Origin of the sequence: uncultured Roseobacter sp., assembly GCF_947495275.1 — a bacterium.
In the GTDB taxonomy this organism is placed as follows: Bacteria; Pseudomonadota; Alphaproteobacteria; order Rhodobacterales; family Rhodobacteraceae; genus Roseobacter.
Map to the genome: position 1 here is coordinate 1 of NZ_CANLYL010000013.1, position 56,755 is coordinate 56,755.

Here is a 56,755-nt window from a genome sequence, read left to right on the forward strand (position 1 = left end):
CTTGTGTCGTTTGATTCCCATCTTTGATCCTCCGTTTCCTAACTATAGGGCCGGACCACTTCAGCGGGGGAGGATCAGTTGGAAAGAGCCCATTTATCATTAGCACCTCAGTAGACGAAAACTTGATCAGGCTAAAAATTGAAGAAAGTGACGATACTGAGATCAGAGAGTTATTTTTGAACGGCCTAAACAGCATTGTTCATCAATAAAAAGTCTGGTGTGGCTAGAGGGACTTGAACCCCCACGCTGTAAAGCCCTCCAACTTAAATCTGGCGTGTCTATCATTTCCGACGCGCCCGCAGTCACCTGCGGCTAGTACACCAAAGTCGTCACTGGAAAAGCCTCAATTTCGCTCAAACCGTCCGAGCTTAAAACTGGAATTTCGCGAAAGCTGATGGAATGGCTGCTTTTTGGAAGGTGCGCTGCGGCATCACGGTCTGAGTTTGATGGTAACTTAGGGCCGTCCGTTTGACTTTGCAAAGTCCGCTTTCTGCGCAGAGTCGACCTTGATGCTGGTCGTGGCGACGGTTTGCCTCTCACTCCTTTACCCAGAAACAACACACCTAATCGAGCGCGAAAGTTCATCGTATTTTGGCACTGGCATTGAAACATACTGCAACAAAAATTGCTGATCACTTTCATTCAGTAGATTGTTGAACTGCAATCGTCGTTTGGCACTCGTGAACATCCAAAGAACCGCGAGATTTGATTTCAGGCCATAGTGCTTTTGGTGCAATTTCTGCTGCAGCAGTTCGCGATATTGAGCGACGGACTTCTGCAGCGATTTCCGCGCTGCCGCCGAGCGCACCGGCTCAGTACCCCGATCTATCTCCAGCGTGAAGGCCCGATAGCCTTCTGGATACTTGATCGCAAAGAGCTGGTCTGGGATCAGTTTGTGCCGCCCCACCGGTATCGCCAGCGGTGCGTTCTTGATCGCCAATATCATTGACGCGGGGATGTATTCCAAACCGGCCCTTATCGCCGCAATTTCAATGGCGTTGGAGACTGCCGAAACCCAGTAGCCATGCCACCAATGGCCCGTTGGGCGGCAATGACGTTCAAGTTCCTGTTCGCATGACAAACGATCCCACCCTAACGGTGTCAAATCGTACACATATGGATTAAAGTCCGCCTTGGCGATCTGCTTTTGTTGCGGCGGTAGTCTCAGATATCCTGCCGCCCGTAAGGTTTGCAGCCGTCGCAAACTGGTATCGCGACAACGGTGTGTATCTCGCGTCAACTCAAATAAGAATTCAGATGATTGCGGTCCATGCCGATCGATATGTGCAAACCAGCGCAATTCGCGGGCGGTGACGGAGATGTCGGATTGTGTGCGGGTTTTCATGCCTCCAAACTGACGCTAGTCTGCCTTGAAGCCTAGCGTTCGCTGCAAAGGTCTGTTGAATTTTTGAGACCAAGATTTTCGAGGGTCTGGCTATGTTCCGCTGTGAGGTGCAATGTGCTCTGGCGGACATGCACAGCGCAAAAATCGCTGTTGCAACCCTGCCGCAGGTCGACTTTTTCGCTGAACTCGTTCTGTCGGTGTTCAGCGCGATACCTCACCACATCCGGTCGGAAAGCTCCAGCTGCTCCGGTCCCAGCACCGTTGAATAGATCGCGGTGGTGCGCATCGACGCGTGGCCCATCCAGCGCTGCAGCATGTGCAGCGGCACGCCTGAGAGAATAGCGCGTGTACCATAGGCATGCCGCAGCCCGCGTGGGCAGGCTTTGGCCCCGTCGATCTGGGCCTCATGCATCAGACCCTTGATCCAGCGGTATGCGGTAATGCGGGGAATGATCCGGTTTTCCTGTGACCACAGGTAGTCAGTCCCTGCCGCTCCTGATAGCGGCCGCAATTCAGAGACCAGTGCCACCGGCATCGGGATTTCGCGGATTACATGGTGGTGTCGTTTTTTCAGCGACCGCACCGAGATCACCCGTGCTTCGATCTGCAGCGAGCCTGAGCGCAGCGCCCGCACCTCCGAAAGCCTGCAGCCGGTGTAGGCCAGCGTCAGTGCAAAGCGCCGCACCGCCGGTGTCGCCTGACGCGCGACCGCAATGAAGCGCTGGAGTTCAGCCGCATTGAGATATAGACGTTCGTTTCGCTCATTATACAGGCGCATGGAAGTTTGCTGTGTGGGAATGGGGAGCATAGGCAGGGTGGCACCACCGCAATTCTGGCCCCCTCCAACAAATCCATTGATACAGTATTGGTAATTTTGTATCCGGCGCGATTTACCGTTTAGATGCAGGGCAGTACCGGCAGCGAGTTTCAATTTGATCGCACCGTTCTGGCCGAAATCTGACCTTAGGACATTGCGAATAAAGCAATTGTACAAAATTACCAATTTTGTATCAGCCTACCTTGGGGAAAACGGCAGCGCGAATTGGCTGGGAGGCCCCTTGTGCAACGTTCTGTTATTTTTCCTGCGTGTATCGCCCTTACCCTTGGCTGCCTGTTGCAGGTGGCCCCCGCATCGGCGGCGACGGTTGTCATCAATGATGGTGATCTGACGGACTATGACCCCGACGACGACTACATCTTTGATCTGGCCCTGACGGACATTGATCCGACAGTGACCCTTGGCTTTAATCTCGATGCTGGTGAAGCCATTCCTTTTGTGCTCAATTCGCCGTCGAATTCGTCCATTCTGGCCGCTGTGACCACTGGTCCCGATGGATCAGGCACAACCCTCATCAATTTCCAGAGCACGGGCGGCGGCCCGTTTGAGGTCTTCGCGAACACCACAATTCCCTTTGAAATGGAGGCTGCCTTCGGCGCAACCCAGTGGTGGACGATATCGCTGGCCGGACAGGCGGGTGAAGCGGCTCTGGTGGACGGCCCCCTCTATCTTGCCGCCCTGATGTCACCGGCAGCAGCCAAGGCCGGACGTGGCACATTCTCATTTGTGAGCGACGCCTCTGGCACGCAGACCACTTTTTATGCCGATGACGGTGACGGCGGCACCGGCCCGTCATCGGTCCCGCTACCGGCAGCGGGATGGCTGCTGCTGGCCAGTCTGGGAGTGATGTTTCGGTTTGGCCGTGGTCGGCAACATGTATGACAGCTGCAATTGCCGAAGCAGAGGTGTCTCTGACCCCTCGTGACGGGACTGCGGCCAGCACATTCGAATGCGCCCGCGCGCCCTGCAGATGCACCCATCGCGAAATACTCAAACAGAGGAACTTTAAATGAATATTCTTGCCGTTATCCTGAACTTCTTCTGCCCTGGAGTTGGCAGCTTTGTCGTGGGTGCTGGTGGCGCGGGCATCGCCCAGCTGCTGATCTTCGGCACCGGCCTCTTCATGGTCATGACGCTGATCATGCTGCCCATCGGCGTGATCCTGATGGGCGTGGCGTGGATCTGGGGCCTGATCACCGCCGCCACGGTCAAGAAGGCACCACAGCAGATCGTTGTGGTTGAGACCAGGGCTGACCAGTGATCACAGCAGGCATCCCAAATATGACCCCAGTAAAAACGTCCCTCGCCATCAGCTGTGCGCTCATCATGGCCGTCGCAACATCGGCGATGGCCCAGAGATATGTCGGCAGCGAAGGCCCTTCAAAAGAGGTGGTCCTGAAAAACCTCAAGCAGATCAGCCGCTGCATAAAAAAGAACACCAACGTGATCGACGTCATTGGCATACACGGCTCGGAGGCGCGCAAGACCGTGGTGGTCCGCTACGGGCGCAAGCCCAGTGACAACTACTGGGACAACGGAAAAGTCAGTCTGGTGCGCTTTGATAATTCCAATGAATGGATGCTGAGCTGTTCATGGGGGGATGGCCTGAACGGATTTGGCACCGAAATGCGGATCATTACGCGGTAGGGCTTGTCTGAAACTGAAGGCGCATTGTCAGCTTTTGGCTGCAACAAGCGGAATGGTGCGATGCCGTGGGGTCTTGCCAAAGTGGTGCGGGCTCACATCACATCAAGCAGGGCAAGCTGTGCTGCGACTGAGCAGAAGAAATGCTGATATGATCAGCGTTTGAATGGTACGACGTTGCCGCCGCCGTTTTGGAATGCGAGTGCGCCTTCAGACCGAATGGTGATCACAGCCTCAGCGAACGCGGCCTTGTCGTCGTCGAACAGATCGTCCCACACAATCGATGTTCCGTCTGCTGTGACAACTTCAAGTGACCAGCCGTGAATTCCCTCAAGTTTGTATATTCCCACATCGAAGGAAATGCCATCCTCGACGATCTGCTGGGACATGCCGGATCTGACCAGATTTGGCTCTCGTTCTCTTGGCATGGCGAGTTCCCGAAATAACGCTGTTCGGTGAAGATATCACGAAGAGCCGATGGCTCCAAGTCAGCTAAGTTGGGAACGTCATTTGCAGAAATCGCGCGCCGCGCAACATGACGTTGCGAGAAGGCGGGAGCTTCAGATCACGCGATGGGAAGTGGACGTTTCCAAGTACTTTGTTGCGCAAGTCATGACACAAGCACCAGTCGTGTTTAACTCGCAGACAGGGCAGCGGAAGTGGAGCGCAAATCTGTTGCGAGTGAATCGAGCGGCCTCAAAAAAGGTTTCTCACTGGCAAAACGTCGACTAGCATCACCACATGGAAACCGTACTGCTATTACTTCTCCTTGTTGCTGTGGTCGTCGCTTTTGCGATCCGAAGTAAAAATACATCGGATGCGCCGCCGTCTGCTCAAATTGTACCCATAACCACCCGCAGCGCGCCAAAACCATTTGACCAACGGACGACGAAAACTGCGCAAGAGGTTCTGCAAGGATCTGCCTACGTCGTGGACGGCGACACGGTCACCATCAAGAAGACGCAAATACGGCTATTTGGGGTAGATGCGCCCGAGCTGAACCACCCTCATGGAAAGAAAGCCAAATGGGCATTGGTATCAATGTGCAATGGGCAAACGATCCGTGCGGAAATTGTCGCAAAAGATGATCACGGTCGAACCGTCGCCAAATGCTATCTACCCGATGGCAAAGACTTGTCTGCCGAGATGGTCAAACTTGGTCTCGCGATTGATTGGCCAAAGTTCTCTGGTGGCCAGTATAGAGCATTGGAAACTTCTGATGCCCGGAAAAAGATGTGGTTGGCGGATGCCAGACAAAAAGGCCGTATGCACGTCTGGGAGAAGTTCGAGCTCAGTCAAAAGGCGCGCGGCAGATCAGAAAAGCCAGATGCATCGTAGATGCGCACATGCACATAAACGATATCGAAGCTTCCGCGCAGCGCTTCCGACGTGCTCTTGATGAAATCCATGAACATCTGGGCGTGCCGTTTGACCAATTTCCGCATGGTTGTTGCGGCGATACCTCTGAACTCCTTGCGGCTTTTCTTACCGACGAAGGGCTTGGTATCTTCCGGTATGTCTCTGGATGGCGCGAGGATGACAGCACTTCGCACGCTTGGTTAGAGCAAGAGTGCGTCGTTGTTGATGTGACCGCAGATCAGTTTGAAGACTGCATTGGTCGGCCATTTGTTACAACAGATCGAACTTGGCACACGCAGTTTTTGAGGCGACAAGATGCGCGCGAAAATGGTGATTTTCGAGAAGCAGGTGAGCCGCCTCACCTCGTCAACGCTTATGCAAAGCTGACGAAGCATCTTTTGACGGGATAGACGCCCATCGCGTTACTTAACACTATTGGTAATAGTGTTAAGTGATCTGCCTTTCATCACCCGTGGATAGATCGGTTCAGTCTGTTTTTTCACTTCGCAGCTTAACGCTTTTCGGGTAAACCGTTAAATATGACCGAAACGAGCCTCTATGACGGTCACGGCAACCGCCTCTATTTGAATGCTGAAGAACGCGCGGCCTTCCTCGCTGTGGCGCGCAAACAGCCCGCGCGGGATCGCACCCTGTGTGAGACTTTGCACTTCACCGGGTGCCGCCCGTCTGAACTGGTCGAGATCACACCTGCGCGCGTCGATCTGTCGGGCGGGACGGTCGCGCTGCGGTCCCTCAAGAAGCGCAAGGATGCCTCTGGTGCTCAGAAGATTGTCTATCGCGCGGTGCCTGTGCCGCCAGACTACTTGGATACACTGAATACCGCGCACGGCATTCGCGAGGCGCAGAAGTCGCGCAAGCTGGCAAGTGTTGCGATCTGGCCGCTCAGCCGCGCGCGCGTGTGGCAGATCGTGAAACGGATCATGACCGAAGCCGGGATCGCGGATGCACCGCATCGCAGCCCGAAGGGCCTGCGCCACGGGTTCGGGATCAATGCGACCGTGAACGGTATTCCGCTGCACATGCTGCAAAAATGGATGGGCCATGCCCAGCTCAGCACGACCGCGATCTATGCCGATGCTGTGGGCAAGGAAGAGCACGACATTGCGTCGAGGATGTGGGGGTAAGCCATTGAAAATCAGTTACCGCCCCAAGTGTTGCGCAAAGGACCGTTTTTGGCGCATGAGTTATGTCATAGGGTTTTTGGCATGCTGCACACTTTGATTAGTTCGACGTGAAAAACGCTAGACAGGGTGTAGGTTGGACCCTGCTAGCTCTGTGGTTCCGAGCTTGGTGTGTGTTGTTTAGTTGAGACTGCGGTCGGCGCACCCCTCCTGGGAGTCGAACCCAGACCGAGCATCCTCCTTTGGAAGAGAGAAGTGCGCCGACCAACTACTAATCTAGCCAATCGCAACTGAGCGGGCAACTCGGTGCGGAACACCTTCAATACTTCGGCGCGGAAGCTTCCAAATCACCTCCTGCTTCCCTGCGACAACACTGCTATGCTCCCATCTTGCCTTCCTGTCTTCCAACCTTTGCAGGTCTTTCGGTTGGAGGTTGTTCCCCTTCTTTATCCATTCAGTTAGTTGCGCCACGCATACCTGTTGCGGCACAAGCTTGCAGTAGAGATCAACCAACCTAATGCTGACCCTTCGCATTTGCGCCAGCCGTTCTCCAATGTCCCAGTCTATTGCGATTTTTAGAAGTTCAGCTGCCGCGTTAAGATCGCCAACTTCAACTAGGTCTAACGCAGCGTGCTCGATCCAGTAAGAGCGAATTGTTCCACCGCTGGCATTACTCAAAAAAGAAAGCTCGGCGGTGTCGGGCGGATTAGAAAGAGGCTGAAGTTCCGCCTCGGTCGGTGCCCAATCGTATCCGTGCAGGATCGATGTCATGCCGAAGGAAGCTTCCACGTCCGACGCACTCTCAAGGTATACGAGTCTAGTGATACCGTAGTTTGTCGGCCTTGCGAAAGCCGATTCTTCAGGCCACGGCCGAGACAACCAATAAAAACCTGGGGCCGTTTCTATCAGAGATTGCACACGACGGCGCTTCTGACGCACGCGCAGATAAGGAGCCAAGGCGTCCGGTGTGTCCCATTGCCGTTGGGAAACGATCAGTCCGGCTGCTATGGTAGCAAGACTGCCAGACATAAATGATCGGCGAGACAAAGCTGACCAAATCAGGCGGGGATCACTATCCGCACCGCCGGGACCAGGACCCCAAATGGAAATTCGTAGAAGGAAAATGCTAACCAACGAGGCAGTGCCAACAGCGCTGTACTTATAAATCGATTGGACCAGAGGCGACATGCCCGTGGGTCCGTAACCTGCTGTCGCATACCCATATCCCATCCAGCAAGCCAGAACTGACAGCATCGCCATCACAAGGCACAAGCAACGAAATACCGCTGACGGCGCGACTCGCAATTCCTTTCCGACGAACCGAACAGACACAAAACTCAAGAGTGTTAGCTCCTGACTATTCGCTGCCGGTGCATTGGCCTGCGCAACTCGAAGTGTTTCGCGCAACTCCCAAACTGGCCAAAGGGCGACCCCAAGCGCGATCAGCCAGACCAACGGCACGCTCCATTTTGCTACTGATATACTGAAAGCTGGAAGCCCAAGTTCAGACCTTGTTTGATAGACACCTATCTCTCGACTAAGACGTGTAATCCGTTCAGCTGCACGGTCATACGCTTCGATTTCTGATGTGGAAGCATGGCTCGCGAACTCGATGATAAGCCGTTCGGGCTTCCGGTCTTTACGCCAAGTGTCGTAACCCTGCCCACGATTGGTCTCAACTTCCGAGCCGTCCTCATCCGAAGTGATCCGACGCCAGTAAAGGCCATTTGGTTCGGACGCATTGCCCCGGACAATCACCCGTTGAACAAGGCGATCCCTCTTACCTTTTAGTTCATTCCGCTCAACCTCAAGTGTGCTAACGGCCCGATAAAATGATCGGAACTCTAAATAGTCTGGCAAAGCCACTGAGATCAGCACGGCAATGAGAGCAATGAAGCCAAGGACCGCATTACGTGATTGAGGACCGGCGCGTTCTCTTAATGAAACAACCCAATCTGTCATTGTCACCTCAAAACAAGAAAATCGGCCCAACACTTGGGCGGCAAACAACGAAAACTGATTAAATACCAAAGGCCGCCGTGCAAAATCCGACGAGAGTTTTCCGTTACGACACTAGCACAACAGTTTAGGACTCACCTACTCCGCGAAGGGCCTCACCTAACCGCGCGCACCAACTTAGGGAGGCGTGACGGACAAAACTCATATGTTCTTGTCACCGGCGGAAACGACCATTTGTGGCGCAACGGGACTGGCATTGCGCTTTTGTGCACTTGACAAGGATGGTCGCTTTCTACTGCACCTCAATACTCCAAGCCTCCGCCAATTCGTTTGGCCTGCTTTCCAGAACTGCAAATTTAATTGGTTCAACCTCTTTAGATGCATGACGCAGTATGCGGTCGGGCAGGTTGCGGTAGTCGATCTGAACACCGCCGCAACTGGGCAGTACGAACCGAACATTCAGTTTCTTGTCATCCGGTTCCTGCGCATTGGGCCAATGGTACACTCTTGAGACACCTTCAATCGTGTCCGGTACGTCATAAAGGGCCAAGCGATGATCCGAGATTAACCAATCTGGCCACAGACCGCTGCGAACAAATAGATTCTCTTCGGCAATCAAGGTCGCGACAGCGTTCCAACGAAACACGTCTGACAGCTCCTTGAATTGCGGATGATCCGCGCTTTCGATCAACTCGCCCATCATGGCGGTCATTTCGCACGTAAACTCTCGAGCGGCTTGATTGACGCCACCTGTCGATTGGAATGTGCCATTGCGGCTGAGATGTTCGGCTTCGTCCAATAGTACGACATTGAGTTTTCGGATGAAGTAAACGCCCTGATCCTCGACGATATCATCCGCACCCGTAGAAAACCAATAGCGTGTCATCCCTCCGATCTCACCAGTATCAGTTCCCGCCCTCGCTGCTTTCAGCAGAACATCCATGTTTCGTTCTGTCACTGATTTGAGGTTGTTGATGTGGGCGCTACCATTACTTACATGCTTGAGCCAGTGATCAATTGAAATCATCTTGGCGCTTGCGCTCGACCCGTGCGGAACTGAGAATGTCTTAACGTCCATTGGAAGTGAACAAGCGCGAGGCCAGGTTTGGTCATAATCCGATAGTGCATTGATTTCAGAGGATACCTTTTGCAGCAACTTAAAGGTGTCAGGCCGCATGTCGATTGTCACGCCAACAGGTGTGTGGTAGCCGACTTGGCGGGCATAGATCATCATGGCACTGCGTAGGTTGGCGACAAGATCATCTATATCCAGAGCCGATACCGATTCAGCAGGCTGGGCAGTTTTAGTCTCGACTATGCGACCAAGGATCAACAGGTCCCCAGGCACTGTCATGATGCCGTCAATGTGGTTCATTCCGTAGAGCTTGCGCGCACCCGAACCGCAATCCCGGTCGTGACCGCATTCCGCCAACTCGCGGTTTACAGCAGCCAAACTGACAGTGAAATTTATTTGGTCGTCGGCCAAAAGGACATCTGGCTCGCAGGCCAGTGTGGCGGTACATGTCAAATTAGTGACGCATAAAAAGAGTGCGCCGGAAAAAACATGAGTAATCTGTTTCATTCGTTGACCTCGCAATGACTGTAGGTTGATGAGGCGCAAGCCTGCAAACGCTCATGTAGAGCCGACAGATCGCCGGTCTTGACGCCCGAGATGGCCCGGATTTCGACGCCTCCGGTTGTCACCGGTTGGGTAGGTACGCTGGTTTGGCGAAACATGTCAGTCGGCACTCCTCGTTTCATCAAATCTTCCCCTATTGGTTTGAGTAAATCCGTCAGCGCTTGTGTTTTTGTTCGGCAATGGGGAAAACAGGATTTTGCATGATGTTGGGTTTCTTCTTTGATCATCGCTGAGAGGTATTTGCCCGCCTTGACGTCAGCTATTTCCCAGAAGAGATGCCCACTCATACGCATGGGATCAATTTGCCATGGGAAAACCTCGGTGACCAAAAGTCGGTTGGTGATGCGTCGCATTTCATAACCCGATGCGACGCCTGTACGCAGCGGTGTTCGGTAGGCGATGCGCCAGTACTCGGAGTACTCCCGAGTTACATCGATGCGGGTAAACCGCACCGGGCGTTGCCAACTCCGGTCAAACGCATTTTCGGTCGCTCGCAGGATATCAAGAGTGGTTGCTGTCACATCGGTAAATGCGCCAAAATCTTCAAGGCTAGTACCAAGGCTCTCTATGATCGCCGGGTCCGCACGCCCTTTCAGTCTGTATTTGACTGAGGACAGTAGATAGTCTGTAGGGTATTGGATCACCGGGTTCCGCCCGGACCAATACGCTAGGCCATCGGCAAACCAGGATGCAGCGATCATCAAAGTTGCATTGATTTGCTGATCCAGAAATTTTCCCGCGTCGACAAAGCTCGCGTGCATGTCCAATGACTTTGACGCAGGCAGTTTTTCAAGGTTCTTGTAATAGTCGTCATTCAGATAGCCGCCTTGTGTCCAGTGGGCCTCCCAGTCTGAGATATCCAAATTCTGGGTCTGTAGTTTGCGTTGGTTGGCTTCCACCAGAGCCCAAGCCCGCCGATAGAACCGATCCGATTTGATCCGGTCCGTCAGTGCATGAGGGTTTGGCATCTGCCGTGGAGTGCGATTACCAGGGTGCAGCACAGCGGTACGGCGCGCGGTGTCGATAAGGGCAGACTGGCCGCCAAATGCGTCGATGCGGACCCGTCCATTATCCAGCATTGCCATGGCGGCAGAATTGGTTATGGCAGTGGTTAGTTTCGTGCCCTGCCAGTTTAGAATCAGAAACTGTCCGTCAGGCCCGAGTATGTGGCCAATACGGTCATGCGCGGCCAGACCAAACACCAGATTATTTTCGGCGAGTGGGATCGGTTCGCCGTGCAACATCTCGGGATCCATGCGGAAAAGCCGCCCGGTTTCGTCAAAAACCGCAAAGACCTTTCGGCCCCCGTTCTCTTTGGTCAATGGCCCCGCGAGGTAGTGGGGCTGATCCGCATTGTGCGCGAAAAGCGCGGTGACTTTGTTGGCGTGGCGGTCATAGTGAAGCTGTTCACCACCGGGTAACTGAACCAAAGTGTACCGGCCTCCGGGCAGGTCGAGGCTCTGGATGGCAGACGCCCCGATACTTTGCGCACCTGCGGCGGCGACAGTAGCGACCCAAATGCCTAGGGTACAGGCGGTAATATGTCTGCGCGGCAGGTGTCGCCGCGCAGAGTGGCACATAGGACTTTGGCTCAAGCTGTCGAGTGGGTGTCTCATGCCGGTACTTGCGGGTTCGCGTTAGTAGCACCCGTTGGTTGATGAGCATCGCGATGTTGCAAGCTTTCCCGCAGATCGTGTTTGAATTCATCATGGAGCTGCTTGATTTCCTTGCGTTGCCGTGCGGCCAAGCGCATCTCATGTGGACCAACTGGTGCAGTCATGCCGATCAACAGCCCCAGGCACTCAATCAGTATCAAAATTGCCTTGGTCGTCAGCAGCAACGCTGCAAACTCCGCATTTTCGGTGCTCAAAGCAATCAGCGCGCGGATACGCTGCAAGACGCTGTCCGGATCGAAAACCACACGATCCGGGTCAGAGGTGACACGTTCGGTAACCCAAGCCGCGCGGCCCGATTTGAAGGCATGCAACTCCTGATTTGCCGCTTCAAGATCGTCCAGGGCGATATTCAGCGCTTCAGGCACGACGACGCTGATCGAGGCCCGTTCCTTGGCCAGATCCACTGTCAGTCGATCTTGCAGATCCTCCAGGTCAGCGATGGTCGCGGACAACTCGGCGCGCTGTTTGTTGGCCAACTCGCCTCTAGTGGCCCATTCAAGATACTTGTCGCCCTCTCCGGCAGCTTCAACCGGTTCGCAGCCCTGATGCCGGATCCCCGAACTTTCGCAACGTGCGTTCATCGCGAAATATTTGATATCATCGATCAGCTTGGCGTTAGTATCCTGATTTTCTTGCACCTCCTTTTTGACCTCGTCAATGCGGTCTTGAATTGTATTCACGACAATAAAGCGATTTTTGTTCTGCTCATCAGTGGCGCTTTGCAACGCCTCGAATTTCGACCTCTTTTGGGCAACAACATCTTTGCGGTTGGTCAGGCTCGCTTCAAACTTGTTGTTGGCCGCGAAAATCAATGGCTGGTCCGACTGGAGCTGCTCTCTGACCGTGTAGCTGACGATGTCTTTCGCGAAAAAACCGAATATCACAAAAAGCGCTAGAGTAGAGGCGACGGCAAACGAGAACCCCAAACGCGTAAAAATCTTCAATGCATTCGCAAATTTCGTGTCGGTTGGAACCTCATCAGTGGCTTCCTCCCGCTCCAACTTGCGTCGGCCTTTGTCGATCCTAGCAAAGGACACGAAAGCCGTGTCGTAATTCGCTATTGTGATAGCCGAAATCAAAGCGATACTGCTAGCAGTCAGCAAATGGAAGCTCATCTGAGAAAGCGCATAGGTCATCAGACCAAAGTGGGCTGTAGAGGATAGCACGATACCGTTGAACGAAAGACGATCGTTAATTTTATTGTATTCAGGACTATTGTAGTCGATAGCTTTGTCGACCGGCAGCCCCGTATTGACCTGGTGGCCGGGTTTTGAAAAATCTTCTTGGTAGCCCATTTTATTGCCTCCCTTAATGTTGGCGCTATTCGTAAGAGCACTCCCCAGATTCGTGGGTGCTTAGTTTCTGCAAAATCACGCGCAGCGCGCTCGGCGCTTTCTTGTGAGTGTTGAGTAGATTGATTTCGAAACCAGCAACCGCCTCAATGTGAAACTCAACATCGTTGTGGCACTTCCGACTCCATAACCCAGCTTGGCCGAGGAGATAGCGACGCAAGCCGTATAGGATCCGGGTGCCTTGATCTCCTCCAGATCAATCCAGTAGAACTCCTCACCTCCTGTTGGCGTAATGTCTAAGATTGTAACCCGTGGCGTCAGGCCGACGCCTTTTTCTACGCGCAAGCTCAACTCGATGCTTTGGAATGCGCGCCAGTCCTGGCTTTCGCGGAACATCCGGCGCGTACTCACCCAGGTCTCAGGACCCATTGTGCCCTCAACGATCAGAAGTGATCCGTCTTGAACAAGCGTCGCCCCCACGCCTTCGGCGGCGTGGAAGCTGAATGCGACACGAGCCGAAGATCCGTGGTCAAGGACGATGTGTTGGGCGTGCGTAGGCGAGACAAAGGGTAAGACCGCAGGAATAACGGTGGTCAGCAATTTCACAAAAACGGTCATCGGTATCACCTCCGGCACGTCGGTGAATACACATTACAACAGATTTTGAAGACTTTCGATACACACGCGATCCACGTCTCGCAAAACTATGATACACAATACATACACTTGCTTGAAAATGTGTATGTACTGTGTAGTGTGTTCCTATGAGCACCGATGAATTTGAAACTGTCCTGCGGGAGTTGATTCGCGAGCGAAGAAAGGATCTTCAGCTGACCCAGACTGAGGTTGCGGGCAAGGTAGGCAGGTGCGACCATTCTCATATCTCCAGAATTGAAAATGGGGTCATCCGTAGTCCGTCAAAGGAAACAATCAAAAAGATAATCGATGCGCTCGGTTACTCAGAGAATGAATTTTACGACAAAGTGAGGGAGGAAGTCAGAAGGCGCGAGTCACAAGCCAATAGCGTCGCAAAATCGACAACCTATAACAAACAGGTTCACGGGTTTTTGTTGGAATATGGAGACCAGATCCAAGGCCTGGGATTTGCTGCGGCAGATGGGAATCTCGTCAAGAGCGTAGAGATTTTCTCAGTTATCCTTGACGACCCTGCTCCCGACGAGAACTGGACCTCTTCGGTGAGGCTGAGGCTGATAAAATCTCTTTTGGAGATCATGAAAAGAAGCGGGAGTGACAAGACTCAGGAATTCTTTGTCAGGATTAACTCTGAACTGGGCGCGCTAAAGCAGTACTATAACAAGGACGATTTTCCGATGGAATGGGCAGAGTGCTTGAACATCGAGGCCCTCTCTTTTATCGCCAGGGGCAGCAGAATTGGCGGCTCCGACGGGCAGAAGGACATGCGCAACGCAATAGTGCGCATCCAGAGTTCTTTAGAAAAAAGGCATCCTGATTTCAATGAGCCAGGTTGGGGGCACAGTATGTACGCCTATGCCCTGGCAACTTTTGAGCATGGAGTCTTGTTAGAAGAAAATGGATTTGACCAGCTTGGCAAGGCGATCCAAGCGTTTCGAGAATCCATGCAAGCGTTTTCTTCCTCCGGGCGGCCCTTCGAGCATGCCCGGAGTTTAGATGGCCTTGCCTCGGCTCTTGCTGTCCAAGGATCAATTTCAGAGGGAGACGCGGCAAAATATCTGCTCAATGAAGCTTGCCATTTCTTTGAGCTGGCCCGTAATTTACGGATGGTCAACCCCATTGAGCACGCTGAAACTGAAGCACATTTCGGTCGAGCACTGCTTGAACTATCCCGATTTGATCCTGAAAATGCTAAGGACCATCTAAATCGAGCAAGAAGAATGCTGGGCAGAGCCCTTACCGTGTTCGACAAAGATCATTGCCCATATCAACACGTGATAGTGTGGCAGCACAAAGAAACAGCAGAGTCTAAGTTCGGAGGCTTGTCCTAATGCTGGCATCAACAGGGCAGTTCAATACGATCGGAAAATGGTTTTGGATCATGGCCGTTTCATTCTCAGAGGAAACGGTTCTACAACTTGATCCTCGCCCAGTCATGAATTTTAACATAATGAACCCTATGCGTTGACGGTCTTTGTCGCCGCAAAGCTAAAATGTCACCCATGAGCAATTCAGGAATGTCACTCTTCCCGCCAATGATAACATGCGTCTCGGAGCGGTGATGGCCCATATCAACGAAGATCAGGATACAAGCGGGGAAATGCCACAAGAACTGATCAAAGCTCCGGCGACGGCGCAAGCGGATCGTCATCATCCTTGTCCGGCGGAATGATCTCTGGCCCATCGCTTTGCGGTTTGTCTTGCTCCTCCGGTTCAGCCTTCTGCTCCCAAGGTTCTGCGTAGCTGTCGCGGCTATGCTGCAGGATGGCCGCCCGTTCGTCCTTTGTGGTGCGCGGCAGCTTCTCCAGTTCGAAGAACGGAAAGGCAATCGGCACCGCGCGGTCGGTCAAGCCGCGCAGGTAGGTGGTGAAGGAGCCCTTGGGCTGCTGCTGAATCAGCTCCGGTGTGGCATGCATCTGGCTTGAGAGCGTGCGGGCATCACGGGCCGAGACACCACCTGCCAGCTTGATTGAGGTATTGGCCTCAAAGGCCTCCTGCAGGCCGCCAGAGAGCTGTCCGAGGTACTGGTGGGCCATCACCATGCCGACGCGGTATTTGCGTGCCTGCGAGAGGATCACGCAGATGTTCGCATCGAAGTAATCCTGCGCTTCATCGATGTAGATCATCGCGGGCAATCGGTCCTGCGCGCGCAGCACGGCGCGTTCCTGCGCCGCCTGCGCGATCAGCGCGATGAAGAACCGCCCGAAGATCTCCGTGCCCTGTTCCTTGAGAAGCGACTTGCTGGTGTTGATCAGAATGAGCTTGCCTGCGTTCAGCTCGGTGAACATGTCGAACTTGGAAACGGGGTTTGCAAACATGCGTTCAAAGGTCTGGTTCTCCAGCACCCCATAAAGGCGGCGCAGCACCTGCGTTCTGGTGCTGGTGAACTCCTTGCTGTCGAATTCGGTCTCAAAGAAACGGCGCGGCGTGCCCTCCAGCTTCTCGATGTGCTCCCGGTATTTCTCGGTCCCACCTGGTTCCATCAGGTCACGCAGGGTGTGGATGGTGGCGTCTGGAATGTGGAACATCAGCCGCGTGACATAGCGAAACACCACCGACTGCTTGGCGGTCATGCCAGCGGACAGCAGTGAACCCAGCACAAAGTCATAAAGCTCGATGATGGAATTTGTGAGGCGTTCACGCTCCAGTGGCGTGTATCCATCAAGCCGGTCCAGACCCACGGAGAAGAGGTTCAGCGATACCGGAAAGGCAATATCCTCGGGATTGATCAGCACGATTTGCTCCGGCTCCAGCACCTTTGCGCGCAGGATGTTGCCAATCAGATCACCCTGACTGTCGATCACCACCACGGATTTGTTGCCAGCGGCCACCTGAGGCAGATCATGCGCGATCAGATACTGCAGGGTCTGGGTTTTCCCATGCCCGCTGCCCGCGACCATATGGGTGTGTTCAAACCGCAGCTCGGCTGGAATTTCAAACGGGGTGCGCAGGGAGAAGAGATCAGCCAACCTCGTGCCGGAAAGATAGGCATCGACAGCGTCATCGCCTTTGTAGTCGCGCGGGAATATGGGATTGGTGCGATGGGTCTGGCGCAGGTTCTGGTCCAGAACCTGTCGCAGCGCCTTGAAGTGGTTATAGCCATTGTCCGCAAAGAACGGGGTGATGACCTGATCAACCGTTGGCCCCAGCGGTGTGAGGAACTGCTGCACGGAGACAAGCACCTCCCCCTGCATCGGCGGGGCCGCCCGCGCAACCGGGGCCAGTGCCTCCGAGATCACCGCCAGCGCCGAGACCAGCATATTGGCATCATGGCGCGCCTGTCCCTGTTTGGCGAGCAGGTCGCGATACCGTCCACCCTCTACGGTGTTGCAGAGCTCCGGTGGTGGCGGGATCTCAGGGCTCAGACCCTCATCGGCAAAGAGTGCGCGCGCCACCTCCAGCAGTTGTATCCGTAGTGGTGCAGGCGTGCGCGCAGGCCAGCGTTCGCACAGCGCGGCATCGATCTCATCGTCACCCATCTGCACCTGTCCGCGCAGGGCATGGTGATAGAGCCGCATGGTCTCAGCACGCGCAATGCGTTCGGCGCGCGCAGGGCTTTCATACCACAGCCGGACGGCAACATAGACAGCAATGCCGATCAGAAACAGCGGTGTGACAATGACAGCTGCCAGCAGCAGTCCAACCACGATGATCGCGGCCCCCACCAGGCTGCCAAAGAGATCGCCAAACTCACGCCCCATCAGAGTTCCACCACGAAGTCATCGGCCTCATCCGCATTGTCACCAATCCAGAGCTTGAGTTGCTGCAGGGTGTCGAGCAACGTCTCCTCGTACCGCTTGGCGGCAGATGGCGTGGCACAGAGAAAACGGTCGGTCTTGCCGTTGACCAGATCACCAACGGTCAACTCAAATTTGCTGTCGCGATCATCCACCTTTGCTGTGGCCGGTCTTCGGTCAAACAGTTTCGTCTTCATCAGCCTGCATTGCCGGATGATCTGGATTTCCTCATGGGTGAAGAGTACGGTGAGGGCCACTTCGTGGTACGTGGTTTTGAAGAGCAGCCCCTGCCGGATGGCGCGGTGTTTGATGGAAATACGCATATGTGCCCTTTCGAGGCATAATTGGGTGGGCGGTATCAGGGCGCTAGAAGGAGCGTCTTTCGCCCTCGCGAAGTTCAACTGCGAATGCAGGTGAAGTCGCGGCCCAAATACCCAGAACCTGTTTCGCTATGATCAGCCATGAGACGCCATGGCCCCCAGACATGACCCCCACAGGGGGTGGGGGGCTGTGTGGGGGTCATGCATGCGCTGACTGTGCGCGTGCCACGGCAGCTGCTCTGTCGGCATACTTCTGCGCTTCCACTTTTGAGCGGAATGTTAGCCCCGCAAAGTGAAATACCCCATCTACCTCCCTGACCACCCCAATGGGCGTCAATTCTTCGACGGAGTCATCTGGTGTTTTTTCTGGTGCTGCTGCGGCGTCGCTCACCGGCTCCAGAATAGGCACTTCAACTCTTGCCGCATGTACCGTTGTCGCATGACGTTCGTCGGTAACCTGATCCGACACTTCGGCGCTGGGGAGAACGGTCTCAGGTTCGGGGTCAATCCGGAGATTGAGCTCGGTTTCCTCAACCGGCTCAGGCAATGCAGGCTGAATGGGGTCAGTTGATGCCTGCAACGCAGCAGGTGCTGTCTGCGCATCAATCATCGCTTCCTCTGATAAAGCTGATGCAGCCTCTGCTGCTTCAGGCGACGTTTCGCGATCTCCATAGGAACTGCCATGCGACTGGGTCTGGTCTGATTGTTCATCCGCCATGGCAGATGCTGCTGAGGTGCGGGCAAACGCTGCATAGGAGGCCGCTGTGGTTTTCCCCTGCGCCAGAGCCTCCCGCGATACCTCGAGCTGCTGCCTCGAGACTTCCAGAACCTGCTGACCGTATTCGGCTGAATCCACCGACGCACGACCCATCTGCACCAGGGCGAGGCCAAAGAAGCCCGCAACCGCGACGATGGCCCCTGGTGCCGCGCCCAGCAGTACCTGCAGTTCGGTCTGACCCCGTATGCCACTGGCTGCGGCGTTGCCGCCAATAAGGGCGACAATCACGCCAATGATAATTACGCCCCATGCGCAAATTGATAAAAAGCTGAACAGGCCGCGTGCGGCTTCATATGATCTCATTTTAAAATCTCCATCGTATAATGACACCAAGTCTGCAGGGTGACGCTGTTGTGCGTCAAATGTTTTCTCATCCGCCGCCGCTCGCACCATCAGAAAACCGCCCCTCCTTGGGCGGTTTGAAAAGAACGCGTAACAGGGCTATCCCATCGCTGCGGCCAGCCGTGTCGGCGGGCCTTTGATGACCTCTTCGGCCAGCGCCAGTGCCTCAAAGAGAACCATGCCGCGCGGCTCGAAATCGAAGATCCGGCGCTTCCGGTCCGGCAGATAGCCGGCGATCTCCGGATGCTGTTCTGCCAGCGCTTCCGCTTCTTCATACTTGGACGGATAGGTGCGCGGGCGGTCCACCGAGACATCCAGCACCATGTTGTGCCTGGCCAGTTGTGTAATGGAAGCGATCAGCGATCTGGACTTCTTGCCTTTGCGACAATCTTCACCACAGTGTTCGGTGACAACGACGTCCGGCTTCAGCTCGTTGATCAGGCCCTGCACAAAGCCGACCAGATCAGTGCCGGACGTTACCGCCTTCACAGTGATGCCCCAGTCCTGCAGCTTGCCATCCCTGAGAAAGACATAGCTCGCCTTTCCCGAGGCCACGGCAATCGCCAGGACACTAAGCGCTGCCATGCAGGGTCTGGTTTTCCAGCCGCTTCCTGAACCGTTTCAGGGAACTGCTGCGGTTAAAGATATTGGCGGTCTGTTTGTCAGGCTCCGGCAATCGCCTGAGCCGCCCGCTCAGCGCTTTCTGGCGGTCTGCCAGCAGGGCGTCGAACAGGCTCTCGAACGAACGGCCATATATCAGCGACAGCTCGATAATCTGCTCAAGGGTTGGTCCTCTTTGACCTTGCTCAAGCTCAGACACCAGAGATTGGTGGCTGGACAGGAGATGCGCCACATCTCCCTGGGTATAGCCCGCCTTCCTGCGCGCAAGACGCAGGTCGAGGGCAAATTGGGTACTCATAGACTTTTGGTTATTTGATAATCGTCCAGAGCTTCAGTCTATGGTGGAAGAAAACGACATCCTAGCAGGCAGGATATCGTGAGGGATGATACGGTGAGTGGTATCGGGCGGAAGGGACGCACATCAGGCGATGAATCGCACGCTGGGGTCCAGAATGCGGGGGCATTCTGGCGACAAACGCCCGTTCATCTCCTAAAGAGACGCCATGAAGTCATTGGCTGACTGGCTGCGCGACAGAAACGACTGATGCGGACAGCAAAACAGGCTGGGCGGCTGTCCCAACCTCAGGGCTGTCACTGGTCTTGACGTATTTTGACGCCAATTCTTTCAGCCTTTGCACAGTGGCAGACAAAAACGCCGCCCCGACTAGGAGGCAGCGCATGGTCTCAGAAAAGTTTCAACTGACGGCTGTCGATGAGATAGGCTTGCCAGACTTTGTCGTCAGCCGCCTCGTCAAGCCACTTGGTGACAAAGGCGGCAACCGCTGCCTCATCCGCAAAGGACCCCTGCGGGACAAAATGCGAGCGATAGCCGGTCTGTGTCACCGGCAAGCGTTCATCGCAGCGCAGCTCGATATGACAGTGACCCGAGTTGAGCCAGTTGGCCTGCCAGCTGACGGTGATCTCCCGCTCGGCCCAGACCATTGCGAAGGTCTTATATCCTTCCCGCATGCTCAGTATTCACTGGCGAGCATGATGGTGAGGACCCGATGCGTCAGTGCCTCATTGGCGGGGTTTTCCGAGCCCGCCGTGCAATCAAGGTTGTATGCATCGATCTTGAAGAAGACCTTCTCGCCGTCAATCTCAACCTCCCCGAAGTCGTGCTCGCCCCACGGATCGTTGTCCCTGGAAAACGCGGTGAAGGTGCGTACCGCATCCACCGCCTGCACGACAAACGCACTCCCTTTGCCCTGAAGGCCGGAGGTGATCAGCATCGTCCCGTTGCCGGTACCGATTGTCCGAAACCGATCATTGAGCTCGCGGATGCGGGTGTTTTGCAACGCGTCCGCTGATACCCACTCCAGCTCAGTGCCGTTCTCACACTTATGACAGTGGGCGTGGTCAAACACATTCTCCAGCTCCCAGAGCCCGCTCTCGCGGTTGAAACAGGCATAGGCGTCTCGCACCACCCGTTCCGAACGGCAGCTGCGGCAGCGCGGCACGCTGCCGATCGCCTCTGCATTTGCTTTCTGATTGGTACCCATCGTTCATCTCCTTTCGATAGGGTACGTCCGAGCACCATTGCTCAGGCGCACCCGACGAAAGGCGATGCGGGTGAAGAACTGTTCCGGGATCATTGTGCCGCCTACAGTGAGTTGGGCAAAGCAGTCACCATATCGGTGTGAGTGATAGCGAAGCTGCTAGCGGCGCGAAGCTGATCGCGAGACGATCAGGCCATGTTCACCCCCAATCAATACACCCTCGGTCTGGCGTATCGCCGCTATCACGCTCCTACACCCTTTAGTCTGGCCACCAAAGACCGCCTGCAGCATCTCCATGTTGTGGGGCAAACAGGGACTGGCAAGTCAACGCTGTTGCAGAGCCTTGCCTATCAGGATGCAAACAATGGCACCGGCTTTTGCCTGATCGACCCGCACGGTGATCTGGCCGAAGCCGTCCACCAGAACCTCACCGTGCCGCACCTCTATTGGGATGTTTCCGATCCGGCCTGTCCGCTTGGATACAACCCGCTGGCCAGGGTCTCGGCGCTGCACCGGCCTCTGGTCGCGTCGGGCCTGATAGAGACTCTTAAAAAGCAGTGGCCCGACGCGTGGGGCGCACGTATGGAGCATATCCTGCGCTTTGCGGTGCTGGTTCTGCTCGAGCAGCCACAGGCGGATCTGCGCGATGTGGTGAAGCTGCTGACCAACAAGGGCTTCCGGCGGCGGGTGGTGGACCAGATTGCCGACGAGCAGGTGCGCTTCTTCTGGCGGATGGAGTTCCCCGCAATGAACTATCAGGGCGCGGCTGACGGTATTTCTCCCATTGCCAACAAGCTCGGGGCCTTTCTATCCCAGCCAGCGGTCCGAACGGCCCTGTGTGAGCCACGGCAGCCCCTGCGGTTTCGGCATGCCATGGACACCGGACAGATACTGCTGGTGAACCTCTCCAAGGGCCGGTTGGGCGCAGACATCACCAATGTTCTGGGCGGTCTGATCACCTCTACCCTGATGTTGGCCGCCTCCACCCGCCATGGCCTGCCCGAGGCCGCAAGACGCCCGTTTTTCCTCTATGTTGATGAGTTCCCGAACCTCACCACCAAATCCTTTGCAGGCATGCTGTCCGAAGCCCGCAAATACGGTCTGGGGCTGATCCTGGCCCACCAGCACCTGTCCCAGATCGACACCGATGTATCCGACGCCATCTTCGGAAACGTTGGCAACCTGGTGGCGTTCCGCGTCGGACCAAAAGACGCGCCGTTTCTGGCGCGCATGCTGCCGCCATTCTCGGTCTTTGATCTGCAGAACCAGCCCAACCACCGCGCCACCCTGCAGGTGATGGCCAGAGGCGAACGTCTGGTGCCGTTCTCTGCGTCAATGTATCCACCATATCGCTCAGCGGGATAAGCTGGCTGCTAGTGCGATGTCGAACTCCTCGTATGCTTGGGAAATGGATAAAGACGAGCACATTCAACGGCATCTGGAGCTTTGCAAACGCGTTTATGAGCGTATGAAGCGCGAGGGCAGTTGGCCGTGGGATGATGATCCGGATTCGCCAAAATCTGACGATGTGGTAGAGTCCGATAATACGACAGATAATGCATGAAACCGTGTTTTGGATACATCCGAGTGTCCACCCAGAAGCAAGGCGATGGTGCTTCACTCGACGCACAAAGAGATGCAATCACGGCCTTTGCGAGTCAGAACAATCTCACCGTCTCCAAGTGGTTTGAAGAGAAAGAAACCGCCGCAAAGTCTGGCAGGCCCGTTTTCAACCTGATGCTCAAACAGCTGAAGCAGGGAAGAGTGCAGGGGCTGATTATGCACAAAATTGATCGATCCGCCCGCAATTTACGTGATTGGGCGTTGGTATCAGAACTGCCAAAATTTGGTGTGAAAGCCTACTTTGCCGCCGATGGTCTTGACATGGAAACTCGGGGCGGTCGCTTGTCCGCCAATCTGCAAGCCGTCATCGCCGAAGACTACATCCACAATCTGCGCGAGGAATGCATCAAAGGCCTACGAGGACGCCTGAAACAAGGGTTGTATCCGTTTCGTGCACCCATTGGCTACCTCAACAATGGACGGGGGCAACCCAAAACGCCCTGCCCGGAAAAAGCGCCTCTCATCCAGCTGGCGTATGATTTGTATGCGTCTGGACAGCATTCCATAAACTCGCTGCAATTGGAAATGCGGGACCAAGGCCTTACCAACCATGGGGGACAGCCGGTCTCGAAACACGGCATCGAAACCATTCTCCGCAACCCATTTTACTGCGGCCTTATCCGTATCAAACGCTCCAACGAGACCTTCGATGGCATTCATGAGCCGCTAATCTCAACGTATCAGTTTAAGCTGGTGCAAGACCTGAAAGCGGGCAAGGCAGGCAAGAAGGTGACGCGGCACAACCACATGTATCGCGGGTTGTTCCGGTGTATCACTTGTGGGCGGTCGATGATCCCAGAGCGACAGAAAGCGCACGTATACTACCGTTGCCAAACAAAGACTTGCCCAAAGAATATCGTCCGCGAAGATCGTCTCGATCAGGCAGTTCGGAATGCGTATGAGATGGTTCGTATTGGCGATAACGACGTCACCAAGATCAAAACGGACTGGCTTGCGTGGCTGCACAATGACGAGCGTCAAGGCATGCTGGCGTCGCTCGACCTGCGCATCGCCAAAGCTGAAGAACGGCAGCACAGATTGACTGATCTTTTGTTGGATGGGGCCATCGACCGAACGGTACACGATGATCGAAAACACGCCCTTTGGTTTAAACTTGCTACCCTGCGTGAAGAACGTGCTGAACTGGCCAAATTGGATCTATCAGAAGACCAACTGACACAGTTTCTCGAACTGGTAACTAACCTTGCAGAGCTTCATATCTGGCTCAATGTAGACGAAAAACGGTATTTACTCAAAAACTGCTTCTCGAACTTGGTGGTTCAGGCAAACGAGCCAGTACTTGAGCCATATTCTTGGCTTTCAAGCCGCGATTTTGGGGAACTGACCCCTCTGGTGAACCAGCTCGGACCACTTCTCGAACTTTTATCGTGCCTGAAGATATCCACCAAAGCAGCCGACGAAAGCCCCAGCTCTTCTTGGCGTTCGTCAGCGCAATAAGCCAATCAGCGATCAACTCATTCTCATCGCTGAGCTTGGGCTGATATCTATAACAGGTCTCGCTGATCGAGAACGCCCGGCAAGCTAGAGCGATGCTGGCGGATCGGTAACGCACCGCCCATTCGGCCATCTCTTTGCGCTGAGATGGCCTCACCACTTTTTTCCAAGCGCTTCCTTGAGCAAATCGTTCTGCATGCTCTTCTCGGCATACATCTTCTTTAGCCGTTTGTTCTCTTCGTCGAGCTCTTTCATCCGCGCCATCAGGCTGGCGTCCATGCCACCGTATTTGGAGCGCCATTTGTAGAAGCTCGCGCTGCTCATACCATGCTCGCGGCACAGATCAGAGACAGGCACACCATTCTCGGCCTGCTTCAGGATCGCCATGATCTGCGCATCGCTGTATTTCGATTTCTTCATCAGAATCTCCTCTTTCATCATTTGAGAAAATTCTACTTCAGCACACCCCTAAATTTCGGGAGGATTACCATCCACGAAAACTGTGCAGACTTACTGCGTCATTCAAACAAAGCTAAAGCCCACATCAAATAGATGCGGGCTCTGGTTTCGTTCCAAATAACTTTACATAGGTTATCATGATAGAGAAATTTGTCAAAAACGCTGCAAAATCAAGACTATGCTGCGATTGACTCAAGGGTTACAAGCGCTCCCACAAGATCGCTAAATCGCCGCCGATTTTCATTTGCGGCATACTCGCCGTCCTCGTTTGACATTCTATGAATCAAGTTTTGCCCAAACTTTGATCTGGACGCATTCGCAATCAGGACCCGTTCCCATGGAAATGCGCCGGAGCCATCGCTCTGCAGTCTTTCCATTGACCGGCTCGCTGCCTCTTCGCCAAGTGCAGCACAGGCGAACTTCGAAACAACGCCCAAACGAGGGACCTTTCCCACTATGTCAGTTAGCTTACCAATATCTTTTGAGGCATAGGCCGATACAATTTTAGCCGCCATAGTACCAACAGATTCGCTATCTAGTTTTTCAGGCATTCCGAGCACCTCATGACCAACAAAGGTTAGGTACTCAGTCAACACTCCAAAATCAAAAGTTCGGATTTCTCGTTTTGCAGTTTCAGCTGATCGTTGCGTGCCGTATTCTGCTTCAAACTTTAGTCTTCGCAACGTACCATTTGCTCGAACGTCATCTGGTATATCTGGGGTGAAGTCGTTTGCATTGGTCCCACTTGACCATATAGGAATTGTGGAAACACCGCTTGGATCAAATTCATTCTCTTCATGGATCTTATTCTCTATTCCAAAGCGCGTTGAATCGTCCAAACGTTCAAATTCATTGTTGACGATAATATCGAGGAGTTCTGCTACACCTTCGTTCTCAGATGCATGTATACTGAGTAGAGATACCACCTCGGCTTTACGATTCTCTCCGTAGTGCATTAGCAGTGCACCTAGTTGCGAAACGGCGTAATAATTGACATCTGGTTTCTCAACGTTACTCCGGAGAAGATCCTCGGCTTCCTTCCAATCTCCAGCCTCATTTCGATGAAAAAGCAATTTCGCCAGATGGTTTTGCGATGGCTCGCTTGTATAGGGACGAATTAACTCGATTGCTTCGACTAGATTCTCTCGACTTCCTGTAGCTAAAAGGAGCTTGGCTATCGTATTATCAAATATCTCTCTAACATGGTTGTTTTTTGTAAAATCTCTATACGAGCTCAGTAGCCCCTTGGCCGCTTCAAAGTTTCCGTGATCCTCAAATAACCTATGAGCAGTCGTGGCAATCAGTTTGTGTTTTCTCCCGAGGCCCGTGTTAAGTTTCTTTTTTAACTCAGGTATGAAGTTTTCGTTGTTCATCCGAGTCCAATTTCGATTTATCATTGCCGCTAGGGAGACGGTTTCGTATCGGACACTTTCAACATTCCCAATCAGGCTTATTAGCGATTCAATGCCATCTTTTATTTGATCGAAGTATTTTGATTGACCGTTCAATCGACAGTACTCTAACTCGAGAAATCGATTGAAGTGAAATCGAGTTTTCACCATCCTGGCGAAGCGAATGCGGTTTTGAAAGTCATATTCTGTTCTTTCGAAAGATTTCAAAAGCGCAAATGCTATTCTCTCACTCTCTGGTCGCCGCCGGAGGCCTTCCCAAAGAACTAAGGAAGCTTCTTTGGAAGCACCCAATTTTAGGAAACTTGTCGCCCATTTTATCCAAAGTCTTTCATCCGTGGCATCAAGAGAAAAAACCTCACGAACTGTTGCGTCTATTAGGTTATGAAACTTCGGATAGTTGATCTCAGCGTTCGACTGTCCAGATTGAATGATTTGGTCAAGAGCGAAGCCCACGGGTTGATAGTCGCCTGATGTACGAAAATAGGCCACATACTTCTCAAGAATTGGCAGAAGGCGAATAGCATCCCAATCTGAATCTGCTGCATCGATCTCTGTTAATATTTTGGTTAATTCAGTGTGGTTCGGAAGGATTGTAGATGGTTTAGATTGAGGCACTTCACTGAGAGAGAAGAACGCACGTTTGACCTGGACGTTGATCGAACTGCTGTTGATAGTTTTTGTTAAAGATTGATAGAATTGTTCGGTGCCAGCACGCCGTAGGTCACGACCAAGAAATGCAATACGTTCTTCATCTATCCAATCTTGTTCACACCACTCTTCCAGTTCGTTCAGAATCTCGCCAATGACAGTCGCTTGGTTTTCATCTACCGCCACTAGTGAACGAAACGAGGCGAAGTCAGATTGCCGGAACCCAGAAACCATTCTTCTGATTTGGTCTTTATCAACTTCCATCAGAAATCTGGGTCCAAATGAAGCTCGATACCGTGGTGTCGAAACTGATTTGCAGCGTTCTTTAAATGAACATAGATTCGATCATCGTGATACCCATACCTGCCGGAACGCCTGTTGATCGACCAATAAGGGTCGGGCAAGTTGCTTTCAAACCTAATTTCACCACCAATTCGGCCCTTAAATGACAATGCATCACGCAGTAGCGACGGATGTCCTAGTTTGCGAACAAATTTTGTAAGCGGAAAATTCTGCAGCTTCGCAAGCCCAGTTGGAGTATTATCATGAAACATTTCTTCCATTGCAAATCTTACACGGCCACGATCATCGACGACCCAAATTATTGTTGTGTCTACTGCAAGAACTCTTCCGGCTGAGAAGCCTTGTTCAGTGTCCTCCATGAAGCGCTTGAGGTAGTTTGCGCTGTCGGTGTCTAGTATAGTTAAAGAGTGAGGGTCGTGTTTTTCTTCCCAAGGATCTTTCGCTTCTCCGCTCGATCTCGGCATAGGATCTTCAAGCTTTCCGAAGAGTTCATCTAGTTCTTGAAACATGCTTCTCCATTCAACTGCAAATAACCTCAAATCAATAAAACGTAACCTTATTCCACCAAATCAAGGGGTAGGCAACACTTTTGGGGTGCACGAAGTGAAGTTGCATAGGCCTCAGTAGGGTGGGTTTTGATTTCTATATCAGTTTCATACAGTCTAGATGGTCTGAACAGAAAAAGAGACTAAAAAGAGACTAAGAAAAGCAAAAAGGCTTAGCATTTTCTGCTAAGCCTTTGTAATTTATGGCTCCGGCGGTAGGGATCGAACCTACGACCAATTGATTAACAGTCAACTGCTCTACCGCTGAGCTACGCCGGAACGGTCTGGGCGATATAGCAGCGGTGTTTTGCTTCGTCCAGAGGGAATTGCAGGATTTCTTGAAAATCGAAACGGACGAGTTTAGCGCCGTTCGAATTTCGTATCAGCGCTGAGATTACCATGAGCGGATACGTGGCTTTTTCCCATAAGATCAATGAGATGCGCAAGAACGTTACGGGTCGCGGCGGCAAGCAATTCCGAAGGTGAGTCCAGATAGATCGCGCGCGCCAGCGCTTGTGCATTGGCAGGGCCCGCAGCCAGTGCTTCAAGGATTTGTTTCTCGCGCGCGCGCCGATGTGAAACAAGCCAGTCGAGACGGTTATTTGGGTGATCTATCGCCGCGCCGTGACCTGGATAAAAAGTCTGCCAGCGTCTTTCTTGCAGGCGCGCACAAGACGCCATGAAATCCGTAAGATCACCGTCTGGCGGCGATACCAGTGAACTGGCCCAACCCATCACGTGATCCGCGGTAAAGCAGATGTCGTCCCAGGCAAAACAGATATGATTTCCCAGGTGCCCGGGGGTGTGGATGACGTTGAGCATCCATTCCGCGCTCTGGATGATGGCGTTGTCTGGCAGGCAAACATCTGGTGAAAATTCGGAATCAATCCCTTCGCCGCCCGCGATCAAACCGGATTCTGCAAGGGATTGCATGACCGGTGACCGCCCGGCAGTTGCGTTGCCAAATGCATGGATCGGGGCCCCGCAGGCATCCTGCAAACGCCGCGCGAGGGGTGAGTGATCCAAATGGCTATGACTGACGAGAATATGCGATATACGAGCGTCCGGGCCGATCGCATCCAGAATAGCCGCCAGATGAGCACTATTGTCTGGACCGGGGTCGATGACGGCAATCTCCTTCATGCCCAAAAGATAGGTGTTGGTCCCGCGATAGGTCATTGCGGAAGGGTTTGGTGCAACGATGCGGCGCAGGCCCGGACGCAGGGTTTCTGCATACCCGATCCGTGGATTGAAACTGTCAGGCGCCAGCATGGCTATTCGATCTTTCTAAAGGGCAGGGGCGTCGTTAGGGTTTAGCCCATGTCGTTCGTCTGGCTCAAACATTATATGCCGCGCAGCCTCTATGCGCGGGCGGTTCTGATCCTGCTGTTGCCGGTGGTATTTGTTCAGTTGGTTGTAACCGTTCTGTTCCTGACCCGCCACTTTGAAGGTGTCACGCAGCAGATGACTGATACGGTCGCGCGGGAGATCAGGCTGGTGCTTGATCTCGCCGACACGGCACCGGATCGTGGGTCCGTCAGTAGCGTTGTGATTGAGCAGGCCTCTCAGCTTGCGATCACGGCCTTGCCGGTGAGCGTGGCAGAAATGCCTGAAACCAACATGCGAGATTGGTTCGATTTTTCGGGGCGCGTGATCATGGCAAGGCTGCCGAGCGAGCTTCGCAGGGTCGAGAGGATTGATTTGACCGAATACCGGAGGGTGCATGTGTTTGCAGATACCCGCCATGGGCCGGTCAAAGTCAGTTTTGACAGGCGCAGGATATCTGCGTCCAACCCGCATCAGCTGTTCGTGAATATGCTGTTTTTTGGTGGGTTGATTACGGTTATTGCCATTCTCTACCTGCGAAATCAGCTGCGTCCGATCAAGCGATTGGCGCGTGCCGCAGAGGCCTTTGGCAGGGGCCGACATGAGCCTTATACGCCATCAGGCGCGGTCGAGGTGCGGTCCGCCGGTAATGCCTTTCTTGATATGCGAAATCGGATTGAACGTCAGATCGAGCAGCGCACCTTGATGTTGTCAGGCGTCAGCCATGATCTACGCACCCCGCTCACGCGCATGCGGTTGAGCCTGTCGATGCTTGAAGATGACGAACGGGCGCTGCTGGAGCAGGATGTCGATGACATGCAGGGCATGCTTGATGCCTTTTTGAATTTCGTGAAGGGCGCGGGGGAGGGAAAACCGGAAGCTGTCGATCCTGTCGAACTCGTTTCAAGTGTTGTTGAAGACGCCCGCCGTGCCGGGCGCAATGTCGCGCTGATGCCCACTGATGGGGAAGGTGGCGGTACGGTGAAGCTCAATATCGCTACCATGCGACGCGCGCTGGACAACCTGATCTCAAATGCCGTCCGCTACGGCGCGCGTGCGGAGGTCTCGGTGATGCTGACCGAAAAGACTCTGCGGATCAGGGTTGAGGATGACGGTCCGGGCATCCCCGAGGAACGCAGAGCCGAAGCGACCAGACCATTCACGCGGCTTGACCCGGCCCGCAATCAGGACAAGGGGGGCAGTGTCGGCTTGGGTTTGGCGATTGCCACGGATGTAGCGCGTGCACATGGTGGTGTCCTGCGGCTCAGTAGTTCCGACCGATTGGGTGGGCTGCGCGCCGACATCGTGATCGCGCGCTGACCCTGACGGCTCAAGCTTTCAACCGCTCCTTCGAGGCGTCTCTTTCGGCGGCGGAATGGCGGAGGGTGAGTATGGTAGGCCCGGCAGGACTTGAACCCGCAACCAAAGCGTTATGAGCGCTCTGCTCTAACCAATTGAGCTACAGGCCCGCCATGACTGCGTGGGTAAGCCGGGCCGTTGCCGAGGTCAAGAGCCTGTGAGCTGTCACCGGGCGTTGCATGCGGACCTTGAATGCTCTAACCCGCGAGCAGGTAATCTGTGGCGCGAGGGACCGGAAAATGACACTGCCCAAAAATGGGATCACATATGCGGATGCGGGTGTCGATATCGACGCAGGCAATGCCTTGGTGGACCGGATCAAACCGGCGGCGAAACGTACCAATCGTACCGGTGTTATGGCCGGTCTCGGCGGGTTTGGTGCGTTGTTTGACCTCAAAGATGCCGGATACGTTGACCCGATTCTGGTTGCGGCGACAGATGGTGTTGGCACCAAGTTGAGGATTGCAATTGATACCGGCCACGTGGATGGCGTTGGTGTCGATCTGGTGGCCATGTGCGTAAACGACTTGGTGTGTCAGGGCGCGGAGCCCTTGTTTTTCCTGGATTATTTTGCAACCGGCGCGCTGGATACTGAACAGGCCGCCCGCATCATCGAGGGGATAGCACTGGGGTGCGAGCGGGCAGGATGTGCGCTGATCGGCGGAGAGACTGCGGAAATGCCGGGGATGTATCCTGCCGGCGATTTCGATCTTGCAGGGTTTTCGGTGGGCGCGATGGAACGCGGTCAGGATTTGCCGGCCGATGTTTCAACCGGCGATGTACTTTTGGGGCTTGCCTCGGACGGTGTGCACTCCAACGGCTACAGCCTCGTGCGCAAACTGGTGGCGCTTTCGGGTATGGGGTGGGATGATCCATGTCCTTGGTCGGGGAAATCCCTGGGCGCCGAGCTTCTTACGCCGACGCGGTTGTATGTAAAGCAAACCTTATCGGCGATACGGGCTGGCGGCGTGCATGCGCTTGCCCATATTACGGGCGGCGGGCTGACGGAGAACCTGCCGCGCGTTCTGCCCGAGGGTCTCGGTGCACGGATTGATCTGGAGAGCTGGGCATTGCTGTCGGTCTTTGAATGGATGGCGCAAACCGGTGGTATGAGCGCAAACGAATTACTCAAGACCTTCAATTGCGGGATCGGTATGATTCTGGTTGTCGCTCCCGAAAGGGCCGATGCGCTTGGCCAGCTTCTTGCTGATCAAGGCGAAACGGTGACGCAACTTGGCGTTGTGACGCAGACGCCGGGTGTCGCCTATCAGGGCAATCTTCTGTGACGAAACGCGTCGCCGTATTCATTTCGGGCAGCGGGTCGAACATGCAAAAGCTGCTGGAAAGCATGAAAGACGATCATCCGGCGCGGGCTTGTGTCGTGCTGTCGAATGATCCCCGGGCAGGGGGCTTGGATATTGCGGAGGCGGCGGGCGTGCCGACCGAGGTGGTTCGGCATGAACCCTTCAAGGGGGATCGGGTCGCATTCGAACATGCGCTGACCGGTGCCCTGGCGCATCACGCCCCTGATCTCATCTGTCTGGCCGGGTTCATGCGCAGACTTACCGCGGGGTTTGTCGACCCTTGGCGTGGGCGTATGCTGAACATTCACCCGTCGCTCTTGCCAAAGTACCGAGGGCTAAACACACATCGGCGGGCTCTGGAAGCGGGAGACGCGGTTCATGGCTGTACGGTGCATGAAGTGACCGCCGCCTTGGATGATGGCCCTATCCTCGGTCAGGCCGAAGTTCATGTGCTGCCGGATGACACCGAAGCGACACTGGCTGCACGGGTCCTGGAACAGGAACACCTTCTTTATCCCGCCGTTCTGGCTCGGTTTGCCGGTGGTGACCGACGACCCGTCATGCTGCGCTAAGAACCGTGCGCCGGGTTCTGGTCAAAGGTGCAGGGCTCGTGTAACAGTTTCAGGACTGGGTAAATTAACAGAGCTGAAGAAAAAGAAACGCCCGAATGATAACACTCACCACGACTGCGGAACTCGCTGCTTTTTGTGCGGAAGCAGCCAAGTTCGATTATGTCACCGTCGACACAGAGTTCCTGCGCGAACGGACGTACTATTCGAAGCTTTGCCTTATCCAGCTTGCCATGCCCGGCACGGACGACAGCACTGCTGTTCTTGTCGACCCCTTGACGGATGGGATGTCGCTGGAGCCGCTCTATGAACTCTTCCGGGACACATCGGTGGTCAAGGTATTTCACGCAGCGCGACAGGATCTTGAGATTTTCTACGTCGATGCGCAGGTTTTCCCTGAACCTCTGTTTGATACGCAGGTGGCGGCCATGGTCTGTGGATTTGGGGAACAGGTGGGCTATGAAACACTGGTCCGGCGGATCGCGAAAAAGCAGCTCGACAAGACTTCCCGTTTTACCGACTGGTCGCGCCGCCCCCTGACCGATGCACAGAAAACCTATGCTTTGGCAGATGTGACCCATTTGCGTGACATTTATGAGTTTCTCGCCCGCAAGCTCGAAGAAACCGGTCGCGGGCGTTGGGTCAACGAAGAACTCACGGTTCTGACAACTGCCGAGACCTATGTGATCCCGCCCTTTGAGGCCTGGCGTCGCGTGAAGACCCGTACCAACTCCGCCAAGTTTCTCGCCATCGTGAGGGAATTGGCCGCCTTTCGCGAAACCTATGCGCAGGAACGTAACGTGCCGCGCAACAGGGTGTTCAAGGATGACGCTCTCGTTGAATTGGCGTCCAACAAGCCAAAAAATACGGAAGAGCTGGGTCGGGCGCGATTGCTTTTGCGCGAAGCGCGGCGCGGGGACATCGCGGAAGGGATCTTGAAAGCAATCGCCGCTGGTATTGCCTGCCCCGCCGACCAGATGCCGCAGCCGGATCGGTCGCGCGACAAGTTGCAGGTCAATCCCGCCCTGGCGGACTTGCTGCGCGTTTTGCTCAAGGCGAAAACAGAAAGCGTGGGCGTGGCTGCCAAGCTCATCGCGTCAGCGTCCGATCTGGACGGGATTGCTGCAGGGTTGCGCGATGCACCGGCCCTGAAAGGTTGGCGCAAAGAGGTCTTTGGGGATGACGCATTGCGGCTCTGCGAGGGCAAGATCGCCCTTGCGGCGAATAAGTCTGACGTTGAAATTGTCGCGTTGGACTAACAGCCGACGGGTTTTTCCACCATGCAAAACACATCAGTTGCAGCGATAACGCCGCGCGATCAAGGATATCTCAGCGCCGCGATTGCCGTGCGTTTTGCACGCCTTCAACCCGAATGGTGCGCGTCCCTTCCAACATGCGATCCGTGACACGGCGCGCCGCTGTTACCTGCCGCGTCGCAGGCGCACCCTGCACGCGCAAATCCGCGCGTTGCAGTCCTTCGAGACGGTAGGTCAGAACGCCATCCACGGCCTCCTCATCCTCGTTGGCGGGGGTCAGTTGGACGTCGTAGATACCTTGCACGGCTGCCGTGCCCGTGGCGCGAATGATCGCACCGCCAGGCACACGCTCAACGACCAGCTCATCAATGACCTGGATGGGAGAACCCAGGTAGACCTCCTCGCCGCGGCCTCTGGATTGAAAGAGACCGGTGCGTTCCGGTATCAGCGGGTTTTTTTCCTGCGCCGAGGCGGGAACGACGGGAGCAGATTCACTGCCGCCAAACCAGTTGAAGGGGTTGAGCCGCGTTCCACAGCCCGCAAGGACCAGGGTAGAGACCAAAAGGGCGGAAACTGTCTTGCGCATGGTGCCTGCCAATTGTTTTTCGTATCTTCCGAGTACCGCATCTGGCTTCCGTTGAAAAGCATCAAGGCGGGGCTGGACCTTTGGCAAGGCACAGCTTACCTCAGGCGCATCAAGTGAGGATGGACATGGCGCAGGCTGCTTTTGAGGAATTGGTGGAAGACTTCGAGTTCCTGGAGGACTGGGAAGAGAGATACCGCCTGGTCATCGAGGAGGGCAAGGCGATGGTGCCGCTGGCTGACGCATTAAAAGTGCCTGCAACGAAAGTCGACGGTTGTGCGAGCCAGGTCTGGCTGCATGCGCTGACTGACGGCGGTGTGTTGCATTTTGATGGCGAGAGTGATGCGATGATCGTCAACGGTCTGATTGCGGTTTTGCGTAAGCTTTACAATGGCTTGACGCTGGATCAGGTGGCAAAGGTTGACGCGCGCGCTGAGATGGAACGCCTCGGACTGAATGATCATCTGTCTGCTCAGCGGTCAAATGGACTTCGAGCGATGATCGAGCGCATCCGAAAGGTTGCCACGGCGGCGGCATAATCCAATTGCGACACCTTCGGTGTCACACGATGTTTTAATTTCCTTCGGAAATTGTGGATGTGGTGCAGCAGGTCATAGTCTGGCAAGGCTGGTGGCCAGATCGCCGTAACCCGTGAGGCGCCGTTCGAACTTAAGCCCCAGGAAATCCGCGCAGTGCCGTGCTTTTTCCGTGAGTGCCGCGTCATCGGTCTGTGCCTGATAGACCAGTTTTTCGTAGTTGGCGAAATACATGTCGCGCAGTTCGGGATGACGATCGAGCCCCATGGGCTTGACGATAAATGCATCAAACTGGCGGACGAGAAAATCGGTCAGGTAGAAAGTTGTGATCTCGGTCTCGCTCTGCTTTGCAAAGCGGTCGTTGCCTTCGAAAAAGGAGTAGCAGTGAGGGCCAGCGACCATTTCGACACCCAGCTCTTCACAGGCGGCCTCAAGCAGACCGCCGGTGCCGCAATCGGCATAGACCACGAAAATGCTGGCATAGGCGGCGCGATGTTTGGTGACTGCCTCGCGGACCGCTTGGGTGATTTTTTCGGGGTAGAGATGGTACTTGGCGGGCAAACAAGTAAGATCGAGATGTGCCCAGCCATTGGCAGCCTTCAGGTCGAGGATTTCGCGTGCCAGTGCCCCGCAGGCGATCAATAGCACCTTGCCGCTCTTTTCTGTCAGCGGCAGGCCTGTCTCGGTAAGCTTCGTATCATTCAGCCCTTGCATAGCGCTCTTTCGCGAAAACGGCCTGCATCGGGGTCTCCGACACAGGTCGCGAAACTCATGTGACGGAGATCAGGCGGATTTCTGATTGTGTTTGCGGCCAACCCATTCCTTTGCAGTCTCCACCGCGACCGCAGCGTCGCGGCAATAGGCATCGGCACCAATCGCCTTGCCGAACTCTTCGTTGAGCGGAGCGCCCCCGACCAGCACAATATAGTCATCACGAATGCCCTGTTCGACCATGGTGTCGATCACAACTTTCATATAGGGCATCGTGGTGGTCAGCAGGGCGGACATGCCCAGAATATCGGGCGCTTCCTGTTCCATTGCTTCCAGATAGGCTTCAACCGCGTTATTGATGCCGAGATCGACCACTTCGAAACCGGCACCTTCCATCATCATGCCGACGAGGTTCTTGCCGATGTCGTGAATGTCGCCCTTGACCGTGCCGATGACCATTTTGCCAACGCGGGGCGCCCCTGTTTCGGCCAGCAAGGGTTTGAGGATGGCCATGCCGCCCTTCATTGCATTCGCCGCCAGAAGAACTTCGGGCACAAACAGAATGCCATCGCGGAAATCGTGGCCCACGATGGTCATGCCGCCCACAAGTGCCTTGGTCAGAACATCGTAAGGTTGCCACCCGCGTTCCAGCAGGATGTTCACGCCTTCTTCGATTTCCTCTTTGAGACCATCATAGAGGTCGTCAAACATCTGCTGAACAAGTTCTTCGTCGTCCAGTTCCGAGAGAATGATATCGTCTTCTTCGTCCGACATGAGCTTTCCTTTGTTGCCGCACCAGAAAGCGGGGCGTGATCTTTTGACCCTTTTGACAGAACGCCCGCACCTGACTTTTCAAATTGCGACACGAGGGTATCGTTGTGCGACGCTGTGACGCAAATTTATCGCAACATCAGATCAATGCACAAGCCTCCCAAGGCTCCGTGAGAGCGAAACTTTTTCATAATGATATGGAGTTCAACCTTGGGTTACTCCGCCGCCTGAACAAGGTTTAAGGGGGCAAGACCCGACGTCGTCGCAGATTGCTTTCGCGTATCAGGATTGGTTTTGCGGGCGTAGAGAAGCGCGAACATTGGGGGCGTAAAGTAAAACGAAACGACAGTGGACAACAGAACGCCCCCCGCGACGGACATGGCAAAAGGCGGCCAGAACCCGCCACCTGCAAGGATCAGCGGCAGAAAACCTCCAAAAGTCGTAATGGTTGTGCTGACAATATGGCGGCTTGATCCCATCAGGACACCTACCATGGCATCCGGATTGCCCTGACGCGCCTCGGGATCGTCGCGCAGGCCGGTCATGATGATGATGGCGGCGTTTATCGAAACCCCGATCGACCCGATCACGCCTATGATCGCCGTTATGCCAAATGGATACTGGAAGATCGCCAGCGACAGGATACTCAGGCCCGCAGAGAGGACGCTGACCACCAGGGCAATGGCGGAGAGGCGGAAGGAATTGAAGGTTATCACGATGGCCGCAATCGACAGGGTGACGATGAGCCCGAGTGAGGCCAACAGATTGCCCAGCGTCTCGGCGCGCGCATCGCTGTCGCCACCGATCTCCATTCGGTACCCTGATGGCAGTGTAAAACCCTCCGCTTCCAGCGCGCGCTGAACGTCGTTCAAGGCCTCTTCGGGCAAAACATCACGCAGGATGAAGGCCTGAATGGTATTGTTGCGCTCGGCGTTGCGCCGGGTGATGATCGGCTCACTGGGATTGACCGAAATGTCTGCAATGGTGGAGAGTGGGATGCCGACGAATTGGCTCGCCCGCGATAGGCTCGCCGCGTTCGGCGGCAGAAGGGTCAGATCAGCAATGGCCGTAAGGTCCGTGCGTGTCGCATCGCCAAACCGCACCCGCACCGGTAACTCTTCAGACCCCTCCAGCAAAGAGCCACCTGAGACCCCCTCCAGACCCGCTTCGAGTTGGCGCGAGATGCTCGCCAGATCGAGGCCCATGGAACGTGCCTTGGCTTCATCGACATCGATGCTGACCTCCGGCGCGCCTGTTGTGACCGTGCCCCGGGCAAGGGTGACCGCATCCACATCGGCAACGATACGGCGCACGTCTGCCCCCAAAACACGGAGGGTGTCGATATCCGAACCGACGATCCGTAATTCCACCGGGGCGTCCACGGGGGGGCCCTGAACGAGGCCGCGCACCAGTACCTGCGCAGCGGGTGCTGCCGCGCCGATGTCGCGTTCCAATCGGCTGATCAGCGTTTCCGTTGCCTCCTGTGAATATGTGGTGACAAGGGCCTGCGCAAAGCGGGGTGCATTGTCGCGGGCGCTGACCATATTGTAGTAAAACGCCGGGGCTGATTTACCGATGACCCAGGAAACCTGTTTTGTTTCAGGCGCATCCCGCAGTAGCCGGTCGAGCGTATCCACCACTTTGCTGGTTTGGGAAAGAGCAGCGCCCGGGCGTAAATCCACCTCGATGTGAAACTGGTCACGATCCACGCCCGGAAAGAACTGCGCGGTCAGCAAAGGCATCGACATGAACCCAAGCACAGGCAGCACCAGCGAAAGGGCGATAGAGCGCATGGGGTTCTTGACGGCCCATCGCAGGGACGCTGCAAAGGCAGCAGACAGCCGGGGCAGCTTGATCCCGGAAGAAAGATGCTCCGACTTATCCCGTGATGGCATCGCCCAACCTGCGATGGCCGGTGTCAACGTCACGGCAATAACAAAAGACCAGCCCAGCATCGTGACGACGGCAATCGCAATGGATCCCACAAAATCGCCCGCCGGGCCCGGCAAGAGGATCATTGGGGTGAAGGATAGGGCGGTGGTTACGGTGGAGGCAAAGAGGGGGGCAAAAAGACGCCGGACCGCACCGCGTACCGCTACCAGTCGCGATCGGCCACTGGCGACGCGCTGGCCGACCTCATCGGTCATCACGATGCCCGCGTCCACCAGCAGGCCCAAAGCAACGATCAATCCGGTCACTGACATCTGATGAATGGCAAGTCCGATGATGTTCATGGTTGCGAGGGTTGCCAGGGAGACGATGGGCAGGATGAGCGCCACGATCAGCGCGGCCCGTACGCCCAGGGTAATCAGAAGGACGCCAATAACCAATGCGATGCCGACAGCCATATTGCCGCCGACCTCCGCGAGTCGCTCGGCTGTGTAACGGCTTTGATCAAAGATCAGCTCGACCGTGATCCCGCCGGGTGCATCCGCCTGAAATGTGGCAAGTGCTGCGGTGACCCGACCCATCCAGACATCAACCTGCAATCCATCTTCGAGTTTCGCTGCAACCAGAACTGCGGCTTTGCCATTGTGCAGCGCGCGTTCGGCAAGCGGCAGGCGCGGCCCACGGCTAACCTCGGCGATATCGGCAATGCGGGTGACCTGACCGCCTGAGCCTTCGCGAACAATGAGATCGCGCACCCTGTCCGTGGCGGTGATGTCGCCTGCAACATCGATGATCATCTCTGTTCCAGCGCCCCTGACGCGCCCGGCCTGACCTTTACTGTCCGCTCGTGAAATGGCTGTGGAAACATCATCCGCGGTCAGTCCCAGCGCGGCGCTTCTTGTCGTATCAAGTGTCACCAGCACTTCTTCTTGAGGTGCGCCAAAGGTTTCTACCTGCTTGGTGCCTGACAAGCTGCGCAGGTCATCTGCAAGACTTTCAGCGTGTCGTCCGACAATCGAGAGGGGGACATCATCATGCGCGCCAAAGAGTGCGATGATTGCGCCGAAGGTGCCGGCACCATCGGAGGAGAATTCCGGTGTCGCTGCACCTTGAGGAAAGGTTGCCTCGGCATCGCCAAGGGCATCGCGTATTTCGGACCAGACCTGCTCGATTCGGTCATCCGCCAATGTATCGGACAAATCGACCTGCACGATGGAGATACCGGTTGCTGAAGTCGAATTGATCTCATCCACTTCGGGAATTTCCCGCAACACGTCTTCGATTTCCGCGGTGATCAGCGTTTCGACGCGGGCAGGGTCCGCGCCAGGGTAGGGCGTTGTGATGGTGGCAAACAGATTGGTGATTGTCGGATCTTCCTGCCGTCCGATCGCAAGCAATGCCGAGAGGCCTGCCGCAATGATCACCAGAAGGGCAAGCGCCACGATGCGCGGTTCACGGAACGTGAGCGTCTCCATCAGCTTGGCTCTTGCAGAAGAGTTACTTTCTGTCCGGGCACAACGCGATGTGGCCCGTCCGCGACGTATCGGCTCCCGTTTGAAAAGGTACCGCGGACATAGGCCCGCTCGACGTCAGAAAACAGGATCTCGACGGATTCGCTTTGAACGAATGCACTGCCGTCCGTTTCGGAAACGGTCAGCAACCGCCATAACCCGCGTGGCGCGTCCTGCAACGCAGCCAATGGCACCCAGGCGCCAGCCTGATGGACGGTTTGCTTCAGCAATAGCACGCCTGTGTCGCGCAGCGGTGGCAATACATCCGCCGAAAAGTCGAGCAATACCATATGGGTGCGGGTTGCCGGATCCAGTTCCGGAAGGACGGCGTTCAATTGGACGTCGTATATTGCCTCGTCAAACACGACCTGGGCATTGGTGCTGTCGAGCAAGGCGCCAAGGGCGTCGGGTGACAGGCCAACGCGAAACTGGTGGCCACTGGATTCGACCAGGGAAAGCACAGGCTGGCCAGACTGCACAGCGCTACCTGTGTCGATCATGCGGGCCGACACCAAAGCATCGAAAGGCGCGCGCAGTTCTGATTTTTCCAACTGCAAGCCGACCGACACAAGACTGGCATCAACTTCGGCAATCCGCGCTTGTAGTTCGACCAGCCGCAGCGCCACGTTGTCTACGGCCTGCGTTGAGGCAAAGCCTTTTTCGCTGAGTTCGGTCTGCCGTTTTGTCGTGCGCCTCGCCAATTCTGCCTGAGCTTCAAGCGCGCGGCGTGCGGCGATCAGGCGGGTTTTCTCTGCCTCTATGAGCCGGGTGTCGAGACGCGCGATCATGGTGCCCGCGGCAATTTCATCGCCCTCCTCAGCGGCAAGCAGCGCCACGGTGCCGCCCTGTTCAAAGGCCATTTCGGTTTGTTGGGCGGCCTCAATCTGGCCCGGAAACCGTCGGAGCACATCATAGCTGTCAGACATTATCAGACGGCTTGTCTGGACGTGTATCGCTGGTGCTGCAGCTGGCGGGGTGACGGCGGCAGCACGATCCGCCAGGATCGTCTGGCCCAGAATAACCAAGCCGATTGCCGTGCCAATTATCAAAACAGTGCAGACGAATGTCACCCATTTGCGTAGGATGCGGCGCCAAAGAGGTTTATCTATGGTGGCAGATGTCATATGAGACCTCACTTGTGAAGTAAGTGTCACTTACATATGTTATAAGCTCTAACTTTATCAAGCGCAAAAGGGGCGTTTTTTGTCAGATACCCACGATACAGTTCAAGAGAAACGCGCGTCTTACCACCATGGCGACCTGCGCGGGCAGTTGTTGACGGTTGTGCGTGAATTGGTGGAAGCCCATGGTCCTGAAGGGTTTTCTGTCGCCGAAGCGGCACGGCGCGCCGGTGTCAGCACGGCTGCCCCTTACAAGCATTTCAAGGACCGGGTCGATTTACTGAATGCGCTGGTATCGGATGCGATGGACCGGTTGAGCTGGCAAATGTCACAGGAAAGAGATCGCCATCCTGCCGGATCGTTGGAGGCTGTGGCGGGAATCGGCAACGCCTACATTACTTTTGCCAAGACGGAGCCCGGCATCTTTCGGTTGATGTTTGGACTGACCGAAGGACATGATGAAAACACATGCCTGCAGGAAAAAGGCGAGGCCTGTTTCCTGATCGTTGTGAAAGCCTGTGCGGATTATCTGGGCGTTGACACAGATGACCAGTCCGCGGCCCGCAGCGCTTACATGCTTTGGACCTCCGTGCATGGACACGCTTTTCTGAGTATCGACAACAAGAACACGACCGAGCTTAAGTCTATGGAAGAATGGGACTTCCTGATGTCGGTGGGTCGGGGCATCCTGAGCGCGCAGATGAAAGCCTGAAACAGGTCAACCAGCCGCGCGGCGTCGCCGGGAGGTTCTGCGTGCCGGGGTGGCGTTCTCGCCGGTTCCGTCATGTTGCGACGAAAACGCGCCCAGGCGATCGACAATTGCTTCCAACGCCGGGGGATGTGCCATCGTGCGGGTATCAAGCGCTTCACGCATGTGACGCAGATGTTCGGGCATGGTTCCGCAGCATCCGCCAATGATATGGGCACCGCATGCGCGCGCCATGACCGCATAATCCGCCATCAGTTCCGGCGTTCCATCATAGTGGATATGGCCATCGACATATTTTGGAATACCAGCGTTGCCTTTGGCGATAATAGGTTTTTCGGAGCCCTGCGCGGAAAATCCGAGAATGGTGCGCAGCAAATCCGACGCACCAGTTCCACAGTTCGCACCGAAGGCAACCGGGGCCTGCGCTGCGTCGAGATCATCGACCATTTTCACCATATCGGCACTGGTCAGCCCCATCATCGTGCGTCCGGCAGTGTCAAAACTCATGGTTCCGGCCCAGGTCAGTCCCGCCAGCATAAATCCTTCGGCTGCCGCGCGATATTCTTCGGGCGCACTGATGGTTTCAAGCCAGCCGATATCGGCACCCCCTGCTTTCAGCCCGTCGGCTGCTTCGTGAAATATTTCGACCGCCAGCGAATGGCTGAGCGTTCCAACCGGCTCCATGATCTCGCCTGTTGGTCCGACCGAACCTGCAACAATCACCTCGCGCCCCGCGGTATCGGCCACTTCGCGGCCAATTTCGGCTGACACCCGCGCCAGTTCATGCACGCGCTTCTCGGCCCCATGCAACTTTAGCCGCGCGGCATTTGCCCCAAAGGAATTGGTCAAAAACAAATCGCTGCCCGCGTCAACAGCACCTTTGTAGAGAGATTTGATCTTTTGCGGTTCGTCCGTATTCCAAAGCTCTGGCGCATCCCCGGACATCAATCCCATGTTAAAGAGGTTCGTGCCCGTGGCGCCATCAGCAAGCAATGTGCCTTTTTCGCCGAGCAATTTCAGGAATGGATTTGTCATGGGAACTCCGCACATTAGAGAAAGCAGGGAGTGTCATGAATGTGCACTCAAGACAAACTCATAATTCTCATCTTGGTTATGAGGATGAGAACCATTTGATGGTTTCAAGGTCTCGGGATGTGTCACTGAATAGGCGATGTCAGCGGCGGACAAGGTCAATCCGGCAGCTGTCGGTGAGGCCATGTAGAGCGGCACCCAGACGGGCCCGAAACTGGATTTGAATTGGCGCAGCCCCGGCCCGCCGGATTTGGACACGACCCAACGCGCAAGCCTGCGAAAAAAGGCATTTTCAGGATCAAGGCAGGCGGGTGTCGCTGCCAGGGAGATTTGCGCGATGTCGCGCGCGCGTGCCGCGGTGATCGCGTGATTGACCAGGGTGTGCATGGTGCCATCAGGGGCGTCGGGCAGGCATCGCATCACATCGAGACACCATTGGTGGTCGCTGGTATGAAAGCTGGCATAAGCCAGAAGTTGATCGCCCTGCGAGGCAATAACGACGTATTGACGAGACAGGTAGTCAGGGCAGAACCGACCCATTGTGCCGCCCCGCGCGGGACCCCGCGCAACCTGCCACTCGCGGTCGATCCGGGCCATTTCTTCCCAAGGCATGACGTGGGGTGTGCGCACCACGATGCCCGCTTTTGTCGCGCTGCGCAGTTTACGGCGCAAACTGCGGCATGAGGGGCGGTCAAGATCGAATTCTGAAGGGGTGAGCACGGCTTCATCGGCGATGTGAAGGACCGACCAGCCGAGTTTGCGGGCACACAGCGCGATGTGGCTGGTACATTTATAGAGAACTGCGATCTTGTTATATGCTGTCGCTTCGCGCGCGTGCTCGACCAGAGCGCGGGCAGGATCGTTGGTAATCGGATCGCACAGGGCGGTATGGGTTTGCCGGGTGGGCCATATTGCCAGCGCTGCATTTTGCGTGACATGCCAGAAACCGCCGTTCTGCCGGATAAGGCCGTATTCAGCGCGTTTGAGCGATGAAAAATCCGGCGCCGACAGGTCTGTTTCGTCGCGGCTTCCTGAGCCAAAGGGGCGGGTCATGGCCAGCATGGCCAGAAGCGCTGGCACCGCATAGTAGATCACACGGAACATCACGATCGCACAAAGCACATCGGTTGAGGCTGCTTGCGGCAGAATGCTCAAAAGCGTGAGTTCAAAGGGGCCGACCCCACCCGGAGTGCCAGAAAGCAGAGCCGCCGCCAGCGCCAACAGATAGGCAGGGAAAAACACCGCGACCCCAAAGGAAATGGCGTCGGGCATGAGAACGAACAATGCCGCCGCTGCCGCTGAGACGTCGACCAATGTCCAAAGCAGTATAGCCCCGCTTGCGCGCAGCGAGGGAAAGCGCAAGGATTTGCCGAACACTTTCGGTAACTTAACTGTAAAAAACAGATAGGCCAACAAAGGCAGACCCGCCATGACAGCCAGCGCAGGAAACAGGGTCCAGCCCGGGGCGGGGAGGATCAGCATAACCGCAGCCCCCACAACAAGCAGACCGATCATGAAAGAGAGGGTCACGAAAGCGGATAGCGCCATGGCTCCGGCAAAGGAAAGATCTGGCAGCATTCGCCAGCGGGCCAGCGCGCCGGTAAAGACACCAAACCCAAGGGTCTGGGCCAGGCAAATTGCAATTGTGCCGGAGCGGGCTGCGTGGGAGCGCGAAATTCCGGTTTGCAGGTGACGATGGGCGATGACGTCATAGCGACCTGCGGCCCAAAGGCTCACGGCTGTCAGAGCCAGCGCGGCAGTCCACTGATTGGCGGAGACATGGGCCATCTGCGCGGTAATTTGTGCGATGGACATCTCGGCCAGACGGTCGGCCATCAAAGAAAGACACAAGGCAAGAATGCCCAGCGGAAAACCGACACGCATGGCAAAACGGGCCCCGCCGGCCCAAGATAGTTGGATCATTCCCACGCGCTCCGATAGCGCCCCCGACGGGGAGGCTAGCGGATCAGAATGAGATAAGTGTTAACGTGGTCCCGGAGGGTTCCCGCTCAGACCTCGTCCATCAATTGCGCCTTGGCCTGCGCCATAAGCTCCAGCATTTTGGAGCGGATTGTGGCCTCATCAGCCTTGTCGCCGAGATCGCCGGAAACCTTGCGATAGACATCCTCATCGCCAGCTTCTTCAAAATCCGACCTGATGACTTCCTTGGCGTAATTTTCCGCGTCATCACCTGATTTGCCTAGCAGCTCAGCGGCCCAGAGACCCAACAACTTGTTGCGACGTGCCTCCGCCTTGAACTGCATTTCTGCGTCATGGGCGAATTTGTTTTCAAACGCATTTTCGCGGTCGTCGAAGGTTGTCATGGCGCGATCTCCTGATGTTCGATAAGCCTCTGCAACAGATATGCGGGCTTGCGACGCTTTGCGCAAGTGGCGCTGGCTTGCAGCAACGCGGGGCTTACACTAAGAGGGGCGCAACGTCTGCCGTGATCCTCACGGTAAAAGTGCGAAAGGACGCCCATGGCCCGGCGCAAGAAAATCTACGAAGGCAAAGCGAAGATCCTTTATGAAGGTCCTGAGCCCGGCACGATTGTTCAATATTTCAAGGACGATGCGACCGCCTTCAACGCCGAAAAGAAAGCCGTGATCGAGGGCAAGGGTGTGTTAAATAACCGCCTGAGTGAATTTTTCATGACAGGCCTTGGTCAGATCGGCGTGCCAAACCACTTCATCAAACGCCTCAACATGCGCGAGCAACTGGTTCGAAGCGTGGAAATCGTGCCTTTGGAAGTGATCGTGCGCAACTATGCCGCGGGCACCATGTCCAAACGTCTTGGCATTGAGGAGGGCACCCAACTGCCACGCCCGATTGTCGAATACTGTTACAAGGACGACAGCCTGGGTGATCCGCTGGTGACAGAAGAGCATATCGCCGCTTTTGGATGGGCCAGCCAGCAGGACATGGACGACATTCTGAGCCTTGCTTTGCGGGTCAATGATTTTCTCTCGGGCGTGATGATGGCGGTTGGAATTCGCCTCGTTGATTTCAAGATCGAGGTTGGCCGCGTTTTTGACGGAGATTTTCACCGTCTGATCGTGGCGGATGAAATCAGTCCGGACAGCTGCCGGCTTTGGGATATCGAAACCGGTCAGAAGCTCGACAAGGATGTCTTCCGACGTGATCTTGGAGATCTCAAAGACGCTTATACCGAAGTGGCGCGCCGGTTGGGCGTTATGCCCAAAAATACGCCACCTGTGACCAAACCGACCCTGATCAACTGACTATTTGACACGAAACGAGAAAATTAAGGACAGAGCATGAAAGCGCGAGTGCATGTGATGCTGAAAAATGGCGTTTTGGATCCACAGGGTGAGGCAGTGCGCCACGCTCTAGGGGCCCTGGGGTTTGAAGGCGTCAACGGTGTGCGGCAGGGCAAAGTGATCGAACTTGACCTCGCTGACGGTGCGACCGAAGCCGATGTGACCGCGATGTGCGAAAAGCTACTGGCCAATACGGTGATCGAATCCTACTCGGTGGAGACGCTCTGATGTACGCAGCGGTTGTTGTTTTCCCCGGATCCAACTGCGACCGCGATCTGGCCGTTGCTTTTGAAGCAGCTGGTGCCAAGGTCAGCATGGTCTGGCACAAGGACAGCGCGTTGCCAGACGGCGTGGATATTATTGGCATTCCGGGGGGGTTTTCCTTTGGTGACTATCTGCGCTGTGGTGCTATTGCCGCCAACTCGCCCATTTGCCGGTCGGTTGCCGATCACGCAAAGAAGGGCGGATATGTTCTGGGTGTGTGCAACGGGTTCCAGGTGCTCACAGAAACGGGGCTTCTACCAGGTGTATTGCTGCGTAATGCAAAGTTGAAGTACATCTGTCAAACTGTTGGTTTAAAGGTAGAAACATCTGCATCTGAATACACCAAAGGGTACAATGCGGGCGACGTCATAAACATTCCAATTGCCCATCATGATGGCAATTATTTTGCTGATGACGATACCATTGCGCGGCTGCAAGGTGAGGACCGTGTCGCGTTTACTTACACTGACAATCCGAATGGCGCGCGCGCGGATATCGCGGGCATCCTGTCGGAAAATCGCCGCGTATTGGGCATGATGCCGCACCCGGAGCGAGCGGCGGATGTTGGCCATGGCGGCACCGACGGTCAGGCGCTCTTCCGCGCATTGTCGCGTGCGCTCATCACAGCGTGACTTGAGCCTATCGGGCGCTTTCGCGTAGATTACGCGGATGAGCAGCAACGTCGATCCTGACAATCAAGAACGAGCGGTCAATTGGCGCGTGCGCGTGGCCTTGGGCGTATTGTTGCTACTGGCCGTCTCTGTCGTTGCCGTCACCAACAGCCTGCTGACGGATCGCTTTACCGAAAGCACGCGCAATCGGGCGGAGTTGCGACTGGCACTCTATAGCGGCAACCTGCTGTCGGAATTGCGCCAGAATGCAATTGTGCCACAGCTTCTGGCCCGCGACGCCGAATTGATCGGTGCCCTTAACTCCGCCGATTATACCGCCTCGACCCGCCGATTGATTTCCTTTGTCGAGGAGATTGGGGCGGCCTCTCTGATGCTTTTGGATATTGATGGGCGAACGGTGGCGGCAACCGACCGCAACCGGCTTGGGTCGAGCCACCGCGCGGAGGCCTATTTCGTTGACGCGATCCGGTCCAATTCCACCATCTTCACGGTCGCCGAACGGGAAACCGGCGGATACGGGTTTGTATATTCGCGCCGGGTTCAGTCAGGTTCCGACGTTCTCGGGGTGATTGCGGTTGAGGTCGATTTGCAGAAATTCGGCCGCGCCTGGGCAGGGATCTCCGACGCGGTAGTTGTGACCGACAGCACCGGCACGATCATTCTGACAACAGAACCCCGCTGGCGGGGGCGTACAGAAGAAGAAGCTTTGGCGCGTCAGACGCCACAAAACGCAATTCAGCGTGCCATTCAGGCGACGGCCGATTGGACCGCCCTGCCGCCTGATGCCTATCTGCAGGGCGAAGCGGTCATGCGGCTGGAAACCCGCATTCCTTTTCGTGGTTGGCGAATGGCGAGTTTTACAACCTATGCGTCGGTGCGTGAGAGGGTGAATGGTGTTTTGGCGCTTGAAATCATGGGCTTTGCGATTCTTCTGGCGCTCAGCTTCTATGCGCTGAGCCGCAGGACGGCGCTGCGCATGGCTCTGTTTCAGCGGGAATCTGCCGAACTGCGCGCACTTAACGTGGCGCTACAGCGAGAAATCGCCGAGCGCAAAAGGGTGCAGGAAACGCTCGCCGTGGCCGAACAGACCCTTGAACAATCCAGCAAACTGGCGGCCTTGGGTGAGATGTCTGCAGCGGTCAGTCATGAACTTAATCAGCCACTTGCTGCGATGAAAACCTATCTGGCTGGCGCACGGCTTTTGTTGCGCAGGAACCGACAGGAAGAAGCGCTGTCTTCCTTTGGGCGCATTGATGATCTGATCGAGCGGATGGGCGGTATCACGCGTCAATTGAAATCCTATGCTCGCAAGGGGCAGGAGGCCTTTTCCCCAGTAGATATGGGGGATGCGCTGGCCTCCGCCCTTTCCATGATGGAGCCACAGTTGCGTCAGCGCCATGTCCAGATCAGTCGGATCGTGCCTGAGACGCCGGTTCAGGTGATGGGGGACAGGCTGCGCATTGAGCAGGTGATGGTGAACCTGTTGCGCAATGCGATTGATGCCACTAAATCCGAGCGGTTGCCGAAGGTTGATATCATGCTGTCAGCTGGCGAGACGGCGACGTTGACCGTCCGTGACAATGGGCCGGGCATCGAAGACCTAGATCAGCTCTTCGAACCGTTTTACACTACCAAGCAGGCAGGGGACGGCGTGGGGCTGGGTCTTGCCATCTCCTCGGGGATTGTTAACGACCTTGGAGGACGGCTCACCGCACGTAATGGACAAGCGGGCGGCGCAGTTTTTGAAATGCAGCTGCCTATTTTGGGCAGCGAACACAGCACACAAGCGGCGGAGTAAGCCATGACACAGGCCATGAAAATCGCAATCGTGGACGACGAACAGGACATGCGGCAGTCGATCAGCCAGTGGCTGGCACTATCGGGATATGACACAGAGACGTTTTCCAGCGCCGAAGATGCGCTCAAGACATTGGGGCCTGATTATCCGGGCATTGTGATCTCTGATATCAAGATGCCTGGCATGGACGGGATGCAGTTCCTGAAAAAACTGATGGGCAATGACAGCGCGCTGCCTGTGATCATGATCACGGGGCACGGCGATGTGCCAATGGCTGTGGAAGCCATGCGCGTTGGCGCATTTGATTTCCTTGAAAAGCCGTTCAACCCCGACCGGATGAACGAATTGGCCAAAAAAGCCACCGGCGCACGCCGCCTTGTGATGGACAACCGGGCGTTGCGGCGGGAGCTGTCGGATGGCGGTCAACTGATGAAAAAGCTGATTGGCCAAAGCCCCGTAATGGAGCGGCTGCGCGAGGATATCCTTGATCTGGGGCAGGCCGACGGCCATGTGCTGATTGACGGCGAAACCGGCACCGGTAAAACCCTGGTGGCCCATGCGTTACATGCGGTGGGCAGTCGCGCGGGCAAGAAATTCGTTCTGGTCAGCTGCGGGGCTTATGAGGAAGAAGCCCTGAGCAAACGGCTTTTTGGTCCGATGTTGCCGGAAGACGCACAATTGCCAGCGATCGAGGAAGCACGTGGCGGGACATTGGTGTTGGAAGACATCGAAGCGCTGTCAGAGACCATGCAGGCGCGGTTGCTGAGCGTGATCAACGAGCAGGGCGCCCCGGCGGAAACGCGCATTGTCGCGATTTCAAACCTGCAGGAAGCAGGCCGTACATCGGAAGACGCCCTGCGCGCGGATCTTTTTTACCGGCTGGCAGCCCTGCGCATTACCGTGCCGCCGTTGCGTCAACGTGGCGAAGACATCCTGACGCTATTCACGCGACTGAGTGAGCAGTTCTCAGATGAATACGGCTGTGATGCGCCGCAGGTCTCGGCCCAGGAGGCGGCGCAGCTTTTGCAGGCGCCCTGGCCGGGCAATGTGCGTCAGCTGATCAATGTCGCTGAACGCGCCGTCTTGCAGTCACGTCGGGGGTCGGGAACGATTGCGTCGCTGTTGATGAACGATCACGAAGACATGCAGCCGGTCATGACCACGGAAGGCAAACCGCTGAAAGAATATGTGGAAGCATTTGAGCGGATGCTGATCGACAACACTATGCGGCGGCATCGCGGCTCGATTGCCAGCGTCATGGAGGAATTATGCCTGCCACGACGCACGCTTAACGAGAAAATGGCAAAGTACGGGCTACAGCGATCAGATTACCTTTGAGTAGGGTGACCTGAAGGAAAGTTTCGGAAAAACGACGTGAAAACCGGGGGATAGGCGCAAATTCAGCGCCTATTCGCACATTGCCCATTGTGTTTTCACATCCTGTGGCATTATCTAAGGGAATGGAGGCATGTCGCCCGCCGACAATCCGCTTCCTGAGAGATTCGCTGCCTTGGGCCCCCGTGTGGACGTATCACACACCCGATGCAGACCGATTGGGCCGGAAACGGCCGAGGAACCGCTGATGTGGCTGAAGGCAAAGCGCCCTAAACACACAGTATAATAATGGATACGTGGCAGCCTTTACGCCCGTATCGGAGAAGAAACGCGATGACGCGCGCCGATGCATTGAGCAGATTTGCCATGGCCCCACCGGGCCAGATTGGCCGTGCGTCCCTGATCGCCCTGACAAGACATATTCCGCAACGCCAGGCGCCCCCGGGCGATGGTCGGCTGCGGCTGTGCAATCTGGAAATATGGCTAAGAAAATGCTTATCGATGCCACCCACGCGGAGGAAACCCGCGTCGTGGTGGTCGACGGAAACAAGGTCGAGGAGTTCGATTTTGAATCCGAAAACAAACGCCAGCTTGCTGGCAACATTTACCTCGCAAAAGTAACCCGGGTCGAGCCGTCGCTACAGGCGGCCTTCGTAGACTATGGCGGCAATCGCCATGGGTTCCTTGCGTTCTCGGAAATTCATCCGGACTATTATCAGATCCCGGTCGCGGACCGTCAGGCGCTGATGGAAGAAGAACGTGCCTACGCCGAAGCGCAAAAGGCGAAGGAAGACGAGGAAGAAAAACCCAAGCGTCGCTCACGCAGCCGCAGCCGCTCGAAATCGAAGGCCGCTGAGGCGAAAAGCGATGATGCGGTGATCTCGCAGGACGTCGAATCCGATCAGATCGATGGCATGGAAACCATTGATCTGGCAGCGGAAGAGGGTTCCTCGCCGATGGAGCGCGTGGCTGAAACGCCCGTTGAAGAGCCTGTTGAGCCGCCTGTAGAAGAAGCACCCGTTGAGGCGGTTGATGATGGTGTCTCCGAAGAAGGGACGGCCGGATCAGAAGAACCTGTGTCTGAAGATGAAGAGGCGGTTGAGGCCCCTGAAGCGGCAGATGAGGATGACGATGATGACGACGTGTCCTCGCGCAAGTCCGATGCTTCCGCCAAGGATGACAGCATCGAATCCGTCGCGGACGATGACGATCAGGAAGACATTCGGCCCGCTCGCAAACCCCGTCCTCGCCGGTACAAAATCCAGGAAGTCATCAAGGTTCGCCAGATCCTTCTGGTGCAGGTGGTCAAGGAAGAGCGCGGCAACAAGGGTGCAGCACTCACCACCTATTTGTCCTTGGCCGGTCGATACTGTGTGCTCATGCCCAATACCGCGCGGGGCGGCGGGATTTCCCGCAAGATCACCAATGCCGCAGACCGTAAGAAGCTCAAGGACATCGCCAATGAGATCGAGGTGCCGGAGGGCGCAGGGCTCATCGTACGCACTGCCGGTGCCAAACGGACCAAAGCGGAGATCAAACGTGACTATGAGTACCTGCAGCGGCTGTGGGAACAAATTCGCGAATTGACCCTGAAGTCCATCGCGCCGGCGAAGATTTACGAGGAAGGCGACCTGATCAAACGGTCGATCCGCGATCTTTATAATCGCGAGATCGACGAAGTGTTTGTGGAGGGCGAGCGCGGCTACCGCATCGCCAAGGACTTCATGAAGATGATCATGCCGTCCCACGCGAAAAATGTGAAACTTTACGCCGAAAGCCTGCCGCTTTTTGCGCGTTATCAGGTGGAAAGCTATCTGGCGGGCATGTTCAACCCGACGGTACAATTACCCTCAGGTGGCTACATCGTGATTGGCGTGACCGAGGCGCTGGTGGCTATTGACGTGAACTCCGGTCGCGCGACCAAGGAAGGCTCGATCGAGCAGACGGCGACCAAAACCAACCTTGAGGCTGCCGATGAGGTGGCGCGCCAGTTGCGGCTGCGTGACCTTGCCGGTCTGATCGTGATCGATTTCATCGACATGGACGAGCGCAAGAACAACGCCGCCGTCGAAAAGCGCATGAAGGAAAAGCTCAAAACCGACCGTGCCCGCATTCAGGTGGGCCGCATTTCGGGCTTTGGTCTGATGGAAATGTCGCGCCAGCGTCTGCGCCCGGGTATGATCGAGGCCACGACGCAGCCATGTCAGGCCTGCCACGGTACCGGCCTGATCCGTTCGGATGATAATCTCGCCCTGTCGATCCTGCGCCAGATCGAAGAAGAGGGCACCCGCAAGCGGTCCCGTGAGGTTTTGGTGCGTGCACCTGTGGGCATCGCCAATTTCCTGATGAACCAGAAACGTGAACATATCGCCCAGATTGAAGGACGTTATGGCTTGTCGGTTCGGATCGAGGGTGATCCGGCATTGGTTAGCCCGGATTTCAGTCTTGAGAAATTCAAAACCGCGACACGTGTTGTGCCGGTTGCCGCCGCACAAGTGGTGTCGGTCGACACTTCTTTGATGGATCAGATTGATGCGGATGACAGCGATGTCGTGGACGCGGATGAAGCGCCCGCCGCACCCGCCGGGGACGCCGCTGGCAATACGGCTGCTCCGGAAGAGGGAGATGGTAAGCCAAAACGTCGCCGTCGCCGCCGCCGTCGCAGTCGCAACAAATCCAATGGTGCTGAAGCGTCACAAGTTGAAGATAACGGCTCAGCTGGCGGAACAGAGGGCGAGAAACCAACTGAGCCTGCCGAGGTGGCATCAGAGACGCAATCTGACGCGCATGAAGCGCAGGTAGAGGTGCCCGAAGAAAAGGCCGAGAAACCAAAGCCGAAACGCCGGTCGCGTAGCTCAAAGGCGAAAGCTGAAAAAGAGGACGCGGTATCTGAAGAGGCGTCTGTGGTTGATGCGCCAGAATCGGCTGCGGAAGAACCTGCGCCAAAACCAAAACGCAAGCGGGCCAGTCGCGCAAAAGCACCCAAGGTTGAAGCGGCAGCCGCAGAGCCCGCCCAAGCCCCAGCGCCCGAGGCAACTGCCACAAGCGATACTCAGCCCGATGAGCCCGCCGCCGAGACGGAACAGCCCAAACCTCAACCTGTGCCCGAAGCGGCAGCGGTGGTTGAGCAAGCGCCTGATCCAGTGCCAGAACCCGTCGCTGCTGCTCCCGAGCCCGAGCCCGAGCCGGAGGCGGCACCAGCCAAGCCCAAGCGGAGGGGTTGGTGGTCGCTTGGTGGCTGATCACCTTGCTGATTGAACGAAAAAAGGCGTGCGGACAAGCGCGCCTTTTTTTCGTTACGCCTTGCGGATCACGTAGGTTTGTACAGGCCCGTCATCGTTCATTGAAATCAACTTGTGACCTGCCTCGGCGCAAAAATGCGGCACATCAATCACTGCGGCAGGATCATCTGCAAGGACAGTCAGGGTCTCACCACTCGCCAGCCCCTGAAGGCGTTTGCGCGCCTTGAGAACGGGCAGGGGGCATAGCAGCCCGGTTGCGTCGAGGTGGGTATTATCCTGGGTCATACCGCCCAGATAAGCGTGATGTTTCAGTCTGTCCACAAGGATGTGACCAGCCGTTGCGTGACCTGTCGGCGCTTATCGGCTAGGGGATAGATATGTTTGGATTTGAAATCATCGACGCGGGCCTTCTCCCTGCCATGATCATCGCCCTCCTGGCAGGTGTGATCAGCTTTCTCAGCCCCTGCGTGCTGCCGATCGTACCCCCATATCTGGCCTATATGAGCGGGGTGTCGCTGGGGGAAATGACGGGTGAGGCGGCAGCGCGCAGGCGTGCGGTGATTGCCGCACTTTTCTTTGTGCTGGGGTTGAGTACGGTTTTTTTGATCCTCGGTTTTACCGCCTCGGCCTTCGGCGCGTTTTTCCTGCAAAATCAGGTGATTTTTTCACAGGCGGCGGGACTTGTGGTGATCATTTTCGGGGTGCATTTTCTGGGCCTTATTCGCATTCCCTTCTTGGATCAGGAAGCGCGGCTGGATGCGGGCGACAAAGGCGGCTCCAGCTTTGGGGCCTATGTTCTGGGGCTGGCCTTTGCCTTTGGCTGGACGCCCTGTATCGGTCCGCAGCTGGGGGCGATTCTGTCGCTTGCGGCCTCTGAGGCATCGGTGAGCCGGGGCACGCTCTTGCTGGGCATTTATGCGGCGGGTCTGGGCATTCCGTTTCTTGTCGCTGCAATGTTCATCACCCGTGCCGTTGGTGTCATGAACCGCCTGAAACGACATATGAAAATGATCGAGCGTGTCATGGGCGGATTGCTGGTGGTTGTCGGGCTGGCGCTTGTCACAGGTGCCTTCACAACCTTCTCCTGGTGGTTGCTGGAACGTTTCCCGGCCTTGGCAACGCTGGGCTGATCGCATTAGACTGAATTCAATCCCTGCGATGCTGCCGGGCTTGAACAAGGTCTGGCAATGGGCAGCACATCTCCCACCCTCGTAAAGCACCGCAAGGTTTTCTACATCCCGGGGTATGATCCTTTTCCGCCCCGTCGGTACCGCGAGCTGTTTCGCAAGGAAAGTGCCGCTCAGGCCGCGATTTCCGGCTATCAGATCGAGATGCTTGGCGCGCTGGAGGGCGCTGCTTTTGGTTGGCGCGTTCAGGCCGAGATCGACGGGCAGAAAACCGAGAGTGAATTCGAAGTGCTGGTCTGGTCGGATATCGTCCAGAACAGTTTTCATGCGTCGATCCTGCTGACCTATGCTGCACTGATACGTACCGCGTGGATCTATATTTCAACCGGTGCCTTGTGGCGGTTGATGCGGTTGCGAAAGGGGCCCGTTATCGCGGCCTTGTTCCCCGTTGTGGCGCTGCTTCTGCAAGCCGCAATAGCCTGGGCAATCGGGTTCCTGGGCTGGTTGGTGGTTGACGCTTTCCTCAGCACGATCTGGAACAATGGGCTGGCTGTCGGCCTTGTCGCAACAGGGGGGGCTTTCTTGTTGGCGTGGCAGACATTGCGCCTTTTCAAGAAACATGACGGCCGCATTTTTGCGCATTACCTGATGCATGACTTTGCCCATACCGCATCGCAATATGGGGCCTACCCGACGGCATTGACCACGCGTCTGAAACGTTTTGAAGGCGCGATCGCCGGCGCGCTGGTCTCAGATGTCGACGAAGTTCTTGTGGTCGGGCATTCCTCGGGCGCGCATCTTGCGGTGACGGTGCTGGCCGCGCTGATCCGCGAAGGCCATATCCCGGCAGACGGGCCAAAGCTCGCCTTTCTGTCACTGGGGCAAGTGGTCCCGATGGTCTCTTTTTTACCCCGTGCCCATGCCCTCAGGCGCGATCTGAAATACCTGTCGACAAGCGATCTGACATGGGTGGATGTGACGGCCCCTGGTGATGGATGTTCGTTTTCGCTTTGCGACCCGGTGGGTGTATCCGGGCAGGGCACACCGCAAAAGAAATGGCCGTTGGTGTTCTCGGCAGTCTTCACCAAAAGCCTGTCACCTGAACGCTGGCGCGCTTTGCGGTGGCGCTTCTTTAAGTTGCATTTCCAGTACCTGTGTGCTTTCGATCGGCCAAGGGACTACGATTATTTCCAGATCACCGCTGGTCCGCGCGCTCTTGCCGACCGCTACGAGGGGCGGCCCGCGTCCCGGTCGCGGATTGACCACACGGTCAGCAGATACACCTCCACCGAACCATGACCAAACCGCCCAAACCCTCTGCGCGTGTGGGCAAAGTCCCGCTTTGGCGATATGCGCGCCTGTTCCGGCGCGACATCATCTCTGCGCAACCCGAACATCTTTACGGTGCGTGGATGGCGGAGTTTCGAACGCCGTTTTTCCACAGCTTCATGGCCAATGACCCCGAACTCATCAATCTCCTGCTGAAAGAACGCCCGGATGATTTTCCAAAATCCGATCGCGTCGGGGAAGGTCTGCGCCCTTTGCTGGGTAACTCGGTCTTTCTGACGAATGGCGAGACGTGGAAACGCCAGAGACGGATTATTGATCCCGCTTTCGAAGGTGGACGTCTTCGCGAAACCTTCCCGGCGATCTGGCAGGCTGCGGAGGCCGCGGCCGCACGGTTCAGCGCGCATTCGGATCAGGAGATTGATGTTGAGCCCGAGGCCAGCCATGCTGCGGCTGATGTGATCTTTCGAACGCTGTTTTCAATCCCCATCGATCATCGCGTTGCACGGGATGTTTACGAGGCTTTTCAGGCCTATCAACGCAGCCAGCCCATTTTGAACATCGCGGCTTTCATGCCCTTGCCCCGTTGGATGCCGCGCGGGTTTCGCCGCACGACCAAGCGGAGTGCGCTGCAAATCCGACGACTGATCCGGGAGATCACGCAACAGCGGCAAAGGGAAATTGATGCGGGAAATGCACCGCAGGATCTGGCGACCAAGATCATGACAACGGCTGATCCTGAGACCGGCAACACCTTCGACGTCGATGAAATGGTTGACCAGGTCGCGATTTTCTTTCTGGCAGGGCATGAAACCAGCGCGTCGTCCCTTGCCTGGTCTCTCTATCTTTTGGCGCTTTTCCCGGATTGGCAGGACCGTGTCGCTGAGGAAGCCCAAGCCCTTGGGGAATGTGATTTCGGCGTTTTGTCGAAGCTGCGAATAACGCGCGATGTGTTTCGCGAGACCTTGAGGCTCTACCCGCCGGTGCCGATGATGGTGCGCGAGGCGCAGAAAGAGGAAACATTGCGCAAACGCGCTGCACCACGGGGTGCGCAACTGGTGATGAGCCAATGGCATTTGCACCGGCACACGCGCCTCTGGGATGCCCCGGATGATTTTAAGCCCGACCGCTGGCAAACCGAGAATGGACAGGCCTGTGCACGCAATGCCTACATTCCTTTCAGTGCCGGTCCGCGTGTGTGCCCGGGGGCGGGCTTTGCGATGATCGAGGGGGTGTTGATGCTTGCTCATATTCTGCGTGATTACCGGGTGGTGCTGACCGATCATCCAACGCCCGTACCGGTGGCACATTTAACGGTCAGATCGCGTGATGGCATCTGGTTGCGCATTGTCCGGCGCTAACATGTACCATCCGTTGCCGGACTGTTCTAAAGAAGGCCAAGGGGCGGAATCAGAAGGAAAAAGACCATGTCAGACCAAGCTGCAATGCGCGAGCAAATGAAATCAGGTGCAGGCTTTATCGCCGCATTGGATCAGTCTGGCGGTTCAACACCGAAAGCGCTGAGCCTCTATGGTGTGGAGCCTTCGGATTATTCTGGCGATGATGAAATGTTCCGCGCCATGCACGATATGCGCGCCCGGATCATTCTGGCGGAGGATTTTACCAAGGCCAAGGTCATCGGCGCGATCCTCTTTGAGCGCACGATGCATGACACGATCAATGGCACGCCGGTGGCGGACTTGTTGTGGAACCAGCGCGGCGTTGTCCCTTTCCTGAAAATCGACAAAGGTCTCGAAGAGCAGGCCGACGGTGTGCAGTTGATGAAACCGATGCCGGGGCTCGAAGATGTTCTGACCACGG

52 protein-coding genes, 2 tRNA genes and 1 pseudogene (1 of these 55 cut by a window edge) are annotated in these 56,755 nt (G+C 55.8%); 25 read left to right on the top strand and 30 right to left on the bottom strand.

All coding sequences use genetic code 11. The features are described from left to right. Positions 1–544 precede the first annotated feature (544 nt). Positions 545–1,345, bottom strand: coding sequence for a replication-relaxation family protein (locus Q0802_RS19540; RefSeq protein ID WP_298921440.1), 801 nt, complete (start codon positions 1,343–1,345; stop codon positions 545–547). A 214-nt stretch (positions 1,346–1,559) separates the two neighbouring features. Beyond that, the gene (locus Q0802_RS19545; RefSeq protein ID WP_298921442.1) at positions 1,560–2,123 is read right to left on the bottom strand and encodes a site-specific integrase; all 564 of its coding nucleotides are present in this window, start codon (positions 2,121–2,123) and stop codon (positions 1,560–1,562) included. 282 nt (positions 2,124–2,405) lie between these two features. Here Q0802_RS19545 and Q0802_RS19550 point away from each other — a divergent pair, with 282 nt between their 5' ends. The 3 genes from Q0802_RS19550 (at position 2,406) to Q0802_RS19560 (ending at position 3,830) form a co-directional block, all read left to right on the top strand. Then, positions 2,406–3,065: a hypothetical protein gene (locus tag Q0802_RS19550; RefSeq protein ID WP_298921444.1), complete on the top strand. Its 660-nt coding sequence runs from the start codon at positions 2,406–2,408 to the stop codon at positions 3,063–3,065. Positions 3,066–3,192: 127 nt separating this feature from the next. Then, the gene (locus Q0802_RS19555) at positions 3,193–3,444 is read left to right on the top strand and encodes a hypothetical protein (protein ID WP_298921446.1); all 252 of its coding nucleotides are present in this window, start codon (positions 3,193–3,195) and stop codon (positions 3,442–3,444) included. A 20-nt stretch (positions 3,445–3,464) separates the two neighbouring features. Beyond that, positions 3,465–3,830: a hypothetical protein gene (locus tag Q0802_RS19560; RefSeq protein ID WP_298921448.1), complete on the top strand. Its 366-nt coding sequence runs from the start codon at positions 3,465–3,467 to the stop codon at positions 3,828–3,830. A 152-nt stretch (positions 3,831–3,982) separates the two neighbouring features. Here Q0802_RS19560 and Q0802_RS19565 read toward each other — a convergent pair whose 3' ends face one another. Continuing rightward, on the bottom strand, positions 3,983–4,255 hold the full coding sequence (locus tag Q0802_RS19565; protein WP_298921450.1) for a hypothetical protein: 273 nt from the start codon (positions 4,253–4,255) through the stop codon (positions 3,983–3,985). Positions 4,256–4,568: 313 nt separating this feature from the next. Between Q0802_RS19565 and Q0802_RS19570 the strand changes: the two genes are divergently transcribed. The 3 genes from Q0802_RS19570 to Q0802_RS19580 all read left to right on the top strand — a co-directional run bounded on the left by Q0802_RS19570 (position 4,569) and on the right by Q0802_RS19580 (position 6,331). Then, positions 4,569–5,165, top strand: coding sequence for a thermonuclease family protein (locus tag Q0802_RS19570; RefSeq protein WP_298921452.1), 597 nt, complete (start codon positions 4,569–4,571; stop codon positions 5,163–5,165). Positions 5,166–5,248: 83 nt separating this feature from the next. Then, the gene (locus Q0802_RS19575) at positions 5,249–5,596 is read left to right on the top strand and encodes a hypothetical protein (RefSeq protein ID WP_298921455.1); all 348 of its coding nucleotides are present in this window, start codon (positions 5,249–5,251) and stop codon (positions 5,594–5,596) included. A 129-nt stretch (positions 5,597–5,725) separates the two neighbouring features. Beyond that, positions 5,726–6,331: a tyrosine-type recombinase/integrase gene (locus Q0802_RS19580; RefSeq protein ID WP_298921457.1), complete on the top strand. Its 606-nt coding sequence runs from the start codon at positions 5,726–5,728 to the stop codon at positions 6,329–6,331. Between the two features lie 273 nt (positions 6,332–6,604). Here the strand turns inward: Q0802_RS19580 and Q0802_RS19585 are convergent, their stop codons facing one another. From Q0802_RS19585 to Q0802_RS19605, 5 genes are all read right to left on the bottom strand, one after another. Next, on the bottom strand, positions 6,605–8,290 hold the full coding sequence (locus Q0802_RS19585) for a hypothetical protein (protein ID WP_298921459.1): 1,686 nt from the start codon (positions 8,288–8,290) through the stop codon (positions 6,605–6,607). A 289-nt stretch (positions 8,291–8,579) separates the two neighbouring features. Further along, positions 8,580–9,869 (bottom strand): hypothetical protein, encoded by a 1,290-nt coding sequence (locus Q0802_RS19590; RefSeq protein ID WP_298921461.1) that lies wholly within the window; start codon positions 9,867–9,869, stop codon positions 8,580–8,582. Beyond that, positions 9,866–11,542 (bottom strand): hypothetical protein, encoded by a 1,677-nt coding sequence (locus tag Q0802_RS19595; protein WP_298921463.1) that lies wholly within the window; start codon positions 11,540–11,542, stop codon positions 9,866–9,868. The genes Q0802_RS19590 and Q0802_RS19595 overlap by 4 nt, the downstream gene beginning before the upstream one ends. After that, positions 11,539–12,897, bottom strand: coding sequence for a DUF4407 domain-containing protein (locus Q0802_RS19600; protein WP_298921465.1), 1,359 nt, complete (start codon positions 12,895–12,897; stop codon positions 11,539–11,541). Before Q0802_RS19600 ends, Q0802_RS19595 begins: the two co-directional genes overlap by 4 nt. Before the next feature lie 75 nt (positions 12,898–12,972). Then, on the bottom strand, positions 12,973–13,512 hold the full coding sequence (locus Q0802_RS19605) for a hypothetical protein (RefSeq protein ID WP_298921467.1): 540 nt from the start codon (positions 13,510–13,512) through the stop codon (positions 12,973–12,975). A gap of 146 nt (positions 13,513–13,658) precedes the next feature. Here Q0802_RS19605 and Q0802_RS19610 point away from each other — a divergent pair, with 146 nt between their 5' ends. Then, on the top strand, positions 13,659–14,879 hold the full coding sequence (locus Q0802_RS19610; RefSeq protein ID WP_298921469.1) for a helix-turn-helix transcriptional regulator: 1,221 nt from the start codon (positions 13,659–13,661) through the stop codon (positions 14,877–14,879). Between the two features lie 285 nt (positions 14,880–15,164). Here the strand turns inward: Q0802_RS19610 and Q0802_RS19615 are convergent, their stop codons facing one another. The 7 genes from Q0802_RS19615 to Q0802_RS19645 all read right to left on the bottom strand — a co-directional run bounded on the left by Q0802_RS19615 (position 15,165) and on the right by Q0802_RS19645 (position 20,848). Further along, on the bottom strand, positions 15,165–17,249 hold the full coding sequence (locus Q0802_RS19615) for a type IV secretion system DNA-binding domain-containing protein (protein WP_298921470.1): 2,085 nt from the start codon (positions 17,247–17,249) through the stop codon (positions 15,165–15,167). After that, on the bottom strand, positions 17,249–17,608 hold the full coding sequence (locus Q0802_RS19620) for a hypothetical protein (RefSeq protein ID WP_298921472.1): 360 nt from the start codon (positions 17,606–17,608) through the stop codon (positions 17,249–17,251). Before Q0802_RS19620 ends, Q0802_RS19615 begins: the two co-directional genes overlap by 1 nt. Positions 17,609–17,804: 196 nt before the next feature. After that, the gene (locus Q0802_RS19625; RefSeq protein WP_298921474.1) at positions 17,805–18,686 is read right to left on the bottom strand and encodes a hypothetical protein; all 882 of its coding nucleotides are present in this window, start codon (positions 18,684–18,686) and stop codon (positions 17,805–17,807) included. Positions 18,687–18,824: 138 nt separating this feature from the next. Further along, a complete protein-coding gene (locus Q0802_RS19630) occupies positions 18,825–19,310 on the bottom strand; it encodes a hypothetical protein (RefSeq protein WP_298921476.1) in 486 nt (161 codons plus the stop codon). Next, entirely contained in the window at positions 19,297–19,644 is a 348-nt protein-coding gene (locus tag Q0802_RS19635) for a helix-turn-helix transcriptional regulator (RefSeq protein ID WP_298921478.1), read from the bottom strand. Before Q0802_RS19635 ends, Q0802_RS19630 begins: the two co-directional genes overlap by 14 nt. Before the next feature lie 386 nt (positions 19,645–20,030). Beyond that, complete coding sequence (locus tag Q0802_RS19640; protein ID WP_298921479.1) at positions 20,031–20,315, bottom strand: hypothetical protein; 285 nt, start codon at positions 20,313–20,315, stop codon at positions 20,031–20,033. Positions 20,316–20,317: 2 nt separating this feature from the next. Continuing rightward, a complete protein-coding gene (locus tag Q0802_RS19645; RefSeq protein WP_298921481.1) occupies positions 20,318–20,848 on the bottom strand; it encodes a DUF3768 domain-containing protein in 531 nt (176 codons plus the stop codon). A gap of 192 nt (positions 20,849–21,040) precedes the next feature. Here Q0802_RS19645 and Q0802_RS19650 point away from each other — a divergent pair, with 192 nt between their 5' ends. After that, entirely contained in the window at positions 21,041–22,210 is a 1,170-nt protein-coding gene (locus tag Q0802_RS19650; protein ID WP_298921483.1) for a type IV secretion system DNA-binding domain-containing protein, read from the top strand. Between the two features lie 195 nt (positions 22,211–22,405). Continuing rightward, on the top strand, positions 22,406–23,926 hold the full coding sequence (locus Q0802_RS19655) for a recombinase family protein (protein ID WP_298921485.1): 1,521 nt from the start codon (positions 22,406–22,408) through the stop codon (positions 23,924–23,926). Here Q0802_RS19655 and Q0802_RS19660 read toward each other — a convergent pair. The 5 genes and pseudogenes from Q0802_RS19660 to Q0802_RS19680 all read right to left on the bottom strand — a co-directional run. Next, positions 23,889–24,343 (bottom strand): annotated as a pseudogene (locus Q0802_RS19660) (transposase); the annotation flags it as partial. The gene Q0802_RS19655 and the pseudogene Q0802_RS19660 sit on opposite strands and share 38 nt — an antisense overlap. Before the next feature lie 215 nt (positions 24,344–24,558). Further along, complete coding sequence (locus tag Q0802_RS19665) at positions 24,559–26,706, bottom strand: hypothetical protein (protein WP_298921487.1); 2,148 nt, start codon at positions 26,704–26,706, stop codon at positions 24,559–24,561. Then, a complete protein-coding gene (locus Q0802_RS19670; protein WP_298921489.1) occupies positions 26,706–27,254 on the bottom strand; it encodes a hypothetical protein in 549 nt (182 codons plus the stop codon). Before Q0802_RS19670 ends, Q0802_RS19665 begins: the two co-directional genes overlap by 1 nt. A gap of 240 nt (positions 27,255–27,494) precedes the next feature. Next, positions 27,495–27,569: transfer RNA gene (locus Q0802_RS19675), tRNA-Asn, on the bottom strand. 81 nt (positions 27,570–27,650) lie between these two features. After that, positions 27,651–28,562 carry an MBL fold metallo-hydrolase gene (locus Q0802_RS19680; protein ID WP_298921491.1) on the bottom strand — a complete coding sequence of 304 codons (912 nt, stop codon included), beginning with the start codon at positions 28,560–28,562 and terminating at the stop codon, positions 27,651–27,653. Positions 28,563–28,610: 48 nt separating this feature from the next. Here Q0802_RS19680 and Q0802_RS19685 point away from each other — a divergent pair, with 48 nt between their 5' ends. Further along, a complete protein-coding gene (locus Q0802_RS19685; RefSeq protein WP_298921493.1) occupies positions 28,611–29,936 on the top strand; it encodes an ATP-binding protein in 1,326 nt (441 codons plus the stop codon). A gap of 72 nt (positions 29,937–30,008) precedes the next feature. On the opposite strand, the gene Q0802_RS19690 is transcribed toward Q0802_RS19685, so the two are convergent. Beyond that, positions 30,009–30,085, bottom strand: a tRNA-Ile gene (locus Q0802_RS19690). Between the two features lie 129 nt (positions 30,086–30,214). Between Q0802_RS19690 and purM the strand changes: the two genes are divergently transcribed. From purM to rnd, 3 genes are all read left to right on the top strand, one after another. Further along, positions 30,215–31,261 (top strand): phosphoribosylformylglycinamidine cyclo-ligase, encoded by a 1,047-nt coding sequence (purM, locus tag Q0802_RS19695; RefSeq protein WP_298921494.1) that lies wholly within the window; start codon positions 30,215–30,217, stop codon positions 31,259–31,261. Next, the gene (gene purN, locus Q0802_RS19700; RefSeq protein ID WP_298921496.1) at positions 31,258–31,851 is read left to right on the top strand and encodes a phosphoribosylglycinamide formyltransferase; all 594 of its coding nucleotides are present in this window, start codon (positions 31,258–31,260) and stop codon (positions 31,849–31,851) included. The genes purM and purN overlap by 4 nt, the downstream gene beginning before the upstream one ends. A gap of 95 nt (positions 31,852–31,946) precedes the next feature. Continuing rightward, positions 31,947–33,107: a ribonuclease D gene (rnd, locus tag Q0802_RS19705; protein ID WP_298921498.1), complete on the top strand. Its 1,161-nt coding sequence runs from the start codon at positions 31,947–31,949 to the stop codon at positions 33,105–33,107. A 70-nt stretch (positions 33,108–33,177) separates the two neighbouring features. Here rnd and Q0802_RS19710 read toward each other — a convergent pair whose 3' ends face one another. Then, positions 33,178–33,690 carry a hypothetical protein gene (locus Q0802_RS19710; protein WP_298921499.1) on the bottom strand — a complete coding sequence of 171 codons (513 nt, stop codon included), beginning with the start codon at positions 33,688–33,690 and terminating at the stop codon, positions 33,178–33,180. A 125-nt stretch (positions 33,691–33,815) separates the two neighbouring features. Here Q0802_RS19710 and Q0802_RS19715 point away from each other — a divergent pair, with 125 nt between their 5' ends. After that, positions 33,816–34,226, top strand: coding sequence for a SufE family protein (locus Q0802_RS19715; RefSeq protein WP_298921501.1), 411 nt, complete (start codon positions 33,816–33,818; stop codon positions 34,224–34,226). Positions 34,227–34,298: 72 nt separating this feature from the next. On the opposite strand, the gene Q0802_RS19720 is transcribed toward Q0802_RS19715, so the two are convergent. From Q0802_RS19720 to Q0802_RS19735, 4 genes are all read right to left on the bottom strand, one after another. Beyond that, positions 34,299–34,937, bottom strand: a complete 639-nt coding sequence (locus tag Q0802_RS19720) for a DUF1638 domain-containing protein (RefSeq protein WP_298921503.1) — start codon at positions 34,935–34,937, stop codon at positions 34,299–34,301. Between the two features lie 69 nt (positions 34,938–35,006). After that, positions 35,007–35,708 (bottom strand): B12-binding domain-containing protein, encoded by a 702-nt coding sequence (locus Q0802_RS19725; RefSeq protein WP_298921505.1) that lies wholly within the window; start codon positions 35,706–35,708, stop codon positions 35,007–35,009. Positions 35,709–35,920: 212 nt separating this feature from the next. Beyond that, a complete protein-coding gene (locus tag Q0802_RS19730) occupies positions 35,921–39,070 on the bottom strand; it encodes an efflux RND transporter permease subunit (protein WP_298921508.1) in 3,150 nt (1,049 codons plus the stop codon). After that, complete coding sequence (locus Q0802_RS19735; RefSeq protein WP_298921510.1) at positions 39,070–40,230, bottom strand: efflux RND transporter periplasmic adaptor subunit; 1,161 nt, start codon at positions 40,228–40,230, stop codon at positions 39,070–39,072. Before Q0802_RS19735 ends, Q0802_RS19730 begins: the two co-directional genes overlap by 1 nt. 79 nt (positions 40,231–40,309) lie before the next feature. Here Q0802_RS19735 and Q0802_RS19740 point away from each other — a divergent pair, with 79 nt between their 5' ends. Beyond that, positions 40,310–40,939 (top strand): TetR/AcrR family transcriptional regulator, encoded by a 630-nt coding sequence (locus Q0802_RS19740; protein ID WP_298921512.1) that lies wholly within the window; start codon positions 40,310–40,312, stop codon positions 40,937–40,939. Positions 40,940–40,945: 6 nt separating this feature from the next. Here Q0802_RS19740 and bmt read toward each other — a convergent pair whose 3' ends face one another. From bmt to Q0802_RS19755, 3 genes are all read right to left on the bottom strand, one after another. Continuing rightward, positions 40,946–41,971, bottom strand: a complete 1,026-nt coding sequence (bmt, locus tag Q0802_RS19745; RefSeq protein WP_298921514.1) for a betaine--homocysteine S-methyltransferase — start codon at positions 41,969–41,971, stop codon at positions 40,946–40,948. 33 nt (positions 41,972–42,004) lie between these two features. Beyond that, positions 42,005–43,891 (bottom strand): phosphatidylglycerol lysyltransferase domain-containing protein, encoded by a 1,887-nt coding sequence (locus tag Q0802_RS19750; protein ID WP_298921516.1) that lies wholly within the window; start codon positions 43,889–43,891, stop codon positions 42,005–42,007. An 86-nt stretch (positions 43,892–43,977) separates the two neighbouring features. Next, a complete protein-coding gene (locus tag Q0802_RS19755) occupies positions 43,978–44,292 on the bottom strand; it encodes a DUF1476 domain-containing protein (RefSeq protein WP_298921518.1) in 315 nt (104 codons plus the stop codon). Positions 44,293–44,448: 156 nt separating this feature from the next. On the opposite strand from Q0802_RS19755, the gene purC reads away from it, so the two are divergent. From purC to Q0802_RS19785, 6 genes are all read left to right on the top strand, one after another. Further along, positions 44,449–45,210: a phosphoribosylaminoimidazolesuccinocarboxamide synthase gene (gene purC, locus Q0802_RS19760; RefSeq protein WP_298921520.1), complete on the top strand. Its 762-nt coding sequence runs from the start codon at positions 44,449–44,451 to the stop codon at positions 45,208–45,210. A gap of 36 nt (positions 45,211–45,246) precedes the next feature. After that, the gene (gene purS / locus Q0802_RS19765) at positions 45,247–45,477 is read left to right on the top strand and encodes a phosphoribosylformylglycinamidine synthase subunit PurS (RefSeq protein WP_298921522.1); all 231 of its coding nucleotides are present in this window, start codon (positions 45,247–45,249) and stop codon (positions 45,475–45,477) included. Then, positions 45,477–46,145, top strand: a complete 669-nt coding sequence (gene purQ / locus Q0802_RS19770; protein ID WP_298921524.1) for a phosphoribosylformylglycinamidine synthase subunit PurQ — start codon at positions 45,477–45,479, stop codon at positions 46,143–46,145. The genes purS and purQ overlap by 1 nt, the downstream gene beginning before the upstream one ends. Before the next feature lie 37 nt (positions 46,146–46,182). Beyond that, positions 46,183–47,943, top strand: coding sequence for an ATP-binding protein (locus tag Q0802_RS19775; RefSeq protein WP_298921526.1), 1,761 nt, complete (start codon positions 46,183–46,185; stop codon positions 47,941–47,943). A 3-nt stretch (positions 47,944–47,946) separates the two neighbouring features. After that, positions 47,947–49,281 carry a sigma-54 dependent transcriptional regulator gene (locus Q0802_RS19780; RefSeq protein WP_298921528.1) on the top strand — a complete coding sequence of 445 codons (1,335 nt, stop codon included), beginning with the start codon at positions 47,947–47,949 and terminating at the stop codon, positions 49,279–49,281. A gap of 476 nt (positions 49,282–49,757) precedes the next feature. Next, positions 49,758–52,520, top strand: a complete 2,763-nt coding sequence (locus Q0802_RS19785) for an Rne/Rng family ribonuclease (protein WP_298921530.1) — start codon at positions 49,758–49,760, stop codon at positions 52,518–52,520. Between the two features lie 54 nt (positions 52,521–52,574). Here Q0802_RS19785 and Q0802_RS19790 read toward each other — a convergent pair whose 3' ends face one another. Beyond that, the gene (locus Q0802_RS19790; RefSeq protein WP_298921630.1) at positions 52,575–52,805 is read right to left on the bottom strand and encodes a sulfurtransferase TusA family protein; all 231 of its coding nucleotides are present in this window, start codon (positions 52,803–52,805) and stop codon (positions 52,575–52,577) included. Between the two features lie 92 nt (positions 52,806–52,897). Here Q0802_RS19790 and Q0802_RS19795 point away from each other — a divergent pair, with 92 nt between their 5' ends. The 4 genes from Q0802_RS19795 to Q0802_RS19810 all read left to right on the top strand — a co-directional run. After that, positions 52,898–53,650 carry a cytochrome c biogenesis protein CcdA gene (locus Q0802_RS19795; RefSeq protein WP_298921531.1) on the top strand — a complete coding sequence of 251 codons (753 nt, stop codon included), beginning with the start codon at positions 52,898–52,900 and terminating at the stop codon, positions 53,648–53,650. Between the two features lie 57 nt (positions 53,651–53,707). Beyond that, positions 53,708–54,946, top strand: coding sequence for a hypothetical protein (locus Q0802_RS19800; protein ID WP_298921532.1), 1,239 nt, complete (start codon positions 53,708–53,710; stop codon positions 54,944–54,946). Further along, entirely contained in the window at positions 54,943–56,295 is a 1,353-nt protein-coding gene (locus Q0802_RS19805) for a cytochrome P450 (protein WP_298921533.1), read from the top strand. The genes Q0802_RS19800 and Q0802_RS19805 overlap by 4 nt, the downstream gene beginning before the upstream one ends. 66 nt (positions 56,296–56,361) lie before the next feature. Continuing rightward, positions 56,362–56,755, top strand: the 5' portion of a protein-coding gene (locus Q0802_RS19810) for a fructose bisphosphate aldolase (RefSeq protein WP_298921535.1). The gene runs 497 nt beyond the window's last position; the window shows 394 of its 891 coding nt (coding positions 1–394); its start codon is at positions 56,362–56,364; its stop codon lies off the right edge, out of view.

Excerpts from the sequence above, each read along its gene's own strand:
- Q0802_RS19610 (WP_298921469.1), top strand. The coding sequence starts at position 13,659 with ATGAGCACCGATGAATTTGAAACTGTCCTGCGGGAGTTGATTCGCGAG.
- Q0802_RS19580 (WP_298921457.1), top strand. The coding sequence starts at position 5,726 with ATGACCGAAACGAGCCTCTATGACGGTCACGGCAACCGCCTCTATTTG.
- Q0802_RS19640 (WP_298921479.1), bottom strand. The coding sequence starts at position 20,315 with ATGCGGGAAGGATATAAGACCTTCGCAATGGTCTGGGCCGAGCGGGAG.
- Q0802_RS19630 (WP_298921476.1), bottom strand. The coding sequence starts at position 19,310 with ATGGCAGCGCTTAGTGTCCTGGCGATTGCCGTGGCCTCGGGAAAGGCG.
- Q0802_RS19685 (WP_298921493.1), top strand. The coding sequence starts at position 28,611 with ATGTCGTTCGTCTGGCTCAAACATTATATGCCGCGCAGCCTCTATGCG.
- Q0802_RS19545 (WP_298921442.1), bottom strand. The coding sequence starts at position 2,123 with ATGCGCCTGTATAATGAGCGAAACGAACGTCTATATCTCAATGCGGCT.
- rnd (WP_298921498.1), top strand. The coding sequence starts at position 31,947 with ATGATAACACTCACCACGACTGCGGAACTCGCTGCTTTTTGTGCGGAA.
- Q0802_RS19730 (WP_298921508.1), bottom strand. The coding sequence starts at position 39,070 with ATGGAGACGCTCACGTTCCGTGAACCGCGCATCGTGGCGCTTGCCCTT.
- Q0802_RS19720 (WP_298921503.1), bottom strand. The coding sequence starts at position 34,937 with ATGCAAGGGCTGAATGATACGAAGCTTACCGAGACAGGCCTGCCGCTG.
- Q0802_RS19585 (WP_298921459.1), bottom strand. The coding sequence starts at position 8,290 with ATGACAGATTGGGTTGTTTCATTAAGAGAACGCGCCGGTCCTCAATCA.
- Q0802_RS19670 (WP_298921489.1), bottom strand. The coding sequence starts at position 27,254 with ATGTTTCAAGAACTAGATGAACTCTTCGGAAAGCTTGAAGATCCTATG.
- Q0802_RS19805 (WP_298921533.1), top strand. The coding sequence starts at position 54,943 with ATGACCAAACCGCCCAAACCCTCTGCGCGTGTGGGCAAAGTCCCGCTT.
- Q0802_RS19800 (WP_298921532.1), top strand. The coding sequence starts at position 53,708 with ATGGGCAGCACATCTCCCACCCTCGTAAAGCACCGCAAGGTTTTCTAC.
- Q0802_RS19570 (WP_298921452.1), top strand. The coding sequence starts at position 4,569 with ATGGAAACCGTACTGCTATTACTTCTCCTTGTTGCTGTGGTCGTCGCT.
- Q0802_RS19665 (WP_298921487.1), bottom strand. The coding sequence starts at position 26,706 with ATGGAAGTTGATAAAGACCAAATCAGAAGAATGGTTTCTGGGTTCCGG.
- Q0802_RS19655 (WP_298921485.1), top strand. The coding sequence starts at position 22,406 with ATGAAACCGTGTTTTGGATACATCCGAGTGTCCACCCAGAAGCAAGGC.
- purM (WP_298921494.1), top strand. The coding sequence starts at position 30,215 with ATGACACTGCCCAAAAATGGGATCACATATGCGGATGCGGGTGTCGAT.
- Q0802_RS19600 (WP_298921465.1), bottom strand. The coding sequence starts at position 12,897 with ATGGGCTACCAAGAAGATTTTTCAAAACCCGGCCACCAGGTCAATACG.
- Q0802_RS19645 (WP_298921481.1), bottom strand. The coding sequence starts at position 20,848 with ATGGGTACCAATCAGAAAGCAAATGCAGAGGCGATCGGCAGCGTGCCG.
- purC (WP_298921520.1), top strand. The coding sequence starts at position 44,449 with ATGGCCCGGCGCAAGAAAATCTACGAAGGCAAAGCGAAGATCCTTTAT.
- Q0802_RS19560 (WP_298921448.1), top strand. The coding sequence starts at position 3,465 with ATGACCCCAGTAAAAACGTCCCTCGCCATCAGCTGTGCGCTCATCATG.
- Q0802_RS19565 (WP_298921450.1), bottom strand. The coding sequence starts at position 4,255 with ATGCCAAGAGAACGAGAGCCAAATCTGGTCAGATCCGGCATGTCCCAG.
- Q0802_RS19790 (WP_298921630.1), bottom strand. The coding sequence starts at position 52,805 with ATGACCCAGGATAATACCCACCTCGACGCAACCGGGCTGCTATGCCCC.
- Q0802_RS19615 (WP_298921470.1), bottom strand. The coding sequence starts at position 17,249 with ATGGGGCGTGAGTTTGGCGATCTCTTTGGCAGCCTGGTGGGGGCCGCG.
- purS (WP_298921522.1), top strand. The coding sequence starts at position 45,247 with ATGAAAGCGCGAGTGCATGTGATGCTGAAAAATGGCGTTTTGGATCCA.
- Q0802_RS19625 (WP_298921474.1), bottom strand. The coding sequence starts at position 18,686 with ATGAGATCATATGAAGCCGCACGCGGCCTGTTCAGCTTTTTATCAATT.
- Q0802_RS19750 (WP_298921516.1), bottom strand. The coding sequence starts at position 43,891 with ATGATCCAACTATCTTGGGCCGGCGGGGCCCGTTTTGCCATGCGTGTC.
- Q0802_RS19595 (WP_298921463.1), bottom strand. The coding sequence starts at position 11,542 with ATGAGACACCCACTCGACAGCTTGAGCCAAAGTCCTATGTGCCACTCT.
- Q0802_RS19590 (WP_298921461.1), bottom strand. The coding sequence starts at position 9,869 with ATGAAACAGATTACTCATGTTTTTTCCGGCGCACTCTTTTTATGCGTC.
- Q0802_RS19785 (WP_298921530.1), top strand. The coding sequence starts at position 49,758 with ATGGCTAAGAAAATGCTTATCGATGCCACCCACGCGGAGGAAACCCGC.
- Q0802_RS19725 (WP_298921505.1), bottom strand. The coding sequence starts at position 35,708 with ATGTCGGACGAAGAAGACGATATCATTCTCTCGGAACTGGACGACGAA.
- Q0802_RS19620 (WP_298921472.1), bottom strand. The coding sequence starts at position 17,608 with ATGCGTATTTCCATCAAACACCGCGCCATCCGGCAGGGGCTGCTCTTC.
- Q0802_RS19715 (WP_298921501.1), top strand. The coding sequence starts at position 33,816 with ATGGCGCAGGCTGCTTTTGAGGAATTGGTGGAAGACTTCGAGTTCCTG.
- Q0802_RS19635 (WP_298921478.1), bottom strand. The coding sequence starts at position 19,644 with ATGAGTACCCAATTTGCCCTCGACCTGCGTCTTGCGCGCAGGAAGGCG.
- Q0802_RS19755 (WP_298921518.1), bottom strand. The coding sequence starts at position 44,292 with ATGACAACCTTCGACGACCGCGAAAATGCGTTTGAAAACAAATTCGCC.
- Q0802_RS19680 (WP_298921491.1), bottom strand. The coding sequence starts at position 28,562 with ATGCTGGCGCCTGACAGTTTCAATCCACGGATCGGGTATGCAGAAACC.
- purQ (WP_298921524.1), top strand. The coding sequence starts at position 45,477 with ATGTACGCAGCGGTTGTTGTTTTCCCCGGATCCAACTGCGACCGCGAT.
- bmt (WP_298921514.1), bottom strand. The coding sequence starts at position 41,971 with ATGACAAATCCATTCCTGAAATTGCTCGGCGAAAAAGGCACATTGCTT.
- Q0802_RS19605 (WP_298921467.1), bottom strand. The coding sequence starts at position 13,512 with ATGACCGTTTTTGTGAAATTGCTGACCACCGTTATTCCTGCGGTCTTA.
- Q0802_RS19540 (WP_298921440.1), bottom strand. The coding sequence starts at position 1,345 with ATGAAAACCCGCACACAATCCGACATCTCCGTCACCGCCCGCGAATTG.
- Q0802_RS19650 (WP_298921483.1), top strand. The coding sequence starts at position 21,041 with ATGTTCACCCCCAATCAATACACCCTCGGTCTGGCGTATCGCCGCTAT.
- Q0802_RS19775 (WP_298921526.1), top strand. The coding sequence starts at position 46,183 with ATGAGCAGCAACGTCGATCCTGACAATCAAGAACGAGCGGTCAATTGG.
- Q0802_RS19795 (WP_298921531.1), top strand. The coding sequence starts at position 52,898 with ATGTTTGGATTTGAAATCATCGACGCGGGCCTTCTCCCTGCCATGATC.
- Q0802_RS19710 (WP_298921499.1), bottom strand. The coding sequence starts at position 33,690 with ATGCGCAAGACAGTTTCCGCCCTTTTGGTCTCTACCCTGGTCCTTGCG.
- Q0802_RS19735 (WP_298921510.1), bottom strand. The coding sequence starts at position 40,230 with ATGACATCTGCCACCATAGATAAACCTCTTTGGCGCCGCATCCTACGC.
- Q0802_RS19780 (WP_298921528.1), top strand. The coding sequence starts at position 47,947 with ATGACACAGGCCATGAAAATCGCAATCGTGGACGACGAACAGGACATG.
- Q0802_RS19555 (WP_298921446.1), top strand. The coding sequence starts at position 3,193 with ATGAATATTCTTGCCGTTATCCTGAACTTCTTCTGCCCTGGAGTTGGC.